The organism is Labilibaculum sp. (genome assembly GCF_041595635.1).
Classification (GTDB): Bacteria; Bacteroidota; Bacteroidia; order Bacteroidales; family Marinifilaceae; genus Labilibaculum.
On the sequence record NZ_JBFHJW010000008.1, the window covers coordinates 1 to 57,671 of the forward strand.

Sequence of the window (57,671 nt, forward strand, 5' to 3'; positions counted from 1 at the left end):
AGAATCGAAATTTATTTCATGCAATTTAAAGATATAATTGGACTGGAAACTGTTAAGCATCAGTTCATACAAACCGTTAAAGAAAATAGAGTAAGTCATGCGCAATTGTTGGTTGGTCCAAATGGGGTTGGAAAACTTCCATTGGCAATTGCTTTTGCTCAATACATGTCTTGTCTCAATCGAACCGAAAATGATTCGTGCGGACATTGTTCTTCCTGCAAAAAATATCAGAAATTAGTTCACCCCGATTTGCACTTTGTATTTCCTGTTGTAACCGGAAAAGGATTTACAAAACCAGTAAGCGATAACTTTATTGAGAGCTGGAGATCGCAAATTGAAAGCGATCGGTATTTCGATTTGGGAGATTGGTATAAAACTTTAGGAGTTGATAATGCTCAGGGATTAATCTATTCTTCGGAGAGTCATGAAATTATTCGCAAGCTAAATTTAAAAACCTACGAATCGGATTATAAGATCATGATTGTTTGGTTGCCAGAAAAAATGCATCATACCTGCGCCAACAAATTGTTGAAAATGATTGAGGAGCCTCCTAAAAAGACGCTATTCATTATGGTTTCGGAAGAACCAGATAAAATTCTTCCAACAATTCTTTCCCGAACTCAAATTGTAAATGTTCCCAAAATTGAATCTGAAGATTTAAAACAGGCCGTAGCTTCTGAATTTAATTTATCGGGAACAGAGTTGAGTAATGTGGTTCGTTTGGCGGGAGGAAGTTATCGGAAAGCTCGAGTATTGATTCAAAATTCGGATGAAAATGCCTTTAATTTTGAAAATTTTGTCAGTATCATGCGTTTGAGTTATGCGCGCAAGGTAATGGAAATTATGGATTGGTCGGAGCAGATAGCCGGAATTGGTCGCGAACGTCAAAAAAGTTTCTTGAATTATAGTGTTCGAATGGTGAGGGAAAATTTTATTTTGAACCTGAAAAAACCTGAAATGGTGTTTTTAAATGGAGAGGAAATGAATTTCTCAAGTCGATTCTCACCGTTTATTAACGAAGAAAATGTTTGGATTCTTGCTGATGAGCTCTCAAAAGCGTATTCGGATATCGAAAGAAATGCCAATGCAAAAATTGTATTTCTCGATTTGAGTCTGAAACTGGTTAAATTATTAAGGCCATAAGAGGTGAATAATTCGCTGAATTACTACCTTTAAAAGTTTATAAATTAAAATCATTATTTTTGAAGTCGATTATCGATTCATAATCAATATACATATGATGGAAAATAAGGAACCCAAAGGGAAGTGCGCAGGTTGTGCGTCCAATAAAAAAGACGATAGACTTCTGGATGGAAAACTAGATGTTTACGATTGGTTGAGTGATGTTCCTGAGAGTGTATTATGTCCAGATATAGTTGAAGTAAAATTTAAAAATACCCGCAAGGGATTCTACGCAAATACAAATCAATTACGACTAAAAAGAGGTGATGTTGTTGCTTTAGAAGCATCGCCCGGACATGATATAGGAATTGTTACCTTAACTGGGGATTTGGTTTTTGAACAGATGCGAAAGCAGAAACTGAACCCTAAAACTTACGAAGCAAAAAAAATCTACCGAAAAGCAAAACCTGTAGATGTTGAAAAATGGCACGATGCTATTGCACTGGAACATAAAACCATGATTAAAGCTCGCCAGCTTTCAGCACAACTTAATCTGAACATGAAGATTGGTGATGTGGAATATCAGGGAGATAAAACCAAAGCAATATTTTATTATATCGCTGATGATCGGGTGGATTTTCGCCAACTGATAAAAGTGCTTGCCGAGCAATTTAAAATTCGTATTGAAATGCGACAGATTGGAGCTCGTCAGGAAGCCGGTCGTATTGGTGGTATTGGTCCTTGTGGAAGAGAACTTTGTTGCTCTACTTGGATTACCAATTTTGTGTCGGTGACAACCAATGCAGCTCGTTATCAGGAAATTTCCTTGAATCCGCAGAAGTTAGCTGGTCAATGTGGTAAACTAAAGTGTTGTTTAAATTTCGAGTTGGATTGTTACATCGATGCTCAAAAAGATTTTCCAAATACAAACATTCCTTTGGAAACGGTGGATGGTACAGCCTACCATCAGAAAACAGATATTTTTAAAAGAATGATGTGGTATTCTTTTGATAAATACAATACCATAAACATGGTGCAACTGTCTGTTGACACAGTGAAAGATGTAATCAGACAGAATAAAAAAGGAGTTAAGGTAAATAAACTCGTTTCTGAATTCGTTGTGGAACCGAAGAAAACTTTAGAATATGAAAATGTAGTTGGGCAAGATAGCCTGAATCGTTTTGATAAGGTGGGCAAAACACCAGCTAAAAAGTCGAAAAGAAAGTTCCGTCGTAAACCAAGAAAAAAACAGTAATCAATTTGTATCATGAAACTCCTGAAGATTATTTGTTACGCATGGCTGGGATTTGGTCTGCTTTCCTGTGATTCAAACAGGGTATACGAACAGTATGAAACAATTCCTGATTTTGAATGGAATCAGGCTGATACACTTCGTTTTGAGGTGGATATTACCGATACAATTCAAGCGAATAATGTATTTATTAATTTGCGAAATTCCGGAGATTATGAATACAGCAATTTGTGGTTGTTTGTGAAAAGAACAAGTCCAGATAATCAATCGATAGAAAGAAAGCTTGAGTTTAATTTGGCCGATGAAACTGGCGACTGGTACGGAAGTGGCTTTGGTGATCTTTTTGATCTTCAGATTCCTATGGAGCAAAAGGTGGTTTTTCCTAAATCGGGAAAATATGTTTACGAAATTGTTCAGGGAATGTACGATGTAAAGCTAAAAGGAATTGCGAATGTTGGAATTCGTATAGAGAAAGAGAATCAGTAACCTAAGAATAACGTTAGCGTGGGAAAAAATAAATTACAGCGATTTGCTGAAATGAAGTCCTTTATAAATGTTTTTCAACCTACCCACAAGGAAGTTTGGGAGACAAATTATAAATATAAAGGAAAGTGGAATCAGGAAGTGTTTAAGAATGACAATCCTATTGTGCTTGAAGTTGGATGTGGAAAGGGTGAATATTCAGTAGGATTGGCCAAACAATTTCCAAATAAAAATTTTGTAGGAATAGATATTAAAGGAGCCAGAATTTATTGTGGGGCAAAAGAAGCTTTGGATAGCGGACTTGATAATGTTGTTTTTATTCGAACCTATGCCGAATTGCTTACCTCTATATTCGATGCTGGCGAAATAGCCGAAATATGGATTACCTTTCCCGATCCGCAAATGAAAAAAGTGGGGAAAAGGCTTACTGGTACTAAAATTTTAAAATTGTACAGTCGATTTCTTTCGAAAGATGGAATCATACACCTAAAATCGGATAGTAATTTTCTATACGAGTACACCAAGTATGTAATCAGTGAGAACAAGCTAAAGGTTCTTGTGGATACCAATGATTTATATCATTCAGGCAAAGCCGATGAAATTCTTTCCATCCGAACTTTTTATGAGCAACAATTTTTGAATCGTGGAATTCCTATCAAGTATCACAAATTTATGCTGGAAGGAAAAAGTGAGTTTACCGAACCCGATGTAGAAATTGAACAAGATTCATATCGAAGCTATGGGCGTGAAAAAAAAGAGGGATAGATGTCTGATTTGTATGCTCGGATTTATGAAATTGTTCGCTTAATTCCTGCAGGACGCGTGAGTAGTTATGGTGCAATTGCTCGTTATGTAGGCTCACCTCGTGGAGCAAGAATGGTGGGTTGGGCAATGAATCAAAGCCATTCTCAGAAAGAATATACGCCCGCTCATCGGGTGGTGAATCGTATGGGTATGCTCTCAGGGAAGCATCATTTTCCGGGCGAAAATGTAATGCAGGAACTTTTAGAAAGTGAAGGAGTGGTGGTACTCAAGGATCAAATTCAAAATTTCGATGAGATTTTTTGGGATCCATTTCAAGAACTAGATGCGAATGTTATTTAAATAAAATCTAAATACTTACATTTGCGTGTATTTTATAATAATTCAAGGAATTAAAAAATAATATATCATGAGTTATACTCAAAAACAGATTACGGATGCTTTGCGCCTGGTAAAATTTCCAGGGTCCGATAAGGACATCATGGCTTTGGATATGGTTCGTAACATTAAAATTGAAGGAAAAAAGATTGGTTTTGATCTGGTTTTTCAAAAATCCGATGATCCCAATATCATAACTTTAAAAAAACTTTGTGTTTCGACTATTCTAAAGTTTGTTGATAAGGACGCTGATATAAAAGGAAATATAAAAGTTAAAGCAGTTCATATTGTTGATGAACCAGGAGTTCTTCCTAATGTAAAGAATATTATTGCCATAGCTTCGGGTAAAGGTGGTGTTGGTAAATCAACAGTAGCTACAAATTTAGCTGTTGCTTTGGCTAAAGCTGGAGCTAAGGTTGGCTTAATCGATGCCGATATTTTTGGTCCTTCGGTTCCTAAAATGTTTGGAGCTGAATCAGCACGTCCGGGCTTGATAAAAGTAGGCGACAAAGACATGATTGAGCCTCACGAAAAGTTTGGTGTGAAAATGTTGTCAATTGGATTTTTTGTTGATCCTGCGCAAGCAACAGTTTGGAGAGGTCCTATGGCTTCTAATGCATTAAAGCAACTAATTGAAGAAGGAAACTGGGGCGAGCTAGATTTTGTATTGATCGATTTACCACCAGGAACTAGCGATATTCACCTTACATTGGTGCAAACCGTGCCTGTTACGGGTGCAATTGTTGTGAGTACACCGCAAGAAGTTGCCTTGGCCGATGCCATTAAAGGAATTAGCATGTTCGAAGGAGCAGGTGTAAATGTTCCTGTTTTAGGTATGGTTGAGAATATGGCTTGGTTTACTCCTGCTGAATTGCCAGAAAATAAATATTATATCTTTGGTAAAGATGGATGTAAAAAATTAGCCGAAGAAAAAGGTCTTGAATTATTGGGGCAAATTCCTATTGTTCAAAGCATTCGCGAAGGTGGTGATAATGGAGTGCCTGCTGCTGTTAATCAGGATACTGTTACCGGTATGGCTTTCGCCGATTTGGCTTCAAAATTAATGTCTGTTGTTGATAAACGAAATGCAGATAAAGATCCAACAAAACGTGTGGAAATAACTCGATAGAGATTCGATATTATGATTTAAGAAGGAGCATCTGATGCTCCTTTTTTATTTTTGGCTAAATAAGCTTATATTCAGAAAGTTTTAATAATTTTCGAGTGAAATCATATTTGTAATCAGATTTAGCTTAACTGTTTGATAGTTAGGGTTTATTGTGAAGTGATAAATGCGATTAATCCTTTTTATTCTTTCTTTACATACTAAATTTTCCTTTTTAACGGTTATCTAACAAAACGATAAGTCTTGGCTAGTAAATTTTTTCAGAAAAAGTACATAGGAATTTGGTGTTTACTTTTTGTGTTTGGTTGTTCGAATCAGAAAAACACATATGTAAGTAGACAGTATCATGCATTAACTACTCATTACAATGTTTATTTTAATGGGAAAGAGAGTCTTAAGAAAGGAGAAAGCAAAATTGAAGACGGAATTGTAGAGAATTATACTTTGCTACTTCCGGTTTTTGAATACGAGGATCCTACTGCCAGATCTTTATCTTCTTCCGAAATGGATCGAGTGCTCGAAAAAGCTACCAAGGCAATAAAATTGCATTCCATTACCCGAAAACCAAAACGAAAAAAAGACAATCAATCGGAGAAATACAGGGAGTTCCGAAAAAAGAAGGAATACAATGATTGGATTGACGATTGTTATCTTTTAATTGGAAAAGCCAAATTTTACAAGAAAGAATATCGGGTTGCAGAAAAAGCATTTGAATTTATACAAAAGGAATATCCCGAATCGGATTTAATTCCTGAAGCAAAGCTGGGTCAAGCTCGAAGCTTGATTGACAGAGGAGAACTAACTGCTGGTACCGAAATATTGGATCGATTGAGCGATGAGCCTCAAATTTCTAAAGACCTTATTTTAAATATTACAACTCTGCGCGCTAGCATTGCCATTAAAGAGAAAGATTATGAAAGAGCAATTGATGAATTGGAACGAGCAATTATCTTGGTTGACTCAAAAATAAAAAAAGGTCGATATTATTATATTATTGCTCAGCTTAACGAGAAACTAGGAAATTTGCAAGCTGTTTCCATTGCCTTCCAAAATGTGGTAGACATAAATGCCTCCTACGAAATGACCTTTAATGCTAAAATTAGTCGCGCTCTTTCCTATACCGGAAACGAAAATGGACCAGAAATTCGAAAGAGTCTGAAAAAGATGTTTCGCGATGAGAAAAATAATGAATACCAAGATCAAATTTATTATGCCTTGGCCGAAATGGATGTTAAAGATGGAAACATGGAATCGGCCATTCATAATTATTGGGAATCTACAAAACATACGGTCTACAATGAAAATCAGAAAGCAATTTCATTTTTAAAGTTAGGCGATTACTATTTTGAGGAGCTAAACTATCCAAAATCTCAAATGTGTTACGATAGTTCCATGACCTACTTAGGAAAGGATTACCCCAATTATTCCGTTATTTCGGTTCGGATTTCAAATCTAACCGATTTGGTGAATAATTTAAATATAGTAGAACGAGAAGATAGCTTGCAAACTGTTGCTTTGATGAGTGATCTAGACAGAGATAAATTGATTCAGGGAATTATTCAGAAAATTAAGGATAAAGAAAAAGAACAAAGACTTAAAAAAGCAGAGCTAGCTTCCACAAGAGCATTCTATAGTCAAAACGATATGTTAGGAAGTTCGTCTAGGTCATCCTCTACGGGAAACTGGTATTTTTACAACCCAACAGTGATTAATTTAGGGAAGGCCGAATTCTTGCGTAAATGGGGACGACGGAGGTTGGCCGATAATTGGAGGCGGAAAAACAAATCCGAATTTGATTTTGATGATGTTGATTTGGTTCAGGACGATGATTCTAAAACCAAAGATTCTAATGGTAAGGATTCGATTGCTACTGAGGCTAAGAGGGATCCTAAGTTGAAAGATTATTACTTGTATGATTTACCCCTGACAGAAGCTGCTATTGAGAAATCGAATGAGCGGATTATGTTAGGACTGTATCAGGCTTCATTGGTGTACGAAGAAAAATTACACAACCAAGAAAAAGCATTGGAAACTATAGAGACCCTCATGAAAAGGTTTCCTGAAAATCCATATCTGTTGTCTTCCTATTATCATGCCTTTTCTTTAAATAAGAAAATGGGGAATTCTTCGAAAGCAGCCGAGTATAAAAATAAAATTCTGACAGAATTTAAGGGTAGTGAGTATGCAAAAGCACTTAGTGATCCTAATTATTTAGCGAAGATTGAGGCAGAAGATTTGCGTGCAAATAAGTTGTATGAAGCTGCATATGAGGATTATAAAAATTTTTACTATTTACGTGTTATCAAAGGCTGTAATGAAGGATTGTTACGATATCCAGAAAGTGAATTGCGTCCTCAATTCTTGTTTTTAAGAGCTTTGTGCATTGGAAGAACACAGCCTGTTGCGCAATTTAAACAATCACTGGAACAACTTCTTAATTCGGAACCTAGTTCCGCAATAGCAGCTACTACAAAAGCAATTTTACAAGCACTTAAAGAAGGTGCTGTACCTATGCAATTTACAGAATTGGATATGGAACAGGCACGACAAAATCGCTTGCTCCGAAATTGGAGAATGGAAGATGATCAGGCCATGATAGCTTTAGAGGATAAAGAGAAAGATGTAAAAGCAAAACCACTTTATAAATTCGTAGAAGACGAAGAACATTATTTTATTTTGCTTTTTGCCAAGAAAGATGCGGATGCAAATAGAAGCTTGTTTAATGTTTCGAAATACAATTCTGAGAGTTATAATAATCGTGTTTTTAAGGTCGATAGACTTTCTTTGAATAAAGATCAAATCATGATTATGGTTAAGGGATTGAAAGGAAAGGAGGATGCTCTGAATTATTTTAATGGTATAATTACGAGTAATAGTGCTTTTAATGGTTTGGAAAATATTGATTATCGAAATTTTGTAATCTCGGTAAGCAATTTTAATATTTTCAAAAAAAATGAAGACATTGAATCTTATCTGGATTTTTACACCAAAAGTTATTTTAACGTAGCTAGGAATCAAGACAAAACAACCGTTCGCAAAAACAACAAATTAGTGGCTGTGAATTCGAATTTGGATTCTACAAATTTCACTGTAAACCCAAGTGATAATCACAAATTTATTCTCTTGGTACCAGTGCGTAAAGTAAATCTTGCCAAACTAAGAAATGATATTTTTAATCATGATAAAGATTTTTCTGTTATTCGCGATCAGTACGATAGTGATTTAAATATGATTGTTGTGAATAACATTGGTTCTAAGACCGATGCTATGGCCTATTTCAGAAATCTGATAAAAGATGAATCGGTTTACATTCAATTGTCTAGCGTCGATTATAGGAACTTCATTATTAGTGAAGAGAATTTTAAGAAGTTTTATATCAGTAAAAGTTTGTTCCCATATCTCGATTTTTTCAAAGAGAATTATTTAAAGGATGAGGTAATGCAAAAAGAAAGCCCTAAAGAAGAACCTGTTCAGGAAGGTTTATACACCTATAGGGATGATGTTCCACACTCTTTTGCTTTGGTTTACGCTACCGATAATGTGAATACAAAACTATTGCTTAACGGAATAAAAAAATACAATACCAAAAGCTTAGAAGTAGAAGTTCGTACTTTGGATCAAAACCGTGAAGTGCTTTTGGTAAGCAATATGCGCAATAAAAAACAGGCCATGATGTATTTTCGAGCCATCGTTACCAATCGTTCTCTTTTTGCACCAATAGAGAAAGTGGGGTATCGAAATTTTGTAATTTCTGATGAAAACTTGGAGCTATTTATGAAAGACACCGATCCAGCTGTTTATCTTCAGTTCTTTAAAAAATGGTATCTTCAGTAGTTAGAGGGAAATAAAAGATTTTGTTTTTCGTTTATTATGCACAAACTGTTACGCACTAATTATTTTTCCCCAAAAAAATCTGTAAAAAGAAAGAACTCCTAGAATTGAAGAGGAATTATTAAAAATCAACTTACGAATAGTTGAATTAAAATTGAAAGCTTGTGAAAGATATTACAATACTTTGGGTAGATGATGAAATTGAGTTGTTGAAACCGCATATTATTTTTTTAGAAGGAAAAGGCTATGTCGTAAAATCATGTAATAATGCACCAGATGCGATCGAATTGGTTCGAAACGAACATTTTGACTTGATTTTATTGGATGAGAATATGCCAGGAATGGGTGGATTGGAAGCTTTAGGTGAAATTAAATCTATCGATTCGGCTCTTCCCATAGTGATGATTACCAAAAGTGAAGAGGAGGATATTATGGATGAGGCAATTGGAAAGCAAATTTCTGATTACCTGATTAAACCTGTGAATCCGAAACAGATATTACTTACCATTAAAAAACACATCGATAAAAAAAGATTGGTTTCGGAAAAAACAACCATTGCTTATCAATCTCGATTCGGACAATTGGGAATGGAAATTAACGATTGCCGCGATTTTGAAGATTGGATGAAATTGTACCGAAAACTTGTTTTCTGGGAATTGGAACTTTCCAACATCGAAGATTCGGGGATGGATGAGGTTCTTCGCATGCAAAAGAACGAGGCCAATAATCTTTTTGCCCGATTTGTGAAAAAAAACTATCTAGATTGGCTTGAGCAAGGAAATCAGGAAAAGCCATTGCTTACTCATAATGTATTCAAGGAAAAAGTGTATCCATTGCTGGATAAGGGACAAAAAGTAGCTTTTATTCTGATTGATAATCTACGCTACGATCAGTGGCAAACTTTATATCCGGTTATTAATAATTACTATTCGGTAGTAGATGATGACATGTACTATTCCATTTTGCCAACAGCTACCCAATATGCACGAAACTCTTTATTCTCGGGTTTAATGCCTTTGGATATTCAGAAAAAGCATCCAAATCATTGGATTCACGAAGATGAGGAAACAAGTAAGAATATTCACGAAGAAGAATTTATTGGTTTTCAGTTCAAGCGAGATTATAAAGATGTTAGCTACCACTACGAGAAAGTTTACACCGAAAAAATGGGGGCTAAGGTCGTTGATAACCTAAGCTCTATTTTGGAGTCTCAGTTGAGTGTGTTTGTATATAATTTTGTTGATATGCTCTCACATGCGCGAACCGAAAGCGACATGATTAGAGATTTAGCTCCTGATGAGGCTGCTTATCGTTCGCTCACTTTATCGTGGTTCGAGCATTCTAGTTTGTTAGATTTAATCAAAAAACTGTCCGAAAAGAATGTGAAGTTGGTTATTACTACCGATCATGGTTCCATTCGAGTTCAAAATCCAGTTAAAGTAATAGGTGACCGCCAAACCAATACAAACTTGAGATATAAAATGGGTAAGAACTTGAACTACAATAAAAAGCATGTTTTCGAAGTAACTGATCCTCGAAAAGCACATCTACCTCAGGTAAATGTAAGTTCTTCTTATATCTTTGCATTCGGCGAGGATTTTTTGGCTTATCCAAACAACTTTAACTACTACAGTTCCTACTATCGGAATACCTTTCAGCATGGAGGAATTTCGCTCGAGGAAATGTTAGTTCCTTTGGTTACTTTAAATCCGCGTTAAATAGTAGATATTAATTGTTCGTGAATAAATGAGTGTACTAAAAATTAACTCGCTGAAAGAAATAAATGCTGTTGCAAAAGAATTTCTTTCCCTGGTAGGCAATAGAAATGTATTTGCTCTGTATGGAGCCATGGGTGTGGGAAAAACTACCTTTGTGAAAGCCATTTGCGATGAAATGGGTGTAGAAGATACCATCAACAGTCCTACTTTTTCTATTGTGAATGAATATCATACTGCAAATGAAGAGGTGATTTATCATTTCGATTTTTACCGAATTGAGGATGTGCAAGAGGCTTATGATTTTGGTTATGAGGACTACTTTTACAGTAAATCCAAGTGTTTTATCGAGTGGCCCGAAAAAATTGATTCTATTCTTCCTTCCGATACAGTAGAAGTTTTTTTTGAGGAAGAAGAGAGCGGTAGTCGTTCCATTACCATTCGAAGTTAGAAGGTGTATTGTTAGAAAAAAATGTTTAAATTGTAGGTTCACTATTATTGCTAAAATCTGATTTAACATTTACAATTTCACATATGGCTCCACTAAGTGATAGATCGAGAAGTTTTCCCATTGGGCATGATTTTTATCAGCCTAAGGAAGAGATGTTGGAAATTGAACGACGACGTAAACAGTTGTCTATAGGTATTCCCCGAGAGGATGGGAAAGGTGAAAATCGAATTTGCTTGACCCCTCAATCGGTAGAAGTTTTGGTGTGCAACGGTCACGACGTGATGTTGGAACGAGGCGCTGGTCTTGCTTCCAATTATAGCGACGAGGAATACAGCGAAAATGGCGCTCAAATTATCGATAGCAAAGCAACAATTTATCAGTGCGATGTTGTGATGCAAGTTTCGCCTTTTTCCAATGCCGAAATTGATATGCTTCGTGGCAATCAAGTGCTTATTTCTGCTCTTCAGATCAAAAGTCAGAGCGATGATAACATCCGCAAACTCATGCAAAAAAAGGTGACCGCAATAGCCTTGGAACTGGTTAAGGATGAAAATAATTTCTTTCCTGTTGTTCGCTCTATGTCCGAAATAGCTGGAATTTCTGCTGTTATGATTGCTGGTGAATATTTGAGTAAGGCTCACGGAGGAAAAGGGGTGATGCTAGGAGGTATTACTGGAATTACGCCTGCCGAAGTGATTGTTTTAGGTGCTGGAACGGCTGCTGAATATGCAACGCGAGCAGCCATGGGCTTAGGTGCGATGGTAAAAGTTTTCGATGATTCAATTTACCGTCTCCGACGATTGGAAGATCATTTGGCTCATCGTGTTTTCACATCTATTTTTCATCCTCACGTTTTGGAAAAAGCTTTGGCTTCGGCCGATGTGGTTATTGGAGCATTACGTTACGAGAAAAACATTACTGGATTTATTGTTACCGAAAATATGGTTTCTAAAATGAAACCAGGATCTATTATTATCGACCTGAGCATTGATCAGGGAGGGTGTTTTGAAACCTCTATGATGACAACCCACAAGGATCCTGTGTTTAAAAAATTTGGTGTTTTGCACTACTGCGTTCCTAATGTTCCATCGCATGTTTCCAGAACAGCTTCTCTTGCCCTAAGTAATATATGTTCACCTTTGTTGCTTAAGATAGGAAACGATGGAGGGGTGCATCAGTTTATCAAACGAAATTTAGGTTTGCGGCATGGAACCTATATTTACAGGGGTATTCTTACCAATCGCCGCTTGGGAGATTCGTTTGGAATTTTGGCTAAAGATATCGATCTGCTGCTGGCTGCGATGTAGAATTTTTAGTGTTTATGGAATCTACCGCCAGGCTAAATCCATCCTGGCTAACGCTTTCAGTTACCTGATATTTTAGTTTTAGTTCGGCAGGAGCATTGGCTACTACAAAAGAATATTTTCCCCAGTCTAGCAAATCGATATCATTGTAATCGTTGCCAATGACTAACGATTCGGATGCGTTAATTTTTAGTGTGTTGCAAAGCCATTGGCATCCATGTCCTTTGGAAATGTGTTCGGGAAAAATTTCCATCCAAATGGATTCATGATCGAGTGGAGAGGTGGCACGGATGATCTTAATATCCGTAAACTTGCTTTTTAATTCTTCAAACCAATCTACTTTATTGGGTAAGATGGCTAAAATCTGACAGGCATCACGGCGAGTATCTTCCCAATTACCAATTGGGTTGGCAAATTGTTTGTACAAGGCTAGCCTTCTGTCAAAATCCAAATTTTTATGGCCCGTTTGGTGGTAGTAAAATTGATGATTCAGAGGAATGGGATCCAAAATCATAAAATCAATTTCATGGTCCATTAGTATCTTCGACAAGTCCATTACTTCATCGGCGTCTATTTGCTGAGCGTAAATTAACTCCTTCGTATCCCACTTCATAATTCCTGCTCCCGATGAGAAAATAAGGTAATCGATGGGAAAATCTTCGGATAAAACGGCCAAGGCAGAATAAAGAGATCTTCCAGTGGCAATGGCTCTAATAACCTTCTTATTCTTCAAATTTACAAGGGTGTTGTAATTTCGTTGACTTATTTTCCCCTTGGATGGAAGAAGAGTTCCATCCAAATCTGTAACCACAATTTTTATTTTTGATGTCATAAAGGAAACTTAGTAAGATCTTTAAATTTACTGATTTAGAATGACAAATGTAGGGCTGTGAATTATTATTACTTGCATTATTATGCTGTGGAACGATTTTATACCAGTATCTAATAATGCTTTAAGGATTGAAAATAAGAGCGAATTTTCGATTTTTCAGCTTTCTAGAAATAAGCCCTTACTTCCATATTGCCTACATGAATGGATTTGCTTCCTTCGCTGTTGCGGCCATTGTAGCTAATGTTCAGCTGAAATAGTTTTGATAGTTGCTGCTTGTAGGACAGGCTCCAGGTACTGTTGTTTCCGGGTGAAAAACCCTCGAGCATTTCGTAGGCAATAGAACTACTCGAATCGTCGTTGTAATCTACCAGTAAAAAATTAAATGTAGCCATTAATTTTCCTTTATCGGCAAAGGAATACTGGGCATTGGTTCCTATATTATGGGTGTGCGATTTTTCTGTTGATAGTTCATTTTCTTTGCCAGTATAGGTGTAATTAAATCCACATTGGAAATTTAATGTTGGTTGAAATTGGAGTTTTAGCTCATTCTTAATCGTTTGTAAATTGTAATTTTTACTGATGTATGATTCATTGTCCAGACTTTTTTCACCAAGATCGATTCGGTTGCTCAGCTGGTTTGAATTGCCAAGTCTCCATTGAAAAAGAAGTCCGTTTTGTTTAAATTCTCTGCGCTCAAAACCTTGTGTAAGAAGTTGTTTGCTGTTTCCACTTAGGTGAATAAGGTCCCAATTGGTTTTCGATTTCGCTTTGCGATGCGATAAAGTATTCTGAAAACTCGAGCTAAGAGTCGTGATATTCTCATTCGTTGCTTGTGCTGAAAAAGGGTTTGCGTATAGGCTGAAGTCGTCTATCAGGCTTTTTTTAGAGATGCGATAAGCAAATCGATTGTTGAAATTTTTCAGAAGAGAATAAAATTTTCCTTCCGATTTTATCTGACTGAAGCGCAAATTAAAAGTTTGACGAAAATCGCTTGTATATACTTTTTGATACTCATTTGTGCTGGTGCTAACACGAAGGTAGTTCGCTTCGTCGCTAAAGGTTGAAATCTCAAATTCATCAATCTCTTTTGTGTCATTTCCGTTGTAATCAGTCCACTGATAAACACCGAGTCCCTCGCTAACTTCTACAAATGAATATTCTTTTTCACTTTCCAATCCTGAGCTTAGTTCGTAGTAGGTGGATGTTTGCAGCAATCCTTTTTTGATGCGTGCCTGATGTTCTAAGGTTCCCAGAAAGGTATTTTCAGGTTCTTCATCGGTAAAGCTATCGTCTAATATGTTTAGTCTTCGATAAATGCTTTCTATTTTTAACTGATTTTTTGGATTTTTCTTCCAGCTTAAGCTGGCACCAAAATCTTGCGATTCGCTTTGTGCGATTAGCTCGTTGTTTTTGGGTGAAAAATCTTTTCGTTTCTCAAAGTAGGCTTCAAATTGATTTTTCGAAGCATCTTTTGAGCCGATGTATAATTTGTAGGAGTAAAAGGAAGAGCTACTCGATAGAAGATCGTGGTCGGTTTTATCTTCCCATTGATTGTTTTCACTTTCGGTTTCTATGCCAAATTTCGCAAATTCTAGTGAATAAGATGTGCTTAGCTGGTGCCGATAAAATTTCGATTCAAGATCAGTTTGATTACTGGTTAGCGAATTTCCTGAAAAGGTAAAAGATAAACCTTGTTTGGAGTACTGAAAACCCAAAGAGTGTTTCTTTCCTTGGTAATTGTTATCCTTGTCGAGAACAGCGTATTCGTAAATGGCTTGTCCCCAATTGGAGTTGGTAAAGAGGTTGTTAAGGGAGTAGAAATTCTCATTAGAGTCGGTAAAATCATCTTCTAAATTCCAATCTCGTTCAAATTCAGAAGTTCGGTAGGGTTCAATTTCCGAAAAGTTTTTCGTGATGTGATGAAATGTAAGTTCTGTTTTCAATACTTTCCTTGGATCGATAAAAAGAGTGTTTTTTTCGATTTGAAAATCAAGTGCTAAGCCTTTGTTGTCATCATCATCAAGGGTAGAAAAACTGTTTAAGTCATTATTACTAAGAGCCAATTCGAATTTTGTAGTCAATTGATCAGCTAATTTCAGATCCCCGCCTAGCGAAATCATTTGTTGCTTTTCAGGAGCTATTAATTGAACTGTGGGCTCATACTCTCCTTGCAAAACGCCATCAATCGGATCAATCCATTCATACACTCGTCCGTTAGCTGTGCTACTTATTTTTTGGTAGTTGCCACTGTTCGAACCCATGTAGCTAAAATAGGCCAGATAAACCGCACTATCAGCATTGGTTGAGTATTGGTAAACATCATAATTGATACCATCAACGCTTTTTGTTATTTTTTTGTACATAACATAATCGTTCGAGTAATCGATTTCTTCTACATTTAGTACTTGAGCTAGATTTAAGTCATCACCAACCTCGCTTAAAAGTAATTTGTTATCATCGCTTAATGTTTGATCTATGGATTGGTTTTTGTTATCCTGTTCGTGGTAAAAATTGAACCAAAATTTCCCAGTTTTGCTTTTCAACTCGTTACTGCTAAAAAGTAAATATCTCGAGTAGTTTTCTTCGGAGTATTCAAATTCTACAATAATTCTCGAGTTTCGGGTGATGGGTTGTTTTATTGTGAAGGTGACTTCTGCAGTGTTGTAATCCATTTGATAGTCGTTCTGTTCACCTCGGCTCAAAAGTTCACCATCCACGTAAATTTTTTCGCTGCCAGATAGTACAATAATGTAGCTTTCGCTATTTGCTCCCGTTAATTGATAGGGTCCTTGCACGCCTTCGGTACCATCAAATTCCATTCGGTTGAATTTTCCTTTAGATATGGAGGCACTCACTGTCGATTGAAATGTCGTTTTCTTGGTTTTTTTATTTTTCGCTTTGATGGAAAATTTTCCTCCCTGAACTTTTTTGTAAAAGCGCATGTAGTTACCCGTTGGCGATTGCAATTCAAAATCTCCTAGGGTTAGTTCTTTGCTATGGTCATATAGCTGAATGTAAATCCGATCAAAATCGTTAATGGTTTGTGTGTTTCCATCGGGTTGTATGGGAATGTTGTTATCAGAAATGGCCGCCAATATGCTGACATCATTGCTAAGTTTCCCCGATAGTTGAAGATTTAGGTTCGAGTTGACCACTACATCCTGATTGTTACCGTAAGAAATTCCGCGTGTGTAGTTCCCTTGTTTCTCGAGCTGATCACCCGAGAAGCTATCCATATTTTTATAGGGAGTTCGAATGGCATATTTGCGTGCTTTTTGCTGATTGGATAGTCTGAGTTGCGATAAGTCGCGTTTGTAAAGACTTTGTTTGATATTAAAATCATAAACGCGATATTCAATTTGTAGCGACTCTCCTTGGTCTTTTAACTGCTGCGATGGCACAAAAACTCCTTTACTGATGATAATTTGATACAAGTCTTTGTTTATGAGTTTGTTTCGCTGATGTACCTTCACGCTTGCAGGGAGTATCAGCAGAGTATCCAGTTGGATGGTGTCGCGATTTATAGGTACAAGTTTTCTTCTTAAATTGCTTTGCGATTGGCCAAACAGTTTAAAACCTGAAAAAATCAACAATATAAAAAGGAATTGAAATCTCAATGGGTCGATTTATTTTAGTCCTTAAGTTCCTGGTGAATTTATGAAATCGCCTGTTGTCAAAACGAAATCCTCCATCTAAAATTAGTAGTTTTGCATTGAATAAATATAAGGAAGCTAATCCGTTTAACAGTAACAAATTTTAAATATGGTTCTCTTTTATAATCTTTCGATACGATTTTATGTTTTAATGGTGAGAATTGTCGCTTTTTTTAATCCCAAAGCAAAACAATGGGTCGATGGTCGCAAAAATTTATTGCCAAAAATTGCCGAGGCACTCCAGGGAGAAGAGAATTTAGTTTGGTTTCATTCAGCATCTTTAGGGGAATTTGAGCAAGGTCGACCAGTTATTGAAAAGTTAAAAGATGAGCATCCAGAAGCTAAAATTGTACTTACCTTTTTTTCTCCTTCGGGTTATGAGGTTCGTAAGAATTATGATGGCGCTGATTTTATTTTCTATTTACCAGCCGATTTTCCTTCTTATGCTCGCAAGTTTGTAGATATCGTCAATCCTAAAATGGTATTTTTTATTAAATATGAATTTTGGTATCACTACTTAAAGGAATTGAAAAAAAGAAACATTCCTACCTATATATTTTCAACTATTTTCAGACCCAATCAGTTGTTTTTTAAAGCTTGGGGTGGATTTCATCGAAGAATGCTTTCGGCATTTACTCATTTCTTTGTTCAAAATCAGGAATCGGCAGATTTACTGAAAGGCATTAGTTTGGCCAATGTGTCCATAACGGGTGATACTCGTTTCGATCGGGTGTATGCCATTGCCAGTGGATCAAAATCTTTGCCTAAAGTAGAAGATTTTAGTCAGGGAAGGTTGGTTGTGATTGCTGGAAGTACCTGGCCAAAAGACGAAGAATTTTTAATCCGTTACATAAATACCACAAAAAATTGCTACAAATACATTCTTGCTGCTCACGAGGTGGATGAGAATCATATCAAGAACATTGTGGATAAAATTGAGAAAAGCTGGGTTCGTTATACCCAGGCAAGCAAAGAAGAAATTGATGCAGCCGAAGTTTTGGTGATTGATTGCATTGGCGTGCTTTCTTCTTTGTATCGCTATGGTGATGTGTCTTATATTGGCGGTGGCTTTGGACGGGGAATTCACAATACTCTCGAGGCTGCTACCTTTGGATTACCTATTATTTTTGGACCTAATTACCACAAATTTCAAGAGGCAAAAGACCTTATTGAATCTGGAGCTGCTAATTATTATGAGAAGTATGATGATTTAAATACTCTTCTTAATAATTATTTTAATGATCAGGATCATCGTCAAAATACAGGTCTAAAATCAAAAAAATATGTCGACTCAAAACGAGGAGCAAGTGCTCAAATTCTTTCCGTGATTTAGTCAAAAATCAAAAAATAATTTCATTTAATTAGTCAACACTCAATGTTTATTGGGGATGCCACGATATGGAAAAGGCCTTTTTACAAATGGTGCTTTTTTGATGATGAAAATGTTTGTCTTTATCGAATTGTTTTTTAAGAAAGATGTAATAAAATTTTTTTTTTGGAAAACTTTTCATTTTTTTTAAAAATGCAAATAGCAGATAATGAAAATATTAACACAAGACTGTGGATAACTTTCTTTTAAATAGCTCATTTAATATTGTTCGGAGAGAAGTCTTTGTGTACCTTGCGTAGTATATTACTTGTTCTGCTGATGAAGGACAAATTATTGATAATGATACTAACAAACCTAAATAGTTAACCACATTTTTTTACGATCTCAATGGAAGTACAAGAGAAGAAGCAACAGGAGAAAGAAATGAACGAAACTTTTAACCAAGAAGAGGCCTTTCAGGCATCATTTCAATATTTCAACGGTGATGAGTTAGCAGCGCGTGTTTGGTTAAATAAATATGCACTGAAAGATTCTTATGGAAATATTTATGAAAAGACCCCGGATGACATGCACCGACGTATTGCAAAAGAAATTGCAAGAGTCGAAAAAAATTATCCAAATCCACTTAGTGAAGATGAAATCTTTGCAGTTTTAAAAGATTTTAAATACATCGTACCGCAAGGAAGTCCAATGTCGGGAATTGGAAATAAGTTCCAGGTTGCCTCTTTGTCGAATTGTTTTGTGATTGGAAATGATGGCGATTCTGATTCTTATGGCGGAATTATGAAGATCGATCAGGAACAAGTGCAATTAATGAAACGTCGTGGTGGTGTTGGACATGATCTTTCTCATATTCGTCCGAAAGGTTCTCCTGTAAAAAATTCGGCTCTTACATCAACTGGTATTGTTCCTTTTATGGAGCGATACTCCAATTCAACTCGCGAAGTTGCTCAAGATGGTCGTAGAGGTGCTTTAATGTTAAGTGTTTCGGTTCGTCATCCTGATTCGGAAGAATTCATTGATGCCAAAATGGAGCAAGGCAAAGTAACTGGAGCTAATGTTTCGGTAAAAATGCACGATGAGTTTATGAAAGCAGTTGTTGATGGAACTGAATTTACTCAGCAATATCCAATCAATTCCAAGAATCCTACTTATAGTAAGAGTATTGATGCTGGAAAACTTTGGGATAAGATTGTTCATAATGCATGGAAATCGGCTGAACCAGGAATTTTATTCTGGGATACTATCGAAAGAGAGTCCGTTCCTGATTGTTATGCTGATCTAGGTTATAAAACTGTTTCAACAAATCCTTGTGGCGAAATTCCATTGTGTCCTTACGACAGTTGTCGTTTGTTGGCGATAAATTTATATAGTTACGTTGAAAATCCATTTTCGAAAGACGCTAAATTCAATTTCGAATTGTTTCGCGAACATGTAATTATGGCTCAAAGAATGATGGATGATATCATTGATTTGGAGTTGGAGAAAATTGATGCCATTCTTGATAAAATTGATGCCGATCCCGAAGATGCTGAGATAAAACGTGTAGAGCGTAATCTTTGGACAAACATACGCGAAAAAGCCGAAGAAGGAAGAAGAACAGGAGTTGGTATTACGGCTGAAGGTGATATGCTTGCGGCCTTAAATCTTCGTTATGGAACTGATGAGGCTATTGATTTTTCGGTAGAAGTTCATAAAACAATCGCATTGGAAGCCTATCGTTCTTCTGTGTTTATGGCAAAAGATAGAGGTGCTTTTAAAATTTACGATACAAAACGTGAAAGTAAAAATCCATTTGTTTTGCGATTGAAAGAAGCGGATGAAAGTCTTTACAAAGAAATGGAGAAATATGGTCGACGTAATATCGCTTGTTTAACCATTGCTCCAACAGGTACTACTAGTTTGATGACTCAAACGACTTCAGGAATAGAGCCTGTATTTATGCCTGTTTACAAAAGAAGACGAAAAGTAAATCCTAACGATAAGGATGTTCGTGTTGATTTTGTTGATGAAGTTGGAGATAGCTGGGAAGAATTTGTAGTATTCCACCACAAGTTTGTGACTTGGATGGAAGCGAATGGGATTGATGCAGCTCAGCACTTTACCAATGAGGAAGTGGAAGAGTTGGTGAAAAAATCACCTTACTATAAGGCCACTTCGAATGATGTTGATTGGTTGAAAAAGGTTCGTATGCAAGGGAAAGTTCAGAAGTGGGTAGATCACTCCATTAGTGTTACGGTGAACCTGCCAAATGATGTGCCTGAATCTCTTGTTGGCGAATTGTATATTGAAGCTTGGAAAAGTGGTTGTAAAGGATGTACAGTGTATCGTGATGGTTCTCGTTCTGGTGTTTTAATTTCAAATGATGCCAAGGAAGAAGATAAAGGAGTGCCAAAAAAACGTCCTGCAGAATTAGAGGCTGAGGTTGTTCGATTCCAAAACAACAAGGAGAAATGGATTGCTTTTATTGGTTTATATAATGGTCAGCCTTACGAAGTATTTACTGGTATTGTGGACGATGATGAAGGAATTCTACTTCCAAAATCGGTAAGCAACGGCTTAATTATAAAAAGAAAAGAAGAAGATGGTAGTTCTCGTTACGATTTTCAGTATTGCAACAAAAGAGGCTTTAAAACTACTTTCGAAGGACTATCCTATAAGTTTGATAAAGAATTTTGGAATTATGCAAAATTAATATCCGGAGTTCTTCGCCATGGAATGCCAATTGAACAAGTGGTTAATTTGGTGGCTGGCCTGCAGTTGGATAGCGAAAATATCAATACCTGGAAGAATGGTGTAGAGCGAGCTCTTAAAAAATACATTCCAAACGGAACAAAAGCTAAAGGGGCAATATGCACAAGCTGTGGATCTGAACACATTATTTATCAAGAAGGATGCCTGATTTGTCAATCATGTGGAACTTCAAAATGTGGCTAAAAGGGATATGTTACATATTTAAAACAGGGGAACTTCAACTGAAGTTCCCCTTGTTATTTAAAGGTAGTTTATATTGTAAACTTACATGCTTACTCTGAATAGTAACGTAATTACCTATATTCTTGTATGAATCGTACAGATCTTTCGGGTTTCTTTTTCATGTTACTAATAATTAAATTACCTTAGAGTTCAAATTACTTGTAGGACGAAAATATTGATTATTTAATGAATCTTTCATCAAATTATAATTGGGAAGGAAAAGTATTACTAGTAGCGGAAGATGAGGATTTTAACTTTATTTTTCTCGAGGAAATACTAATGGATACGCACGCGAAGATCATTCGTGCTAAAGATGGACAAGAAGCAGTCCATTTAATTCAATCTGCTCCCCAAATGGATTTGGTTTTAATGGACATGCAAATGCCAATTATGAATGGTTACGATGCAACTAGGGAGATTAAAAAGATCAATAAAAATATTCCTATTATCGCTCAAACGGCTTATCACTATGGTGAAGCTTACGAAGAGATTATTGCCGCAGGTTGTGATGATTTTGTTTCCAAACCAATTGATATTTGCAGTTTAAAGGAGATGATCAATAGATACTTATTTTAAGTTTATTTTGGTTTTTACGCCGCTCTTTTTTTCTTCTTATTTCTTATCTTTGTGGCCAAATTAAAGGATATAACAATGAACGATAAGAAAGTAAGAGTTCGATTTGCTCCCAGTCCTACGGGACCTCTTCATATGGGAGGCGTTAGAACAGCCCTTTTCAACTATTTATTTGCAAGAAGACATAATGGTGAATTCCTGCTTCGTATCGAGGATACAGATCAAACAAGATATGTACCAGGTGCCGAAGATTATATCGCCGAGGCGTTAAAATGGTGTGGTATTCAGATTGATGAAGGAGCTACTGTTGGTGGTGAATTTGGACCTTATCGTCAGTCAGAGCGAAAGCCAATGTATCGCAAATATGCCGATCAGTTGATTGCTTCGGGAAATGCTTATTATGCTTTTGATACTCCCGAAGAACTGGACGCAATTCGCAGTCAGTACGAAGAGGAGAAAAAAACTTTCACCTACAATTATGCATCCCGGGAAAATTTAAATAATTCTTTGGCTTTAGCGGCCGATGTGGTAAAAGCCAAAATTGAGGCTGGAGATCATTATGTGGTTCGTTTTAAAATGCCGGTAGGGGAAGAATTGCATTTAGAGGATGAGATTCGTGGTCATGTGGTGTTTAATACTTCTGCTCTGGATGACAAGGTGTTGTTCAAATCAGATGGAATGCCAACTTATCATCTTGCCAATGTGGTAGACGATTACTTAATGAAAATTTCACATGTAATTCGCGGTGAGGAATGGTTGCCTTCAATGCCATTGCATGTGCTTTTATATCGATCTTTTGGTTGGGAAGCCGATATGCCAAAATTTGCCCATTTGCCTTTGATTCTTAAACCTGTTGGAAAAGGAAAATTAAGCAAACGTGATGGCGATAAATTAGGATTTCCAGTGTTCCCATTGGAATGGACCGATCCTAAATCAAAAGAGATTGCTTCGGGCTATCGTGAAGGTGGATATTTTCCAGAAGCTTTTGTAAATATGCTGGCCTTTTTAGGTTGGAATCCAGGAACCGAACAAGAAATTTTTTCGATGGAAGAACTTTCTCAGTCATTTTCTTTGGAGCGTGTAGGAAAATCGGGTTCTAAATTTGATCCTGAAAAAACAAAATGGTTCAATCATCAATACTTAATTAAAAAGTCGGATGAAGAAATTGGAGCTTTGTTTGCCGAACAGGTATTAAAATCAAAAGGCATTCAGGCCGATTCAACAATTGTAAACCGCGTTTGTGGCATGGTGAAGGATCGTGTGCGTTTTGTGTCGGAACTATGGGATCAACTTAACTTCTTTTTCGAATCACCGAAAGAATTCGATGCCAAAGCTGCAAAAAAAGGATGGAAAGAAGATACACCTGTTTTGATGCTTGAATTGATTGATATTTTGAAAGGAATTGAAGATTTTACTTCGGCAAATTCGGAAGAAATTGTGAAGGAATGGATTACTGCCAAGGAAATTGGTTTTGGAAAAGTAATGAACCCATTTCGTTTGGCCATAGTAGGAGCTGGTAAAGGTCCTCATATGTTCGATATTATCGAAATATTAGGAAAAGAAGAGACCTTAGCGCGTTTGAATTACGCCATGGAGAATATTAAAAAATAAGTAAGAAATCTATTCTTACCATTGCGACCACTTCCTTTTAGGGAGTGGTTTTTTATATCTTATTTTTAACTATCTAGTTTCTGGTCCCCAAAAAAAGGCTCCCCGAAAAGGCAGCCTTTTTATATTCAGATAGCTGAAAGCTAATTTTAGTTTTTCTTTTTAGACCATGAATCTTTCAAAGAAACAGTACGGTTGAAAATTAATTTTTCGGATGTAGTGTCCTTGTCAACAGAGAAATAGCCCAGTCGTGTAAACTGAAAACTTTCTTCTGCCTTGGCATCTTTTAGGCTAGGCTCTACATAGCATTCGGTAAGAATGTTTAAAGAGTCTGGATTTAAGAATTCTTTGAAATCAACATCTTTTTGAGCATCAGGAGCTTCGTGGTTAAACAAGCGGTCGTAAATACGAACTTCAGCTTTTGCTGCATGCTTTACTGAAACCCAGTGAAGTGTTCCTTTTACTTTTCGTTTGCTCTCTTCCGAGCCGCTTCCACTTTTTGATTTCGGATCGTAAGTACAATGAATTTCGGTGATGTTACCATCTTCATCTTTAACAGCTTTTTCGCACATAACAATGTAAGCTGCTTTAAGACGAACCTCGCGTCCTGGAGTCATTCTAAAGAATTTGCGTGGTGCATCTTCCATAAAATCATCACGTTCGATATACAATTCACGTGAGAATGGAATTTCTCTGCTTCCAGCATTTTCATCCTCAGGATTGTTATCAATGTTCAACATTTCTTCCTGATTTTCAGGGTAATTGTTGATGATTAGTTTTACGGGATTTAAAACGCCCATTACACGTGTGGCTGTTTTATTTAAATCTTCACGTACACAATGCTCTAAAAGCGAATAATCGATCACATTGTTTCGTTTTGCAACTCCAATAGTATCTGCAAAGTGACGAATAGAAGCCGGTGTAAAACCTCTTCGGCGTAAGCCAGAAACGGTTGGCATACGTGGATCGTCCCAGCCATTAACATGATGGTCTTTTACCAATTCAAGTAATTTACGCTTACTCATTACGGTATAGCTCAAGTTTAAACGAGCAAACTCGCGCTGTTTTGGTTTGTAGTCAGTCTCGGTAAGATTAGTCACAAACCATTCGTATAACGGACGATGAACCTCAAATTCTAAAGTACAGATAGAATGGGTAATGCCTTCGATGTAATCCGATTCTCCATGTGCATAGTCGTACATAGGGTAAATGCACCAGGCATCGCCAGTACGATGATGAGATGCATGCATAATACGATACATTAAAGGATCGCGCATGTGCATGTTTGGCGAAGCCATATCTATCTTCGCACGAAGAACTTTTTCTCCATCTTTAAATTCACCAGCACGCATGCGAGTAAATAAATCCAAATTTTCTTCGATGCTCCGGTTGCGGAATGGACTTTCGGTTCCAGGAACGGTAGGTGTTCCTTTCTGATCAGCAATAACTGCTGCCGATTGGTCGTCGACATAAGCTTTGCCATCTTTAATTAATTTTACAGCCCAATCGTATAGTTGTTCAAAATAATCTGATGTAAAGTGAGGATCGCCTTCCCATGAGAAGCCTAACCATTTAATATCTTCCATAATGGAATCTACATATTCAGTATCTTCTTTTACAGGATTGGTATCGTCGAAACGTAGGTTGCATTTTCCCTGGTACTGTTGGGCAAGGCTAAAGTTTAGGCATATCGACTTGGCGTGTCCGATGTGTAAGTACCCATTTGGTTCTGGAGGGAATCGTGTGTGTACTCTACCATCATTCACATTGTTTTTCAGATCTTCTTCGATGATCTGCTGGATAAAATTAAGAGATTTACTTTCGTTACCATTCTCTTCTTTTACATTTTTGTTATCCATACTATTCAATTTAAAATGATACATGTATTTGCCTGGGATTCGAACACGAATCCTGCCTTGCTTTTCGAATCGAAATGCGTATCGACAAATTTACAATAATTTGTATTATCGATTAGCTTTAGAAACGAAAAACAAAAGTAGAGAAATTCCCTTAATATTACTTCGCTATGTTTCCTTTAAGAGTGAAAAAAGTGCAATTTTGTATTGGTTATTTAATCTCTTACTTTCGTCAAAGAATATCTGAAGATAAAAAAGATGGGAATTATTGAATTAGAGGGCATGGAATTTTATGCCTATCATGGGTGTTTTAAGGAAGAACAAATTGTAGGAAACAAGTTTACTGTGTATGTTCGAATGGAATACGTTGCCGAAAAAGCAGCTAAATCGGATTCTATTGGTGATGCTTTAAATTATCAACGTGCTTACGAAATGATTAAAGAGCAATTGCAAATTAAATCTCATTTGCTCGAACATGTTTGTGAAAGAATTTTGGATGTTTTGTATCAAAATTTCCCAGAATTAGTGCATGCAAAGGTAAAAGTATCGAAAATGAACCCTCCTATGGGTGGACAAATTGAAAAAGTCAGTCTGACTTTGTCTCGCTAATGTTTTGATTAGGTTTATTTTGGAATATTTCTGCAAATTTTTTATTACAATTTTTGGAAAAAATTTGCAGGAGTAAAACAGAATTACATATCTTTGCAACGCCTTTACGGTAGATAGGGTCTCTTGGCCGAGTGGCTAGGCACCGGTCTGCAAAACCGTCTACGGCGGTTCGAATCCGCCAGAGACCTCTAGACTATTAATTTAGTTTTATTTAAACCAACTTAAAACCTCCTATTTATAGGGGGTTTTGTTGTTTTAAGTAGTAAGGTAGATAAAAGAAAGTAAGACTAAATCAATTTTATTCCGCCCCCGATTCCGCCCCCTGATAAAAAATGATTAAATTTAAGTGTTCAAACTTAAATCTTTTATCATGGCTGTATCAGTTACTTTCCGATTAAGAGACCCACAAACAAAGGTTACCAAAGCCAAACAGCAAGAAACGCCCGTTATAATGTTTTTTAGTTATGGCTATTGTGAGAACAATAAGCAAGGCAAACAAACATACAAGCCCCTTAAATATCCTACTGGTTTAAAAATAAAGCCTTGCTATTGGAACAAGGAGACCCACCGAGCATTACAGAAAAGACAAATAGACTATCAAAACATTAATGATTTACTGGATATCATTGAGAATATTGCAAAGAAAGTACATCGTAGTTTATTAATTGATGACATTCAACCAAAACCCGATGAGCTTAAAAAAGCAATTGATATAGAGCGAGGCTTAATAAAAGAAGAAACAGCCGAAACCCTAAATTCATACATTGAAAGATACATTAAGGAAGCAGAGGAAGGAACAAGGCTTTATTTCCACAATGGCAAAGAAGGAAAATACACTTACGGAACGGTAAAGAGTTATAAAACGTTTCAGGTTCAATTTGATTTGTATCAGAAAGACCGTAAAACGAAGACTGATTTTGACGACATTACTTTAAATTGGTACGAAGATTTTAAAGGCTTTCTTTATTCAAAAGATTACACGAAAAACAGTGTAGGAAAGAGCATAAAACACCTTAAAACCATCATGAGAAGTGCAAAAGATGAGGATTTACATACAAACTTAGATTTCACTAAAAAGAAATTTCAAGTCGGCAAAGAACAGGTTTATAATATCTATTTGCATGAAGAAGAAATAAATAGAATTTCTCAATTAGATTTATCAGGAAAGCGAAATTGGGAACTAGCTAGAGATTTATGGTTGATGTGTTACCATACGGCTCAATCTGTTGTTGATGTTTTAAATCTATCTAAAGCCAATTTAACCACCTTAAATAATGGTGCTAAAGCATTGAGTTTTTCAAGACAAAAAACAGGTGTGAAAGTGCTTGTACCAATAACCGCACAATTAGAAACACTCCTGAATAAATACGATTGGAAAGCCCCCACAATAACCGAGCAGAAAACAAATAAATACATTAAGGATATTGCTAGGCATTTGGGCTTTCTTGAAATAGTGCAAATTGAAAAGACTATTGGAGGAAGAAAAACGAAAAAGAACTTCGCAAAATGTGATCTAGTTATGTGCCATACTGCAAGGCGTTCAGCATGTACCAACATGTATAACGCAAAGATTCCGCCTTTCGATATTATGAAGATATCAGGACATAAAACAGAATCAGAGTTTTTTGCCTACATAAAAACCACCAAAGAGGAAGCAGCCGAAAGACTAAGCGAACACCCATTTTTTAACCAACCAGTATTGAAGGTTGCTAAGTAATCTTTCAAAAAAAATAGTTTCAATATTTAAGCATAATGGCAAATAAATCAGAACAGTTGTTTGAGGAATTAAGAGAAGCAATAATTAATTGCAATACATTTCCATTTCCTCAATTTTCGATCGATGGAAATCCAAAATCAAATGAATACGAGAATTTATTTATTGAGCTTGATAATAAATTTAATGCTTTATACTTACAAAGCCATAAAGATGATTTCTATTGGTTTCATTGTTCTTGCAAAGTGTATAAAAGCCATTTTAATCAAAGACTGAAAAAGTATTTAGGTGAAAATCCTGATGCTTTAGAAATTGATTTTTTACGTTTAGAGATTAAAAAAATAAATGACTCTAACGACGAACGAAACGAACCGCCCATAATTCCAGTTGAGGATTTTAAAAATCCTGAGTCAGATAATGAATATCTTAGCTTTTTCGATTTAAAGAAAGATTCTTTTACAAAAATAAAACAATCACAAGAAAGGAAATTGGAATTTCTTAACTCCATTAAATATCCGCAAAAGGAAATTGCTAATATTAAACCAACTGTAAAAGTTAAAGCCCAAATCGAAAATAGATTATCAAACGAAGATCTTATAGCAATGTTGGTTAGTAAAGAGATTTTAAAAAAAGAACAAGAAAAGCAATTTTTGAAAATTATAAGTGGAAAACCTAAAACGGAAGATGTAATTTGGCATGATAAGAATTGGCAATTGTATACCCTTGTAAAATACTTTTCAGAACATGGTTTTTTAGATTTAGAAGAGGAGCAGATTAATACATTTATAATTGAAAATTTTGAAATAAAGGGCAATGGAAAGACCATAGGAGCAAAACAAGCTTACACAAGAAGAAAAAAGCGCTATGAAGATACGAAATTAGCTTATGCAGGAAAATCCGACGAAAAAAACCAACTAGGAAAAGACCTTTACTGTAAATATTCAACAAAACTAGATAGTGTTTTCAACAAATAGTAATTAAAATCCAACAAATAAACTGCATGTGCCAAGTATTCAACTTGTTATCTCTGTTGTCATGCCAACAAAATAATCCCTTAGTCCAACACTAAACCACAGATATTTAGATAGTTGTCAATCTTATCTTGCTTAACTTTATTTTATTCAAACAGGTTAAAGATTTGTCGACAAATCCATTATTAATTTTCTTAAATATTAGAAAAATGGATTCAAAATCTAAAGAAGTAAATTTTGATTACTTAAAAGAGTTAATCAGAGAAGTAATAAGCGAGGAGCTTAAAAAAGGTAACAAGCCGAAAGATGAAACTAAGTTTCGCACAAGATTAGAGGTTGCAGAGCTTTTAAAAATCACTTTACCAACATTGCACGAATACACAAAAGAAGGTCGTATTCAGGCTATGCGAATTGGTCGAAGGGTTTTGTATTCAGAACAAGCCGTTCAGGAGGCTTTACAAGTAGTTCCAAACACTAAAGGTAAAAGATCATGAACAAGCAAAAAGAAAAGGCTTGCGATTGCTCACAAGCCCTTAGGTGTTCAGACCTAAATCAAGTATCATTGATTCATATCAAAGATAAGAAAAACGCCCCGAAGGACAAGTTTCAAGTTCAATTAAAAAGAGTTTACGAGGCTTTTAAAACCCCTGGAACTATGCTTGAAATTTCATATCGAACAGGTATCGAAAGAGCTAATATTTGTTGGTATGTGAGAGAACTTGAAAAGCATGATAAAATACAAATTATTAGAAAAGGATTTTGTTCTATAACAAAGCATAGAGCAGGATTCTATACCACCGATGAAGCCCTATTTCATAATGATGAGAATCAATTAAAATTGTTTTGATATGGTTGATGGCATTGGAGTAAAAAATATTCCTTTCCCTGAAAACTATTGGCTTACTCATCCACTTTTAAAAGATTTGAAGCGAAGAACGACTTCAACAATTGGAAAGAGTAACACGGGGGAGAGTTTTGGGAGTGAATCAACTTTTGTAGATTATCGGGGAATTAAATTTTCAGATAATAGCATAAGAGGAAGTATTCATAAATTCCATAATCAGGGCAAGCACAATAATAATGACTTTTCTAGAGCTGAAATAATTGAGACCTTGAAAGAGTTACATTCTGATTTCAGTATTAATCCGCTTACAGTTCAGGTAACAAACCCCGAATTTGGTTTTAATATTGACTTGCCTTTTCCAGTCAATCAATTTCTAAATACAATACTTTGGCAAGGAGGACAAGCAAACGGCAAACCTTTAGTAAATCAAAAAGGAATCGAGTTTAAGCATGAAAATTATTATTGGCTAAAGATCTACATGAAAGACTTTGAAAATAGGCTTAGAGTTGAGATAAAACCTCTTAGGAAGGTGTTTTATAAGCAAACAGGAATCAATAATTTAATTGATATTGCTGATGCTGATAAATTAAAAGTGTTCTTTAAAATCTTAATAGAGAAGTTCTCAGAGGTGGTTTGCTTCGATGATAGCATTAATATTAATGATCTAGGCAAAAGAGATACTAAAGCTTATGACGAGTTAAAGAATGGTTACAATTGGGAAAAGTACAACAAGAAGCAGAGACATGATAAAAAGCAAACCTTGAAAAGACTGATAGATCAGTATGGCAATAGAGATTATAAATCCATTATTATTGATCTGCTAGAAAAAAAGTTTGCCGAGTTGATTAATGATGATATAAAAACATGTAACCTATTACATGATTTTGAAAAAGATTTGAATCAGGAATTTAAACCGAAACATGTAACCTATTACAGTGTAGATAAGGGGAAAAAACGTTACAAGTTAAATAATGATAGAAAGTGTAAAATTACTGGCTTAGGTATTTCAATGCAGAAAGACAATAGTATTTTATTATCACATGTAGGATTAAGATATTATTTGGAACATGAGCCTACGATATTTGAGGAAGTCAAAAGAAAGCATCTAACTAGAAAATGGTTTCATTCTGAACTAGATATTCAAATAAGGGAGATTGCGCATAACATTAGAGATTGTTACAGAAATAGAAATCGAAAGTATGGAAGTTTAGAAGATCAGAGTAGTTTATTCTAGATAGCTAAAATCTATAAGAAATAAAATATCATTACTTTTACTAAAGTAGTTAATAATAGAAATACGATGAGCGAAAGGAAAAAGTACGGAGGTCGAAAAAAAGGCACTCTAAACAAACAAACGGCTAAAATAAAGGAGGTTGTTTATTCAGTCGTGACAAATAATATTGACCAATTGCAAAGCGATATTGATTTATTAGAGCCTAAAGACCGTATTAACGTAATGTTAAAATTGTTGGATTATGTAATTCCAAAGAAAAAACCCGAAATAGAGGAAGAAGACAAAGAACCTGTAAACTTTATAATTGAAATTTAATCAATGTATCATTTAGAATAAATCCCTGCTTAGTTAAATCTAGGTAGGGTATTTTTTTGTATTAAATATTAATATGTAGCTTTAAATAGTTAGATTTATGAGAAGTATAATTTCAATTTATAAATATTATAATTCTATGAAAAAGATAATTATTTGCCTTATAATGTTGTGTAGTTTGGCTGTACAGGCTAAAGAATTTACTGAAGTCGTAGAGATATCAGGGAAAAATAAAAGTCAACTTTATAGCAGTGCTAGAGAATGGTTTGCTGAAACTTTTAAATCAGCTGAAGATGTGTTACAGATGGATGATTCAATAGCAGGCAAGTTGATTGGAAAAGGAATGGGAGATATTACGGTAAAATCAGGAATGGTTCCTGTTTCGTTCAATTATGATTTTACGGTAAAGGTTTTTATTAAAGAGGGAAAATATAAATATATTATTCAGGATATAGCTGTTATTAGTGAAGGTATAAGAACTAATTACGAGGACTATGAGGCAGCCAAAGAGAAATTTAAAAACAAAAAGAAACGTGTTGCCTTTTTTGATGAAATTCTAAATTCTATTGATTCTGATATGACACAAATTGTCGTTTCATTAAAAACTAAAATGAAAGGAATTGAAGATGATTGGTAATATTCAAACCTGATAAAACATGAATTTTAGGACTACTCAAAAGAATTGTTTCAGATTCTCAAAGCTTAACAAAACTTAACAATCACATTTTATAATTTGAGTTTCTTGAGTCCATAAAAAGAATTGATATTTTGCCATTTTGCACAGTATAAAAAAGAAAGAGTTTTTCGAGTCCATAAAAAGACTGTTTTTCTCAGAAAACAAAGCAAATCGATTTCATTCCGCCCCCGATTCCGCCCCCGATTGAATTTATATTTTTACATTGTCAGTATTAAAAGGGCTTGTAGAGTATTAGGTCTAGTCCGCCAGAGACCTCTAAGTAAATTTATAAAGCCCCAATTCTTAACGAATTGGGGCTTTGTTGTTTTTGGAACTTACTGTTTTTTGAAAATTTTAGAAATCAGTAGTTTCATCAAGCAAAAAATCCACTGAAAGGTTCTTCTTTTCAGTGGATTTGTATTTGATGCTTTAATTTATTGTAGAGTTACTCTGTGCAACAGCTTACACATCGCAATTAGTAAATCATTTTTAGTTTTAGATTTTCTTCGACTACTAATTTTCCAGAGTTAATAATTTCGTTTTCAGAGTGGATATTGTTTTTAGCTCCCCATAAAAGAGCGACTAGTTTCACAGGGTTATTTTTAAACGTATTTTTTGTAATGTTCACGTTGATAATACCTCTGGTATTTACTAGAATTCCTTTCTTTTCATTTTTTCCACACTTGGTAAATAAACTATTGCTAACAAGTAATGTTCCACCAATTGTTGATTCATCATATCCGCCTCGGTAGTAGTTAATAACATTGCTCTGAATATTTGTAAATTTGCAATTATCAATGGTTAGGAATTCAACATTATAATCGCCTTGGTCGTTGGTTTCTTCTGATAAATCAATACCATTCTCACAATCTTTCATCTCAGTATTGGAGAAGGAAATATTGATGGCAAATGTTTCTTTATAAGCCTTAAGAACATAGTCGAAATTGCTGATTTCTGATCCATCTACACTTAGGTTGTATAAGCTTGACATGTTATCCTCAAGACTTGCAAATGCATATTGTTTCATTTCACCAATTAGCACAACATTCTTTAAGGAAAGGTTACCATAAGGATGCATTTCGAAAGCTGGAGTCATGCTGTCACCCGAGTAGATAATTTGCGCTTTATCATTTTTATCTTTCGACTGAATGGTAATGTCTTTATCAATGATTAGAGAACTGCTTACGGCATATTGTCCTGCAGGTAATTCAATGATATCTCCACTATTGGCTTTTTCAATTTTCGAGGCCAAATCGCCTTTTTCAGTTGTAGCAATGAAGGTTTGCGCTGCTTTTTCAATTTTTTTGTTCGAATACCAGTTGGTACCATATTTTTTAGGATCCAAAATTTTAGGATCTATTTCTGGAGATTTACAAACAGCTCCCACTGAATTATTTACAGATCGTGAATTTCCAAAAATATCTTTGCTGATAGTTTCAAAATCGAAACCTGCATATACATTTGTATCTGCCTGATTATTTTTAGGAACGTAAATTTCATCCGTCAATTTAGTCATCTCAATATTGCTGGCTTCAACACCTTCATAGGGATCAAAAGCAACTCCCTGGTTGTTGATGATATTGTTTTTGAAATCTACACCATCTATCACCTCATGGGCAACGATTGGGTTTGCATCTCCTTTTTCGTTATAAATGATGTTATTGGCAACTGTGGTTCTGATTGGTCTTGCCGATCGTATTTCCGATAAAGGAAGTACATCTTTTTGGCTAACATTTGTTCCTACACTAAATTGCCATGGATTTATGCAGTTTACCCAAGTGTTGTGTGCAACAACAACATCGGTTACCTGATTGTATCTGTTTAAGGGAGATTTAGGAATGCCATTCATAACAGCGAGCGGACTTCTAAATACTCTTCCTTTTAAATTAAAAAAGTAGTTGTTAGTAATCCAATGACCAGTATTTACAACGCGGATACCTCCAATATTATCTGAATGATCATCGCCAATAAAATAGTTGCCATCCACAATGCAATAGTTTCCGTGACGCAAAACTAAAGAGCCTTCGCATTTGTAAAAAACATTGTTTCGGAACTCATTAAAATTTGATTTGTTCGAAATGATTTCTACCTCTCCATTGCATTCTTCGAATAGGTTATTTGCCACAAGAGCATTACTAGGCGACATGGAAGTAAAACTAGATCCGATTTGCATGGTTTCTCCATGTGGTCCACCTTTTGATGGTCGTGGGCCAAAGTAGTTATTGACAATTTTGTGATGGTTTTTAATACTTTCATTTCCTTTAATAAAGACTCTTATTGTAGGATTTGAATTTGATTTTCCAGAAATGTAGCAGTGATCCAGTTCATTATATCTACCCCAGAATTCTACCCAATGATCTTCTCTGTCGCGTTTAGGTTGATTAAAATCTTTGATAACACAATTTGTAAGCCTACAGTGATTAGCCACCTTATCACCTAGTTTAAAAGCGACAACTGCTTGCGAGGGTGTGTATCCATTTTTAAAATAGATACCACTAACTATCAGGTATTCACCTCCAAATTTCAGGTCTGATTGCCCCTCAATGCTTACTTCTCCAGGTGTTTCTGCACGTAAAGTAATCGGCTTATTTTTAGTGCCTTTTCCTGTGAATTGTATTTCAACATCTTTCCATACTCCATTTGCAAGAATAATTTCGTCCCCAGGAACGGCATTTTCTATTGCTTTATTAAGTTCTTCTGCATTATTTACTTTTAGGCCTTTCTGGCTGGAGATGTCGTTACATGCTGCCATGAAAATAAGAAAGCTTAAAAATATAAAATATCGTTTCATAAGTTTTATTGATTAAATAAATGAAAAATTTAAACTTGTTGAAATGTTACAACGCATTTTAGATTTTTCTGTAAATATTTATTTTGGGAGTTAAAATGCAACGTAAATTTATATTAAGTGTCCTGCATAATACATGATTATTTAGGGATTGCATAAACTATTACTTTATTTATTGTTAATTTTTTAAATAAAAATCTTCCTACAGAAGTTCTAAAATTTTACTAATTTATGAAAATCAAATTTAGTTTCATACCATCTATTTACAACGTTTGCAAATTCTAATTATTTAGGGAATAATTATTTTACTAGTGTATCAGTAAAACTTAGGTTTTTAGGATTTCTTATGACTAGTATTTGTTTGCAATTTAGATTCGTTCTAAAAATGTTTTATTATTTAGTGTGGAGATTCTTATTGGGTAATTTTAATTGTCTAGCTTTTATAAGAAAGACATTTAGTGACCATGAGTATGCGAAAATATATTTATTGAAAAAGGAATTCTTCTTTTGATTTTTCATTTTTATAGATTTGAAGTGGCTTATTTTTTTATATTTGTTAGAGGTAAATAAGAATGGATTCGGTTATTCACTGATTCTATGAATGAGATGTTTAATTTAAATATTAGAAATATGGTTTTTTTTCAAAATAATAATAACGGTCCAAAAACAAGTTATACAGCCCTTGAGTTAATGAGTGAATTGCAAAAACGAGATGATATTATTTTGGTTGATATTCGGGAACCTCAGGAGCTAGCTAAAAAAGGAATAGCAAATGCCATGCATATTTCTGAGGATGAAATGAATGATAAATTGCCACTTTTGCCTAAAGATAAGGATATCGTAATTTTTGATCATTTAGGATTTAGAAGCAAACAAGTCCGAAATTACATGCACAAAATAGGATATCACCGCACAGCGCATTTAAAGGGAGGATTAAATAGTTGGAATGAAGAGTTGAAAAAGCAACAAAATCAAGTTTCCGAAATGGAATAGATAAAAATATGAAATGAAAAGAAGCTCAATGACTATCAGTTATTGAGCTTTTTTATTGCGGATTTCTGTATTGAAAGTACCTCTTCTTTTAATTTTACTATCTTTAGTAAGATTAATAACAAATAAAAAAAGAGAGTGAGTCGATATTTTACAAATGATGCATCGGATAAAACGGATATTTCGCCTTTAGAGTTGGTTCAAAAACTGGAGAAGAACAAAGATTTTATCCTGTTGGATGTGCGAGAACATTCTGAGCTTCAGATTTGTAGTTTAAAAGGAGCAAAGCACATTCCTATGGGACATATTGCCTCTAAAATGGGTGAATTACCAAAGCACAAAGACTTGATCGTTTTTTGCCACATGGGAGTGAGAAGCAGACATGTGATAAACTATCTTCGAAAGAATGGATATACTCGTGCGTTTAATCTAAGGGGAGGTATTGATCGATGGTCGATGGAGGTGGATCCAAGCTTGCGAAGATATCGCTAAGAGTATTGCCAAAGGCAATTTATCATTGTAGATGCACTTTTTATTCCACAAATATACTTTGTCTTACTACTATTGGCTCTCCACTTTCCGAGATCCCTTCCATTCTTAATTCATATTCTCCTTTTACATCGCTTGTTGTAAATTGTAAATTACTATTTTGATTTTCGCTTAAGCGGATATTTGGTTCCCATAGTAAATCGGTTCTAAAATCTGGAATAAATGGGGCGTTTGTTTCGGTTTGTTGAGTCAAATGCCAGTTATCTGTAAACAAAGGCAGATAGTACCTTTCTGTGTTTTTAGGTAGTTTTTCTATTTTGCAGTCTTTGTTTTTAGATATGACATGAATGATTCCGTAAAAGTGCGCACTTCCAAAATAGTATTCGAAGGGAACGATTTCAATTTTATCTATTTCCGAAGGGTTTTTATCCAGAATAATTCTTGGATTACTTATTAGTAAGCCATCGTAAAGTATGAGTGGTGCTTGTTTCATTAGCACAGTTTGCTCTGGACTAAAAACGTTCATATAAGTTTTCTTGTTACGATATTTTATTTTTACTGGCGAAATAAATTCGTGAAAGTATTCTTCCAGAGAATCCAGACGAATATAGTTGTCAATTTTTATGGATGAGTAGGCTTTCCCAAAGAAATTACTTGTTGCCCGATGCAGGCTAGAATCTATTGTTTCGGTATATATTTTTTGTTTGTAGATTTCTCTTATTTTCAGATCTTGATACCGTTTTTTTAGAAACTCAATTTGGTTGGTAGTAAGATCTGATTTTTTCCAGGGAACTGGAGCAAAACCTGTACCCTTAAATTTTTCTTTTAATTGAATGGTGCATTCTTCCATATCGTCGTTATTTAACTGAATGGAAATATCATGCAAACCTTTTTGCAAGGGAAGAAGAAAGAAAAACTCACCATTTTTGTTTGATTTGATGGTATTTAAATCGGCATATTCACCAATTTTTGATAGAAATACACTTTTGTTGACAATGACTTCTTTGTTTTCCTGATTTTTGATTTGACCTTTCAAAACATAGGCTTCTTCTTCGGGATATTGTTCAGAAGTAGCAGGATAACTTGGTTTAGAATGTAGCCACAAGGATTCAAGCTCTCCTTTTGAGATCCAATTTTGATTCGGGATTTTACCAATTTGATTGAAATAAACATTCATAGAAGCTCCAAAATCAGAATAGAGATTGAAATAGTTAATAATAGAAGGTGAAGTTGGAAAAGCTTCCTTTAAACTGATGCTTGCAGAGAGATAAATAGTTTCATTTTCTTTCGTAAAATCATTTTTGTTGAGTTGAATATTTACTTTTTCATTGGTAGAAATATGCATGGGTGCACGTTCGAAAAATAAGTTCCTTTTATCTGTAGTGAGATGAACAGCAGATTGAGTTATTATTTTGCCTTCGGAATTTTTTATGCAAACACTAAAATTCGAAGATTTAATTTCCTTTTTCGGAAGAACAAATTCCCATTTATTTTGGTTGAATTGGAATTTTTGGTCGATTTCTATACCTTGATTCGATGCAATTTGAAAATGGAGAGGTTCGGTTGCAATCGGTGAATTTTTAGCATTAAAAATACTAAAGCGAATCAGGCGATCCAGATCTTCTACGCTTGAGTGAATGGAAATAGATTTTTCTTTTTGAACAGAATCAGCAGATAAAAGAATTGGGTTGTTACTATTTTTGAGTGAGAAAAAAGCATTTGTATTTTTACTATGAAGGTTTCCTTGCAATTTTTCAGATACTACCTGATTATTGAATACAAAAATTGGAGTTACACTGTTAAATTCCGGCGAACAGGAGTTCATCCAATATGTGTAGGCATTAATTGCATAGTTCCCCGTTGCAAGTTGTTTGCTAATTAAAAAACCACCTTCACCCATTCCGTTTTGTAAAATTATTTCGTCCTGTGCCACCGCATAACCCTCTTCATTAATTAGTTCCAGATAGGCAATCTTGCTTAATGAGGATGGTTTTTGTGATACAGAATTGATGCAATACATTTTAAATAAGACTGATTCACCTGCTAAATACGTATTTTTGTGTGTGTGTAAATAAATACGTTCACTTTCGTGAATTCTGTTTTGGGCCGTGGCCGATGTACTTAAAAACTGAATGACTGTGAGAAGGAGAATTGTATAGAGAGAAATATTTCTTTTCATAGCTTTAAAATTCAATGTTATAAGTTACTGTTGGAATGGTGTTTTCAAACACTGATAATTTGTAGCCAACGATTGACGAATCTTCTGATCTGAAATAAACAGAGTATGCATTGTTGTGGGCGGTAAGGTTATACAAGCCAAAAATCCATGAGGTGCGATAGGCTCTGTGTTTTTTCAAACTACCTTTTAACAGTAAGGAAATGTCGGTTCTAAAATAGTTGGACAAACGGTAGGCATTTCGCTCGGAGTAGTAAATTACGGTAACTCCTTGTAAGTTGTATTTCGCGATAGGATAAGTGGTTGGTTTTCCGGTGTGGAATACTGTATTGCTTGAGAATACGAATCGCCTGGAGAGTCGGAAACTGAAAAAAGCCTTGATGTTGTGAGGTTGGTCCGAGGGAGCTTGATACCAGTTGCCGTCGTTTACCGCAAATTCACCGCTTTTGTCTTTCGATTTCAGAAAACTCCTTGCGTAACTATAGCTCAGCATTGTATTAAAACGACCTTTGCTTTTCTTCAAATAAAATTCAAGTCCGTAATTTTTTCCTTTGGCATTTAAAACCTCTGTTTCTAAATGGTCATTCAGATAAAGCTGTGCTCCATCTTTGTAATCTTTAGCGTTCTGAACTTTCTTGTAATAGGTTTCCACTGAAAATTCAAAATTAGAATTTGGAATGTTATTGTAGTAGCCTAAGGAAAACTGATCTCCTATTTGTGGTTTTAAATAGCGATCGGAAAGTTTCCATGTGTCGGTAGGAGAAATAGCTGTGGTATTTGATAATAGATGAATGTATTGACGACTTCGGTTGTAACTCGCTTTAATTGAGCTATTGTTGTTTAGCACATAACTTAACGAAAGCCGGTACTCAGGTCCGTGGTAAATATTGTTTAAACCCGAGCTTGTAATGGTATCTGTTATGTTATACACGCTTGTCGTGTCGTTGAGGTATTTTAATTCTGTTTTTTTACCCACATTGGCATAAAAAGAATAACGAATGCCTGCTTCTGCACTAATATGCCCGTTTAGATCATGTTTAGCGCCTAGGAACAGTGCGGTTTCAAGCGCATTCTCTTCTGGAATATTGCTTGAACTAACCACTGAATTTTCTGAGTTCGGCTGTAAGTCGCCGGGACTAATGTTGTAATATTTTAGTTCGGCACCCATATCTACACTTGTGTAAATGCTTTTTTCAAAATTAAAGTGCGATTTAAAACCGGCTTCGTTTACCTGATGTCGCAATTGAAATGCGTTGCTTTCAATTGCGCTGGAACTGATATCGTATGAGAAATTTGTAAAGTAGGCGCTTAGGTTCATTTTTAACGAATCTGAAAATCGATGCCTCCAGTTTAAAGAGCTCACAAAGTTGTTGAACTGGTATATTGTGTCGGAATGCAATTGAAATTCATCTTTACTGTTGTAGTAACTAAGTTCGATCTGATTCTTCGAATTTGCCTTGTAAAGTATTTTTCCTTGCAGATCTGAGAAATTTGCTTTGGAGTCGCTGAGTTCTTCTGATTTTATTCTATTAAGTATCCATTCGGAATAGGTAAAGCGAAAGGAATTTACGATTGAAAGTTTGTTTTTTAGTAGTGGTAAGTTGAGATATGCTTTGGCGGTGATCGGACTAATTCCAACTTTAGCTTCTACTTGTTTTGCAATGGTATTGTTGGAGTGAATGTCGTAGGTAGAGGAAATTCTCCCCCCAAATTGAACAGGGATACTCGATTTATAGAGACTAGCCTCCTGTATCATATCATTATTAAAGGCAGAAAAGAAACCAAAAAAATGGGCAGGATAGTAAATAGGAGCATTGTCTATAAGGATGAGATTTTGATCGGTGGTGCCTCCGCGAACATTAAAACCGATGCTTCCTTCTCCGGCACTTTCTACACCTGGTAACATGGTGGTACTCTTAATAATATCAGGTTCTCCCAAGGCAGAAGGCAAAGATTCAATGTCTTTTGTCTGTATGTATTCCAAACCCATTGATGTTCTGTTCACTTTGTCGTTTTTGGCTAAAACCTGCACTTCTTGAATGTTCTGAACTTCACTCATTAATTGAACATTAAGGCGACCATCTCCACGCAGGTTAATTTTTCGAGAAGTTGATTTTAAGCCCATATATCTAAAATTTAATGTGTAAAAACCGGGCGGCAGTTCCAATTCAAAATATCCATTTTTGTTGGAGGTAACTCCTTTGCTTAAATTGGGAAAATAGATTTCAACACCTTTTAGGGCCTGTGAACTTTCAAAATGGCTAATGGTTCCAAAAAGTTTTACTTTTTTCTTTCCTAGAGCAGTTCCAATTGCATGAATTTTATATTCTTGTTCCTGCATCGCTGATAGACTTATTTCTTTCTCTTCAATATCTATTTCACTTGTGTTCTTAGTTTTTTCCTTTAAACTAAAATCTTGCGTTACATTTTCATATTGGGTAATGATAATTAAATTTTCTCTTTGGATGAATTGAAGTTGGCTACCTGATAAAATATCAGTCATGATAGTTGAAATTTTTTCATTTGTGTAACTTTTGTTTAAACTCACCTTTTCGAGCCAGGTTCTTTCAAAAAACAGTTCTATTTGATGCTTTGTTTTCAATTCAGTAGCAAATTCAATAAATGTCATTCCTTTTCGACCAATACTGATTTCTTTTTGCCCTATGGAGAAAGATGGAAAAAGAATCAATAGACTAAAAATCAGGAGAAGTGTGCGTTTCATAGGGGGTATTTATAGATCGAATTTAGTAAGAATAGGGAGGGCATCTAATGGTGTATGCTTGTTGATCTTTAATTTATGGGTGCGAATAAATCTTCTGATTTCTTTTTTTTGTTGAGGGAAAAAATTCAGAATATCTTTAGTTTTCTTTATTTTGCTTAATTGTTGTTTTTTTATGATATACATTCGTGAATTATCAACGTATTTGAAGGTTTTTGATGCATTTTTCGAATTCAACATTCGAGCTTTTGAATGTTTTACTACATATCTTAACGATTCACTGTTAAAAATCTGATAGTAAGCATTTTGTTGTAATTCGTCATGTATAAAATTGCCCCTCATAAAATGATAGTTTTGTTCTCTCTCTAACACGGTAAATCCTTCCAGAAAATAGGGGTTAAGCACGATGTTACGGCTTGTGTTATCTTCGGTTGGAATGGCTATTATAATTTCATCTTTTGTGATGTCGTAGAAGAATTTCTGATTTTTGAAGTCTTTTCCTTTAAATCGTAGATCTCCGTTAAGTTCTAATTGCGAGAGAAAAAGTTGCTCGCCTTGTGCAATCGAATAGTTCGGAACCCAAAGTTTTCCGTTGATGATGTTTTCAGAATCGGTGGAGAGTAAGGCCTGAGCATACAGACTGGGACAAAATTCAATCAGTAAAAAAATGCAGACAAATAGAATTTGTAATCTTATTTTCATAGATAAACAGTTTAAGGCCAAAATGAGGGTTTTGTAGGGGAATATTTTACATTACAATCGTAGCAATACCTATATCGAACAAGAAATATATGAAAATCGTCTTCCCAATAATCTCGTACGGTATAATAAGTGCTTGAATCGGGACTTCCCTCCTGCATTCTTAGGGTAATTAGCTCGCATTCTGGAGGGGAATCAGGAAACTCCATTTCAAAGTCGTCGGTAGAGAAACTAGTATACTTGGTGCTTACACTAGATGCTTCGAAATAGCCAAGAACTAGATTATCGGAGTCGCAAGCGCAAATATTACCTGCGGCATTTGAAGGGATTACGTCGTATAGACTTCCATTGTTTTGAATTGAGGATTGTATGTTATTCCAAAATTCATATCCAGAAAAATTTATCGAATACAAGGACAGGCGGATGAAATATTCATAATTTAGTTTCACTTCATCTTCATAGATGCTTGTGGAGGATAGATGTGAAAAACTCTTGGTGCTTAAGTTGGACCCATCATAAATAAAAACATCATCAGAATAAGCGTAAGGGTAGCATATTTTAGAAGGATTGTCTGTTAATGCTGTGTAAAAGGGAGATTGCCATTCCCAGCTTTCTTGATATTCCCAACGCAAGTAATTACTCTCATTGGTAGAATCTTGGGCATCCATAAAAATTTCTACCCCATCTTTACTACTGGCATCACTCTGAAGAATACTGCCTTCTTCTCCGTAAATGGATGTGATAAGAACTGAAGGTTGAATGGTTTCGGGATTCGACTCGTAATGTTCGCCATCACTGGTTTCTATTTCTATCCAATACGATTCACCTATTTGACCTTGGAATGACAGATCTTGCGTTTCGTAAACTCCTGGTGATGTTTCTATAAACGTATCTGAATTTCCCCTTCCATCTTTAATGAAAATTATGGCGTCGGTTTCGGGATCTAATGTGTCGGCTTCGTATAAATTTACGGTTCTATACAAATTCACTTCGTAGGGACCTGCTTGATTGGTTATTTTTCCATCAACCACTAAAATGGATACTTCAGAATCGCTATCCAGGTAAAACTTTTCGGTGCAGGAGTAAAAAATCAGGTTGATGAGTAAAAGGAGAAAAAAAATGATTTTTTGTGTGTGCATTTTTGTAGGGTTAGGAAAAAGAGACTTTATGGATTGTGAATATACAAATTAGTCATCATATTAGCTAAAGATGGAGTTTGCTTTTAGTTCGGAATTATTTTTACGGTAATTGATGATTTGCCGATTTTCAATACTTCCACAAAAGAATCTTTTGAAATAACTTCTCCAAATTCTGATTTAGCTCTCCAAGTGGATCCTAACATTTGAACAGAACCTTTTTTCATATTCTGATTAATCTCCTCTGAAACAATGGCTTTTTTACCGATTAAAGCTTGTAGTTCCAAATAGGATTGCTTTGTTTTATTGGTGGAGGAATTCTTTTGAAACGACTTGAAAAGAAACAAACAAGTTATGATGCTAGCGCTAAAGAAAAGGAATTGTGTCCAAATAGGAGGTTCTAGAAAACAAAATAGAGCACAACATGAAAATACCAATCCGAAAGAGGCAAATAAAAAGGTCGATTTAAAAATTTCAATAGTAAAAAGGCCAGTTGATAGCACGAGGAAAATATGCCAAATTTCTATATCCATTATTATTTGTTTTTTTAAGGAGGTGTATAAAGTTATGTTATCTGAATTGTAATGTCAAGTGTCAAAAGTGTCAAATTTTATGTTTTAAAATAATTGTTCGTATAAAGGACGCTGAAAGGCTATTTTTAGGGGGTATTGGAATTTCCTGGAATTATCATTTAAAATCATTCTAAATAATTTTAAAAAAATGAACTTTTTAATTAGGTTTGCCCTCTTAATTACAGACTCGCAAGTCTTAAAATAATTAATCAAGTAAAAATGATGAATCCATACATTACAGCAGATCACGAAGCAATTCGAAAAAAAGTAAGGAATTTTGCCGAAAAGGAAGTGAAGCCTTTGGCTTTTGAATTGGATGATAAAGAGAAGTTTAGTTCTCATTTAACCCAACGAATGGGAGAGTTGGGATTATTTGGGATTCATTTGCCGAAAAAGTATGGAGGACAAGCAAAAGATTATCTTTCTTTATTGATTGCAGTTGAGGAAATTGCCAAAGTAGATGCATCACAGGCGTCGACTCTTGCTGCTCATAATTCATTGGGAATAGGTCCGATTTACTATTTTGGCAATGAGGATCAAAAACAAAAATATTTGCCAAAGCTTACTTCTGGAAAACATGTATGGGCATTCGGATTAACTGAAGATAATGCAGGATCTGACTCTCGGGGAACAGAATCAGTTGGTATTCTTCAGGGGAACAATTGGGTAATAAATGGGAGTAAAAAGTTCATTTCGAATGCTTCCTCTGATATGTCTTTAGGGGTAACATTGCAAGTGGTTACTGCCAATGATGATGGAAAAAAAGAATTATCAGCTATCTTAGTAGAACGAAGCGCTTCTGGTTTCTCAGCGGCATCGTTAAAAGGAAAAATGATGTGGCGAGCCTCTGATACGGCTGAATTGAATTTCGAGAACTGTAAAGTGCCCAAAGAAAATTTATTGGGTAACTTAGGCGAAGGAGCTAAAATTATGCTTCAAACTTTAGATTCTGGTCGTCTAACCATTGCTGCTATGGGATTGGGTTTGGCTCAGGGAGCCTACGAATTGGCTTTAGCTTATGCTCAAAAAAGAGAACAATTTGGCAAGGCAATTTCTAAATTTCAAGCCATTGGTTTTAAGTTAGCCGATATGGCTACAAAAATCGAGGCTGCCCGAAATCTACTTTATCATGCTTGTTGGCTAAAGGATAATGGTCACGCATTTGGAAAAGAAGCAGCGATGGCGAAATTGTACTGTTCCGAAGTAGCTCAGGAAGTAGCAAATGAGGCAGTGCAAATTCATGGAGCACATGGACTGATTAAGGAATCGGCAGTGGAACGTTTTTATCGCGATCAGCGAATATTACAAATAGGAGAAGGAACATCTGAGATTCTTAGATTGGTGATTTCTCGATACATAGGTTGTTAGTTGATAATTATGGCAGACAGAAAAAAAGATCATATTGAATTGGCTTTTCGCTCGCAAATGAAAAATGCATTGGTGGATGAAAGGTTTTATTACGAACCCTTGCTTAGTGCTCATCCTAAGGAAGAGGATCCGAGTTTTGCTTTTTTGGGAAAGAGCCTGCAAATGCCAATATGGGTTTCCAGTATGACCGGAGGAACTGAATTGGCGGGTGAAATTAATCGAAACTTGGCTCGTGCCTGTGCCGAATTTGGTATGGGAATGGGATTGGGATCTTGTCGCTCTCTTTTGGATAGAGATGCAAATTTTTCTGATTTCGATGTTCGGTCCATTATCGGTGATGATTTGCCTTTGTATGCCAATTTGGGCATCTGCCAACTCGAAGAACTCATTCAAAGTAAAAAAGTCAGCAAAATTATTCGTTTGGTTGGTCGTTTGCGTGCCGATGGTTTAATTATTCATATTAATCCTATGCAGGAATGGTTGCAGCCTGAAGGTGACCACATCAGTTTATCACCTTTGGAAAGTTTGGAATACTTGCTTGACGAAGTAGATTTCCCGATTGTTGTGAAGGAAGTAGGACAGGGAATGGGACCGGAAAGTTTGCGTGCTTTGTTGCACTTGCCGATTCAGGCAATAGAATTTGCAGCTTTTGGAGGAACTAATTTTGCCAAATTAGAATTGATGCGTCAGGTTGATTCTTCAGTTCAATTGTTTGAGCCCCTGTCGAAAATTGGCCATTCAGCCTATGAGATGATAGATTGGGTGAATGAAATTGTTGCCACAGATAAAGAAGTGAAATGCAAGGAAATTATTGTTTCGGGTGGAATTCAAAATTTTCTGGACGGTTACTATTTAACGGAGAAATCAACTTTGCCAGCTATTTATGGTCAAGCTTCCACTCTTCTAAAATATGCAAAAGAATCCTATGAGGAATTAAAAGGCTATATCGAATTGCAAAGGAAAGGTTTTCAACTTGCAAAGAGTTTTTTACACATTAGAAAATAGGTATTTCACTTAAAAAAGCACTAGTTTTTTGGGACGAGAATATAAAAAATGTAATTTAGGACTCCGAAGTATTTTATTATTTCCGCGTTTGATTTTGAATCGAGCAGGAATCGAAAGGTAAAAATATGAAGCGTAAAGCAATTATTTCAGGTTTTTCTAAATTATCCCGCGAGGAGAAGATGGAAAAAATGGGTGAATTAACGGGAAGTGCCGAGAGGATAAAATCTCAGTTAGATAGTTTTCGCCTGCAAAATAAAGAACAGCAAGATTTGTTGGATGAAATTAGCGAGAATACTCTATCTAATTTTTATTTGCCATTTGGTGTTGCACCCAACTTTCTAATTAACAATCAGCTGTATCACATTCCAATGGTGATTGAGGAAAGTTCTGTGATTGCCGCAGCCTCAAGATCGGCTAAGTTTTGGGCCAGTCATGGAGGATTTTCAGCTCGGGTTGTTTCGATGGTAAAATCCGGACAGGTTCATTTTATATGGAAAGGTGATTCGGATCAATTGATGGATTTGCTGCCAGAATTAAAATTCGAATTGTATCGGGCTACCAAAGAATTAACCCGAAATATGCGCCAACGTGGCGGTGGAATTCAAAGTATTAAACTAGTGAATCTTAGTCACGAAATGGACAATTATTATCAGTTGCATGTAACATTTGAAACTGCTGATTCCATGGGAGCCAACTTTATAAATTCCTGTTTGGAGAAAATGGCTCAGCAACTAAAAAAATTCTTTCGGAATTATGAAGGCCTTTCGAATTTAGATCGTGAATGCGAAATAATCATGGCTATTCTTTCAAATTACACGCCCGATTGTTTAGTTGAGTGTTCTGTAGAGTGCAGTTTTGATGAGTTGGATGAAATTCATCCGGGGATTAGTGGACATGAATTTGCTGCTAAGTTCCAAAAAGCGGCTCAAATTGCTGAGTTAGATGTATATCGGGCAGCGACCCATAATAAAGGAATTTTTAATGGTGTTGATGCAGTTGCTTTAGCAACAGGAAACGATTTTAGAGCCATTGAGGCAAACGGACATGTTTTTGCCTCTAAAACAGGAAAATATAAAAGTTTAAGTCAGGTTAGTCTATCGAATAATCGCTTCAAATATCAGTTAATAATGCCTCTTTCTTTGGGGACTGTTGGAGGGTTAACAAGTTTGCACCCTTTGGCAAAATTTGGTCTGGAATTGCTTGGGAAACCTTCGGCGAAGGAACTAATGATGATTACTGCAGCAGCAGGTTTAGCAAATAATTTTGGTGCTTTGCGCTCATTGGTAACCACAGGAATTCAACAGGGACATATGAAAATGCATTTGTCTAATTTGTTAAATTCCCTAAAAGCAGATTACGATGAGAAAAAACAGGCTTTGGAATATTTTGCGCATAAGACCGTTTCTTACAGCGAAGTGGAATCTTTTATTAAGTCATTACGAACTAAGCTACAATAGAATTTGACCGCTTTACTTAAATATTATTCGAACGCTAAATTTCTACTTACAGGCGAATATTTTGTCTTGCATGGAGCATTAGCTTTTGCTATTCCCTTGCGATTTGGTCAATTTATGGAAGTTTCCTATTCGGACGAAGCAAATTTGGAATGGCTAGCTTTCGAAAAAGGAAAGTTATGGCTTCATTTTATAATTTCTGATCAGGAAATTAATAATCAGATAAATGAGGGAGAGAATGAAAAAGATTTTGTCTGTTTTTTGCTGAATAGAGCCAAAAGTTTAAACCCTTCTTTTCTTACGAATTGCCAATATCGCGTTCGAAGTGAAATTAATTTTGATCGCAATTGGGGACTGGGAAGTAGTTCTACTCTCATTAATAATGTAGCTAAATGGGCCAATGTGAATCCATACCAATTGCATTCGTTGGTTGCTAACGGATCGGGTTTTGATATTGCCTGCGCTAACTACGGTAAACCGATTTTGTTCCGTCGCGATGGCAATCATCCACTAATTTATCCTGTTGATTTTTCGCCTGCATTTACCCATCAGATTTACTTTGTGTATCTGGGTAAAAAACAGAAAAGCTCCGACTCGGTAAAATTCTTTCTTTCCGAAGCCAAACCAAAGCAGGAGAGTCTCGACAACATATCTCAATTAAGTAAAGATATTCTCGTAGTTAAAACATCCACAGAATTTGATGATCTGATTCGAAAACATGAAGATTTACTTGCTGATTTATTGGGCGAAGAATGTGTGAAAGAAAAGCTATTTCCCGATTTTGAGGGATCTGTAAAATCATTGGGAGCCTGGGGCGGTGATTTTGTGATGTTAAGAAGTGATTGGAGTAAAAGTAAAATACAGTCCTATTTTCAAAAGACAGGATTGACAAATATATTTTCCTGGAAAGAAATGATACTGAATAAAAATTAATTAACAAAAGAAATGAAGACCACTATCAATTCGGGATCAATTGGCTGGGAAAGTCCATCGAATATTGCACTCATAAAATACTGGGGAAAAAAAGGCAATCAGTTGCCCTGCAATCCTTCCATTAGCATGAGTTTAAAAAATTCACTTAGTCGTACTTTGCTTCATTATGAGCCAAAAACGAAAGAGAATGCCTTACGTTTTTTATTCGAAGGCAAAAGGCAAGTTCTTTTCGAACAGCGTATTTGTAAGTTTTTCGAGAGCTTGTCCGATCAGTTCAATTTTCTAAACGATTATCAATTTTCTATTTCTTCGGAGAATACTTTTCCGCATTCGGCAGGTATTGCCAGCTCTGCTTCGGCAATGAGTTCGCTGGCCTTGTGCTTATGTAGTATGGAAGAAGAAATATCGGGTAAACAACTAAGTAGCGATGATTTTTACAAAAAAGCAAGCCTAGTTGCTCGTTTGGGTTCTGGTAGTGCTTCCCGATCGGTTTATGGTGGTTTTGTGGCTTGGGGAGAAAGTCCTTCTTTTTCCAAATCATCCGATGAGTATGCAGCTTCTTTTTCGCAATACATTCACCCTGTTTTTCAGGATTTTCAGGATGCAATTCTTTTGGTAAGCTCAAAACAGAAGGAAGTTTCTAGTTCTGTTGGGCATGAGTTAATGAAAAATCATCCTTACGCAATGGCTAGATTTTCTCAGGCTAATGTTCATTTTGAAAGAATGTTGGGGGTTTTACGATCGGGCGATTTAAATGATTTTATTCAGATTATGGAGAATGAAGCACTGAGTTTGCATGGCTTAATGATGAATTCGACCCCTTCTTACACACTTTTAGAACCCAATACCTTGGAATTGATCGAGAGAATTCGATCTTTTCGGAGCTCTAACAATATTCCTGTTGGATTTACTTTGGATGCAGGGCCTAACATCCATTTGATGTATCCTAAGTCGGTAGGAGAAAAAGTTCTGCCTTTTATTGAATCTCAATTGTCGCATTTCTTGGAAGATGGACGATTTATTATGGATGAAAAAGGGGACGGACCCCGAAAAATTAAAATTTAAAGAGTTGTGAGAGTACATCCTAATTTATTTTATGCGAAAATTTTACTCTTTGGTGAGTACGGAGTTTTACTAAATTCGATGGGTTTAAGTATTCCTTATACCCATTTTATAGGAGAGTTAAGTTTTATTGGTGAGGATAAGTATACCGATCGGAATTTTGCGAAACGCTCCAATAGTGAATTGTTAAAATTTTTAAACTATCTAAAAGATAGATCTTCTTCCTATGAGGATTTTATCGATTTGGTGGCTTTCGAAAAGGATCTGAAAAATGGTTTGTATTTCGAATCGAGCATTCCCGAGAGTTATGGTTTGGGCAGTTCGGGGGCTTTGTGTGCTGCTGTTTATAAAAAATATGGAATTAAAGCGATTGGCAATAGCCGAAAGCTAAATAATGGTGAAATTATTCAATTGAAAAAGCTTTTGGCTCAGTTAGAGTCTGGTTTTCATGGGAAGAGTTCTGGTCTGGATCCTTTAAATTCTTACTTAAAAGTTCCTTTGCTTATTCATAATCAAAATCAGATTGAACAGGTGAGTTTGCCGGGAAGAAAATTCGGTGAAGACAGTGCTATTTTCCTGATTAACTCGCAAAAATCTGGTAATACAGAACCTTTGGTTCGTTCTTTTTTGAAGAATTGTGAGCGCAAAGAATTTGCAGATTTAATGGAGCAGGAATTCATTCCCATGAACAACGAGTGTATACATGAACTGGTGAATGGAAATGCCGATTCGTTTTTTTCGAAACTGGCTCGCTTATCAAAATTTCAATGGACACACTTTAAATCGATGATTCCTGATAGCTTTCTCGATTTATGGGTTGAAGGATTGACTAGCCAAAAATTTTGGTTGAAACTATGTGGCTCAGGTGGAGGTGGTTACTTGTTGGGATTTACAAGAAATTATTCGGCTACCAAAAACTTACTACTTTCCAAAGGCTACGATATTGTAACGGTTTACGAGAATGAGAGATAGCTTGCTCTCGTCTTGTTTTAAAACGATTTGATTTTTTGAGATTGTTAATTACTAATGAGCAATGGAATACTGTAAGTAACTTGCGTACCACTTTCCATGGGATTCATATTTTTTAGATCGGCAATTTCAAAATGCATCTTTTTAGATGATTTAAAATTGTAAATTTTAACACGGTCGATGGCAATGGATGTTGCAAGGGATTTGTGGTTTTTGTTAGTGCTTAAGTTCTTTGCCTCGTCAATACCAATTCCATTGTCCCTAATTTGAAAGTTGAGCATTTCTTTGTTTCCGTTTAGGAAAACTTGAACCTGAATTTTTGCATCTGGCTTGTTTCGCAGCATGCCGTGAATCAATGCATTTTCGACAAAAGGTTGAGCCAGCATAGGAGGAACAAGAACTTCATCTTGGTCGATATTTTCACCAATCTTAAATTCGTAGCTTATTTCATTTTCGAAACGCAATTTTTGCAAACCAATATAATCTTGTAAGGTTTCCAGCTCAGTTCTTAAGGAGACAAATTCTTCACGGGAATTCTCTAAAATTCCTCGTACTAAACTTGCTAATCTTGAAAGGTAATTGTTGGCTTCTTTATTTTTATGATCTAAAATAAAACTTTGAATGGCAGTTAAGGAATTGAATAAAAAGTGCGGATTCATTTGAGTTAGTAGCACTTTTTGTCGCAAATCCATTATTTTGTGATCGACTCGTAATCTATTAATCCGTAAAGAAATAAGAATGGCAACAACACCCACTATCAATACAACAATTAGAAGAATAATCCAGTAATTTTTTTTGCTTAATTCAAGTTGTTGAATCTGACTCTTTTGGGTGAGAACTTCTAATTCATTTTTTCGTTGTTCCGATTCATATTTGGCAGTAAGTTCGGCAACTGTTCGATTTTGGTAGATTGTAATTAAAGAATCTTTCAGGTGATTGTATTTTTTTAAATAGCTAATTGCTTCAACAGCTTTCTTTCTTTTTTCCAGAAAGGCAGAATAGTAGTAATAGGCTTCTTTTAATAGGTCTGAATAGTGATTTTGTTTGGATGTTTTAATCGATTTTTGAAAGTATTCCTCAGCTTTATTATCATTGTTTAATTTATTATAAACATTGGCTTTTAAGGTGAATATCTGACTAAGGCCCCAATAGTCGTTAAGTTGTATTCGTAGTTTTTCACATTCGTTGTAGTATTCTAATGCTTTATCGGCCTGGTTGAGAAAAACGTATGATTGACCAATATTTAAAAGAATGGTTGATTTCAGCTGCATATTTTCTGCATGCTTATTCAATTCTAAAGCGTGAAGCAAAAGGGTTAAGGATTCTTCGTAATTATTGAGTTCGACCTGAAGCACTCCCATATTGATAAATATATTTGTCAATCGGGCATAGTTATGAAGATCTTCATAAATTTTTTGAGCGGACTTATAAAAAACTAATGCTTTTTCAGTTTGATTAAGTGTTTGGTAAACACCTCCAATATTAAAGTAAGCACTGCCTACTCCACTTTTATACCCCAATGATTTGTAAATTTCTAAGGCTTTTAAGTATTGTTGCAAGGCTTTGTCATACATTCCAGTTCTTCTGTAAATAATACCAATATTCGAAGTTACCTTTCCAATATTAAGAGAATCACTTAGTTTGTTAAATTCGAGTATAGATTTTTCATAATAATATTGTGCAGAATCAAATACTCCTTGATAGAAATAGGTAACTCCAAGTGATTTACAGGAGGCGGCTATTATGTTAGCCTTATTTGATGGTAAAGCTAATTTGATTGCTTGTTTCCCTGTTTTTATGCTTGCATCAAAAGATGAGTCTCGTAGTTGTTCAGCACATTTAATGATCTCGAAAATTTTTTCTTTCTGAGGATTTTTGACCTTGTCAACGTTTTCATTAATAGCTGTTTGGTTAGAATATACTTGTAGGGAATTAATTATAATTAGTAAAAAGGGTAAAAGTAGTCGCATATATTAAAATGAATCAAATGCAAAGTGAAATTTTAATTACGCGTAAAATATAGATTTAAGTTGATTTTTTAGCCATGCTTTTTGTTTTTATTCGATTCCATTTTAAAACACAATAAAAGCCTGATCAAACGATCAGGCTTTTGACATCATAAGAGATGTGGTATTTATAGGTTGTAAGTAATACCAATTCCTGGTAAAAATCCTGTGTTTTTATATTCTCCTGCAAAACCACTATTTCCATCAGCAGCATCTACTTTTTCTCCATTGATATACAGTAAAGAAGCATCAAGGCTTAGTTTACTTGTTAGCAAATAGGAGAAACCTGCAGAAAGGCCGATCTTATCTGCACCTGGTGTTTCTGGAGTGTAAAAGTCTTTATTAGTAGGAGTTTCATCGTAGTAAAAACCTGCACGAATATCTAGTTTTTCATTTGCCGAATATTGTGCTCCAATTCGGTAAGTTGCAGTATTGCTCCAATCTCTCGTGCTTTCCGAATCTGCTAAGGCAGCTGTATTTGTTTCAAAGTCGAAATTCAATGATTCATATTCATTCCACTTTACAAAATTCACATCGGCAGAAACCAACCATTTTTCGTTTATTTGATAAGCCAATCCAATATTTAAACTAGCAGGAAGAGGAAGCGCTACAGCCACTCCACCATCAGGGAAATAGGCTGAAACAGCGTCGTTAACAGTAAAATCTGCTTCTGCATCAGTATATTCCAACTCTACATCTACTTGAGAACGATAGGAAAGACCAATGTTCAAATTCTCGTTGGCTTTTATAAATAGACCTACATTGTAGCCATACTGAATTTTATCTCCACTAATGTTTACTTGCCCGTCGGGAACTCCAAGACTACTTAGTGGAAGAGCTCTATTTAAATCAACTTCTCCGTATACAATGGTAAGTCCTGCTCCTACACTAATCCAATCAGCAAGCTGATACGAAAGCGTAGGTTGAAGGTAAATTGCTTTCAGGCTAATGTCTTGAATCAAGTATTTTCCTGACCAATCTTCACCAAAATCAATTTTATTCCCAAAAGGAGTGTAAACACCTATTCCGACAGCAAGTTTTTCATTTACTTTCATCGAACCATAAAGATAGAATGGCGTTCCTGTAGGATTATCTGTTTCTTCAGTTAAGCCATCGGCAGAGTATTCTGTTTTAATTAGTGTTGCAAATCCACCTAAAGAGAAACTATATTTTTGATCAAGAGTAGAGAGAGCTGCAGGATTCCATTGCATACTACTAGCATCAAAATTTAATGCAGTACCAACATGGCCCATTCCGGTTTGTTTATTTCCTTGCACATTAACAGCATAACCTTCTGCTTTTACGTTGTAAGCCAGTACTATAATTGCAATGGCTAAACATATTCTTTTTATCATAAATTGTGGTTTTATTAATTTGGTAGAAATATAGGTTCAATTTAATTTGAATGCAAGAAGTAATGGCTATTTGAGGAAGGTGATTCGTGCTGTATCCATTTATTTATAGATGTTATGGCCAAATAAAAATATATAGATATATAAAATTGTATTGATTTGTTTGTCAGTTTTTATTAAATTATTAATACATTTAACCTGAATAATAATTATTTATTCAAGGATATGACAAATAGAATGAATAAGAAAAGCACGGGTGATTTCATTTACCAAAGTTTTAAAGAGGGGTATAAAAGCGTTACGCCTTCTTTAATCAATCGTTCGTTCGAGTGGAAGGATAAACAGATAAATATTTTACTGGAATCTGCCATGCTTGAATTGGGGGAACTGAATGCTTATTCGAAATTTTTTCCAAATATTGAGCAACATTTGCCAATGTTTATCGCTCAAGAGGTTATTGCTTCGAACTTAATTGAGGGGAATAAATGTAATTTACAACAGGCATTCATTGATGATAATTCGAAGAGTTTTAAAAGTTTGTATGCTCAAAAAGAAATCAGTAATCATATAAAAGCAATTTGTTGGGGAGTTGATGAGTTGAAAAAATTTCCTTTATCGGTTCGTTTGATTAAAGACGCTCATCGTATATTGTGTGCCGATTTGCCCAAAAAAAAAGAGTTTGGTGGAAAATTTCGACCATATTACCGTGCTCTTGATCAACCTTTTGATGAAGAAATAAACTATATTCCACCCAATAAGCATGAGTTAAAAATTTTGATTAACGATGGGAAAAAATTCTGGAGAAATGATGATTTGGAATTGCCTCAATTGATTAAGATGGCTATCTCCTTGTATCAATTCGAAAATATACTGCCTTTTTTGGATGGGAATGGAAGAACGGCCAGAACATTAATTTTGTTCGAAGTTTTAAGTCTAAAATTTGTTGCTCTGCCTATTTTGAACCTTTCAGTTTTCTTCGAAAAAAATCGTTTGGAATATTACCATCGTTTAAATTTAATACGATCGAAAAATGATATTGAGCAATGGATTCGATTTTTTCTAAATGGCATAAAAGAAACAGCATTGCATTGTAAACAACTATTTTGTGGAATTAAGACCTTAAATCAAAATTATCAATTTGTAATTGAGAACAAAATGGGCAAGAAAAGAAAACAAACAGCGATTCGTTTACTCACTGTATTTTACTCAAATCCTTTTATGTCGGTAAATGAAATCAAAGAGAAATTAGGACTTAGTTTTCAGTCCGCTAATCAACTTATAAAAGAATTCGAATCGAATGGTTTGGTGAAAGAATACATTGGTGCTCGCCGAAATCGTATTTTTTACCTTTGGGAATACCTGCATTTGTTCGAGTTGTAATCCCTTATTTCTTTCTCGCTTTTATGCGAATTTACCTTTGTAACTATTATGTGGATGAATAGCTAGGTAATCAAGAGCAAAACTGGCCTTCGGAATTAAAGCTGGTTTCGACATGCTTCAAATTAATTTGACAAACTTGACGCTTAATCAGCAAAATGATGATACTTTTTCATCAGATTTTTCTGAAGATTTTATTTTGAATTTCGGACTGGGATTATACTATTATACTGAACGTTTCTATTTGGGAGTATCGGTACCTCGTTTGTTAAAAAACAACTACGATAACGATGGTTTTAATACCACTAGCTATGGTTATAAAGAACGTCATTATTTTATGACAATGGGGGCTCTGTTCGATCTCAATGAAAATTTAAAGTTTAAACCTTCAGTTTTAACAAAGATCGTTTGGAATGCACCAGTCTCTATCGATTTATCGGCTAATTTTATCTTGAATGACATGCTTTGGCTAGGAGCCGCTTATCGTATCGAGGATTCCATGAGTTTCCTGATTCATTACCAGCTAACCCAGCAGTTGCGAGTTGGATATGCCTACGATATGACCGAATCGGAACTGAGAAAATACAATCAAGGAACACATGAAGTCATGATCGCCTATGATTTCCAGTTCAATAAAAAGAAGGTGATGACTCCAAGATATTTCTAATTCTATTGAATGAAAATTATGAAAAAAATAGCAACGATAATACTTTTCATCGGAATACTATCAACGAGTTTTTCGGTGAATGCACAAATGCTTGAACGAGCAAATAAATATTTTGAATCATTTTCCTATCAGGAAGCCATTGAATTGTATGAGATTTTGTGGGAAAAGGATAGTTTAAACGAAAATGTAAGTAAGCAATTGGCAACCTCCTATCGAATGATAAATAATTCGGAAAAATCGGAATTGTGGTATGCTCGGCTTGTTCATTCTAACATAGCAACAAGTAATGATTATTTGTATTATGCAAGAGCTTTGCAAAGCAATAAGAAGTACGAAGAGGCAAAAATTTGGATGGACAAATATCAAAAAAGTACCTCTATTTCAAATTTTGAAAGCATTCGCCCAAAGCAAATTTCAGACTTGAAAAAAGATTCTTCCCGATATCGTGTAGAGCCAATTTCAGCAAATTCAGAACAGTCCGATTTTGGCGCAGCCTACTACAAAAACGAAATTGTTTTTTCATCTGCTAAAGAAAGGTCCAGCATCATCAAGCGGAATTATAAATGGAACAACCAAAACTATCTTCGTTTGTACAAAGCAGAAGTCATGCAAAATGGCGATTTGAATAATCCCAAATTGTTTTCTGGTAAGTTGGAAACAAATTATCACGATGGACCCGTTTGTTTTACTGCCGATGGCAATGAGATGTTCCTAACTCGTAATAATGTGAGTTCTTCGAAACGTGCGAAACGAGATGGGGAAGGTGTCGTAAACATTCAACTGTATCATTGTAAAAAGGAGGGTAATAAATGGTCAAAACCGGAATTGTTGCCTTTGAATTTAGAAGAATATTCTACCGGACATCCAGCCTTGTCGGATGATGGGAACAGTTTGTATTTTATTTCTGATCGTCCAGGTGGTTTTGGTGGTACCGATCTTTATGTAGCTACAAAAACCGTATCGGGTTGGAGCAACCCCAAAAATTTGGGCGAACACATTAATACTTCCGAAAATGAGATGTTTCCTTTCGTTACAGGTGACAAGTTGTTTTTTGCATCTAAGGGTCATTATGGACTCGGAGGACTCGATGTATTTACTATTGATTTGAAGCAGGAAAATGCGAAGCCGGTTAATATGGGTTTCCCGATTAATACTTCAAAAGATGATTTTGGATTGATTCTGAAAAATGGAGAAGGTTATTTTGCTTCGAATCGATTAAAAGGAGAGACTTATGATGATATTTACCACTTTGCAATTGTGTCGCGATTGCTAAAAGGGCAAGTGTTCAATGCAGAAACAAAGGAGATTCTAGGGAATTCAAAAGTGTCTTTGTTGGATGATCAGGGTGAAGTTCTCGAAAGTATAGATACGAAAGAGAATGGGAAATTTGAATTCATGATCTCAAAAGTTGCGGATTACAAAATTGAATCTGTAAAGGAAGGTTTTTCCAATGGATTGGAAACTGTTCTTGCTGTGAACTTACAGAACACTGTTGAGTATAATCTATCAGTTTATCAAATGCCAATACCAAAGGTTGAGACGAAAAAAGATCTTTTGGTTCAATCGGGAATGGTTTTGGAAAATATCTATTATGATTTAGACAAGTCAAATATTCGTAAGGATGCGGCTGAAGAGTTGGATAAATTGGCATTGCTTATGATCGAATATCCGGATCTTAAAATAGAGTTGAGTTCTCATACCGATTCACGGGCTAGCGATGCCTATAATATGGCTCTTTCCGAGCGAAGAGCAAAAGCAGCGGTCGAATATATCGTATCTAAAGGAATTTCATCAGATCGATTGAAGGCGAAAGGTTATGGTGAGACTAAATTGATTAATCATTGTACCAATGGTGTAAAATGTAGTAAGGCCGAACATCAGGCAAACCGTCGTACCGAAGTGAAGGTTTTAGAACAATATTAAATAAATAGAATAGTAGAAAAAGAGCCGTACATCAATTGTGCGGCTCTTTTTATTTAAAATTTATTAAGGTTTTATTTGCCTAATACTTCTCGCATTTTTTTACCGATATCAGCAGGTGATTTTACTACGTGAATTCCCGCAGCAGCCAAAGCCTTCATTTTTTCTTCGGCAGTACCTTTTCCACCAGCAATAATAGCGCCGGCATGTCCCATACGTTTGCCAGGAGGTGCTGTTTGTCCCGCAATAAATGCAACAACAGGTTTACTAACATTTTCAGCAATGTAAGCGGCAGCATCTTCTTCGTCCGATCCACCAATTTCGCCAATTAAAACAATGGCTTCGGTTTTAGGATCTTCATTTAAAAGTTTAACAGC

The 57,671-nt window shown here is 35.4% G+C and carries 45 protein-coding genes and 1 tRNA gene (1 of these 46 running past the window's edge); 34 read left to right on the plus strand and 12 right to left on the minus strand.

Annotated elements, in window-relative coordinates; translation table 11 throughout:
- The 10 genes from ABYT26_RS03880 to ABYT26_RS03925 form a co-directional block, all read left to right on the plus strand.
- The coding region (locus tag ABYT26_RS03880) for an ATP-binding protein (RefSeq protein ID WP_372751586.1) at positions 1–1,143 on the plus strand (1,143 nt) is incomplete at its 5' end.
- Between the two features lie 94 nt (positions 1,144–1,237).
- On the plus strand, positions 1,238–2,377 hold the full coding sequence (locus tag ABYT26_RS03885) for a stage 0 sporulation family protein (protein ID WP_372751587.1): 1,140 nt from the start codon (positions 1,238–1,240) through the stop codon (positions 2,375–2,377).
- Positions 2,378–2,389: 12 nt separating this feature from the next.
- Positions 2,390–2,860, plus strand: a complete 471-nt coding sequence (locus ABYT26_RS03890; RefSeq protein ID WP_372751588.1) for a gliding motility lipoprotein GldH — start codon at positions 2,390–2,392, stop codon at positions 2,858–2,860.
- An 18-nt stretch (positions 2,861–2,878) separates the two neighbouring features.
- Positions 2,879–3,622, plus strand: coding sequence for a tRNA (guanosine(46)-N7)-methyltransferase TrmB (gene trmB, locus ABYT26_RS03895; protein WP_372751589.1), 744 nt, complete (start codon positions 2,879–2,881; stop codon positions 3,620–3,622).
- Complete coding sequence (locus ABYT26_RS03900) at positions 3,623–3,961, plus strand: MGMT family protein (protein WP_372751590.1); 339 nt, start codon at positions 3,623–3,625, stop codon at positions 3,959–3,961.
- Between the two features lie 67 nt (positions 3,962–4,028).
- Positions 4,029–5,126, plus strand: a complete 1,098-nt coding sequence (locus ABYT26_RS03905) for a P-loop NTPase (protein WP_372751591.1) — start codon at positions 4,029–4,031, stop codon at positions 5,124–5,126.
- Positions 5,127–5,366: 240 nt separating this feature from the next.
- Positions 5,367–8,957 carry a tetratricopeptide repeat protein gene (locus ABYT26_RS03910; protein WP_372751592.1) on the plus strand — a complete coding sequence of 1,197 codons (3,591 nt, stop codon included), beginning with the start codon at positions 5,367–5,369 and terminating at the stop codon, positions 8,955–8,957.
- Between the two features lie 161 nt (positions 8,958–9,118).
- Positions 9,119–10,672: a PglZ domain-containing protein gene (locus ABYT26_RS03915; protein ID WP_372751593.1), complete on the plus strand. Its 1,554-nt coding sequence runs from the start codon at positions 9,119–9,121 to the stop codon at positions 10,670–10,672.
- A 28-nt stretch (positions 10,673–10,700) separates the two neighbouring features.
- A complete protein-coding gene (tsaE, locus tag ABYT26_RS03920; protein ID WP_372751594.1) occupies positions 10,701–11,120 on the plus strand; it encodes a tRNA (adenosine(37)-N6)-threonylcarbamoyltransferase complex ATPase subunit type 1 TsaE in 420 nt (139 codons plus the stop codon).
- 83 nt (positions 11,121–11,203) lie between these two features.
- On the plus strand, positions 11,204–12,427 hold the full coding sequence (locus ABYT26_RS03925; protein WP_372751595.1) for an alanine dehydrogenase: 1,224 nt from the start codon (positions 11,204–11,206) through the stop codon (positions 12,425–12,427).
- Here ABYT26_RS03925 and ABYT26_RS03930 read toward each other — a convergent pair.
- Both ABYT26_RS03930 and ABYT26_RS03935 read right to left on the minus strand, forming a co-directional pair.
- Positions 12,393–13,256 carry an HAD family hydrolase gene (locus tag ABYT26_RS03930; RefSeq protein ID WP_372751596.1) on the minus strand — a complete coding sequence of 288 codons (864 nt, stop codon included), beginning with the start codon at positions 13,254–13,256 and terminating at the stop codon, positions 12,393–12,395. The genes ABYT26_RS03925 and ABYT26_RS03930 overlap by 35 nt on opposite strands.
- A 164-nt stretch (positions 13,257–13,420) precedes the next feature.
- Positions 13,421–16,873 carry a hypothetical protein gene (locus ABYT26_RS03935; RefSeq protein ID WP_372751597.1) on the minus strand — a complete coding sequence of 1,151 codons (3,453 nt, stop codon included), beginning with the start codon at positions 16,871–16,873 and terminating at the stop codon, positions 13,421–13,423.
- 187 nt (positions 16,874–17,060) lie between these two features.
- On the opposite strand from ABYT26_RS03935, the gene ABYT26_RS03940 reads away from it, so the two are divergent.
- From ABYT26_RS03940 to gltX, 4 genes are all read left to right on the plus strand, one after another.
- A complete protein-coding gene (locus ABYT26_RS03940; protein ID WP_372751598.1) occupies positions 17,061–18,242 on the plus strand; it encodes a 3-deoxy-D-manno-octulosonic acid transferase in 1,182 nt (393 codons plus the stop codon).
- Positions 18,243–18,626: 384 nt separating this feature from the next.
- A complete protein-coding gene (locus tag ABYT26_RS03945; RefSeq protein WP_372751599.1) occupies positions 18,627–21,176 on the plus strand; it encodes an adenosylcobalamin-dependent ribonucleoside-diphosphate reductase in 2,550 nt (849 codons plus the stop codon).
- Positions 21,177–21,401: 225 nt separating this feature from the next.
- Positions 21,402–21,791 carry a response regulator gene (locus ABYT26_RS03950; RefSeq protein ID WP_372751600.1) on the plus strand — a complete coding sequence of 130 codons (390 nt, stop codon included), beginning with the start codon at positions 21,402–21,404 and terminating at the stop codon, positions 21,789–21,791.
- A 75-nt stretch (positions 21,792–21,866) separates the two neighbouring features.
- Positions 21,867–23,399 carry a glutamate--tRNA ligase gene (gene gltX, locus ABYT26_RS03955; protein ID WP_372751601.1) on the plus strand — a complete coding sequence of 511 codons (1,533 nt, stop codon included), beginning with the start codon at positions 21,867–21,869 and terminating at the stop codon, positions 23,397–23,399.
- 146 nt (positions 23,400–23,545) lie between these two features.
- Here gltX and ABYT26_RS03960 read toward each other — a convergent pair whose 3' ends face one another.
- Entirely contained in the window at positions 23,546–25,255 is a 1,710-nt protein-coding gene (locus tag ABYT26_RS03960; RefSeq protein ID WP_372751602.1) for a glutamine--tRNA ligase/YqeY domain fusion protein, read from the minus strand.
- Between the two features lie 255 nt (positions 25,256–25,510).
- On the opposite strand from ABYT26_RS03960, the gene folB reads away from it, so the two are divergent.
- The 9 genes from folB (at position 25,511) to ABYT26_RS04005 (ending at position 31,573) form a co-directional block, all read left to right on the plus strand.
- On the plus strand, positions 25,511–25,861 hold the full coding sequence (gene folB / locus ABYT26_RS03965; protein WP_372751603.1) for a dihydroneopterin aldolase: 351 nt from the start codon (positions 25,511–25,513) through the stop codon (positions 25,859–25,861).
- Between the two features lie 117 nt (positions 25,862–25,978).
- Positions 25,979–26,049: transfer RNA gene (locus tag ABYT26_RS03970), tRNA-Cys, on the plus strand.
- Between the two features lie 182 nt (positions 26,050–26,231).
- A complete protein-coding gene (locus ABYT26_RS03975; protein WP_372751604.1) occupies positions 26,232–27,578 on the plus strand; it encodes a phage integrase SAM-like domain-containing protein in 1,347 nt (448 codons plus the stop codon).
- A 35-nt stretch (positions 27,579–27,613) separates the two neighbouring features.
- Complete coding sequence (locus tag ABYT26_RS03980) at positions 27,614–28,549, plus strand: hypothetical protein (protein ID WP_372751605.1); 936 nt, start codon at positions 27,614–27,616, stop codon at positions 28,547–28,549.
- 206 nt (positions 28,550–28,755) lie between these two features.
- On the plus strand, positions 28,756–29,040 hold the full coding sequence (locus tag ABYT26_RS03985) for a helix-turn-helix domain-containing protein (protein ID WP_372751606.1): 285 nt from the start codon (positions 28,756–28,758) through the stop codon (positions 29,038–29,040).
- A complete protein-coding gene (locus ABYT26_RS03990; RefSeq protein ID WP_372751607.1) occupies positions 29,037–29,393 on the plus strand; it encodes a hypothetical protein in 357 nt (118 codons plus the stop codon). The genes ABYT26_RS03985 and ABYT26_RS03990 overlap by 4 nt, the downstream gene beginning before the upstream one ends.
- A 1-nt stretch (position 29,394) precedes the next feature.
- Positions 29,395–30,624 carry a hypothetical protein gene (locus ABYT26_RS03995; protein ID WP_372751608.1) on the plus strand — a complete coding sequence of 410 codons (1,230 nt, stop codon included), beginning with the start codon at positions 29,395–29,397 and terminating at the stop codon, positions 30,622–30,624.
- A 66-nt stretch (positions 30,625–30,690) separates the two neighbouring features.
- A complete protein-coding gene (locus tag ABYT26_RS04000) occupies positions 30,691–30,939 on the plus strand; it encodes a hypothetical protein (protein ID WP_372751609.1) in 249 nt (82 codons plus the stop codon).
- A 136-nt stretch (positions 30,940–31,075) separates the two neighbouring features.
- Entirely contained in the window at positions 31,076–31,573 is a 498-nt protein-coding gene (locus ABYT26_RS04005; RefSeq protein ID WP_372751610.1) for a DUF4468 domain-containing protein, read from the plus strand.
- A gap of 514 nt (positions 31,574–32,087) precedes the next feature.
- On the opposite strand, the gene ABYT26_RS04010 is transcribed toward ABYT26_RS04005, so the two are convergent.
- A complete protein-coding gene (locus tag ABYT26_RS04010) occupies positions 32,088–34,403 on the minus strand; it encodes a chondroitinase-B domain-containing protein (RefSeq protein WP_372751611.1) in 2,316 nt (771 codons plus the stop codon).
- A 627-nt stretch (positions 34,404–35,030) separates the two neighbouring features.
- On the opposite strand from ABYT26_RS04010, the gene ABYT26_RS04015 reads away from it, so the two are divergent.
- Entirely contained in the window at positions 35,031–35,393 is a 363-nt protein-coding gene (locus ABYT26_RS04015) for a rhodanese-like domain-containing protein (RefSeq protein ID WP_372751612.1), read from the plus strand.
- Positions 35,394–35,528: 135 nt separating this feature from the next.
- Entirely contained in the window at positions 35,529–35,882 is a 354-nt protein-coding gene (locus ABYT26_RS04020; protein WP_372751613.1) for a rhodanese-like domain-containing protein, read from the plus strand.
- Between the two features lie 40 nt (positions 35,883–35,922).
- On the opposite strand, the gene ABYT26_RS04025 is transcribed toward ABYT26_RS04020, so the two are convergent.
- The 5 genes from ABYT26_RS04025 to ABYT26_RS04045 form a co-directional block, all read right to left on the minus strand.
- A complete protein-coding gene (locus ABYT26_RS04025; RefSeq protein WP_372751614.1) occupies positions 35,923–38,058 on the minus strand; it encodes a hypothetical protein in 2,136 nt (711 codons plus the stop codon).
- 4 nt (positions 38,059–38,062) lie between these two features.
- Entirely contained in the window at positions 38,063–40,777 is a 2,715-nt protein-coding gene (locus ABYT26_RS04030) for a carboxypeptidase-like regulatory domain-containing protein (protein ID WP_372751615.1), read from the minus strand.
- Between the two features lie 9 nt (positions 40,778–40,786).
- Positions 40,787–41,476: a hypothetical protein gene (locus tag ABYT26_RS04035; protein ID WP_372751616.1), complete on the minus strand. Its 690-nt coding sequence runs from the start codon at positions 41,474–41,476 to the stop codon at positions 40,787–40,789.
- A gap of 11 nt (positions 41,477–41,487) precedes the next feature.
- Positions 41,488–42,612 (minus strand): DUF4249 domain-containing protein, encoded by a 1,125-nt coding sequence (locus ABYT26_RS04040; protein WP_372751617.1) that lies wholly within the window; start codon positions 42,610–42,612, stop codon positions 41,488–41,490.
- An 83-nt stretch (positions 42,613–42,695) separates the two neighbouring features.
- Positions 42,696–43,142, minus strand: coding sequence for an NfeD family protein (locus tag ABYT26_RS04045; RefSeq protein ID WP_372751618.1), 447 nt, complete (start codon positions 43,140–43,142; stop codon positions 42,696–42,698).
- A gap of 258 nt (positions 43,143–43,400) precedes the next feature.
- Between ABYT26_RS04045 and ABYT26_RS04050 the strand changes: the two genes are divergently transcribed.
- From ABYT26_RS04050 to ABYT26_RS04075, 6 genes are all read left to right on the plus strand, one after another.
- Positions 43,401–44,549 (plus strand): acyl-CoA dehydrogenase family protein, encoded by a 1,149-nt coding sequence (locus ABYT26_RS04050; RefSeq protein ID WP_372751619.1) that lies wholly within the window; start codon positions 43,401–43,403, stop codon positions 44,547–44,549.
- A gap of 9 nt (positions 44,550–44,558) precedes the next feature.
- On the plus strand, positions 44,559–45,554 hold the full coding sequence (locus ABYT26_RS04055) for an isopentenyl-diphosphate delta-isomerase (RefSeq protein WP_372751620.1): 996 nt from the start codon (positions 44,559–44,561) through the stop codon (positions 45,552–45,554).
- A gap of 98 nt (positions 45,555–45,652) precedes the next feature.
- Entirely contained in the window at positions 45,653–47,011 is a 1,359-nt protein-coding gene (locus tag ABYT26_RS04060) for a hydroxymethylglutaryl-CoA reductase, degradative (RefSeq protein ID WP_372751658.1), read from the plus strand.
- 3 nt (positions 47,012–47,014) lie between these two features.
- On the plus strand, positions 47,015–47,941 hold the full coding sequence (locus ABYT26_RS04065; RefSeq protein WP_372751621.1) for a GYDIA family GHMP kinase: 927 nt from the start codon (positions 47,015–47,017) through the stop codon (positions 47,939–47,941).
- 12 nt (positions 47,942–47,953) lie between these two features.
- On the plus strand, positions 47,954–49,006 hold the full coding sequence (locus ABYT26_RS04070; protein ID WP_372751622.1) for a diphosphomevalonate/mevalonate 3,5-bisphosphate decarboxylase family protein: 1,053 nt from the start codon (positions 47,954–47,956) through the stop codon (positions 49,004–49,006).
- A gap of 6 nt (positions 49,007–49,012) precedes the next feature.
- Positions 49,013–49,975: a mevalonate kinase gene (locus ABYT26_RS04075; RefSeq protein ID WP_372751623.1), complete on the plus strand. Its 963-nt coding sequence runs from the start codon at positions 49,013–49,015 to the stop codon at positions 49,973–49,975.
- A gap of 44 nt (positions 49,976–50,019) precedes the next feature.
- Here the strand turns inward: ABYT26_RS04075 and ABYT26_RS04080 are convergent, their stop codons facing one another.
- Both ABYT26_RS04080 and ABYT26_RS04085 read right to left on the minus strand, forming a co-directional pair.
- A complete protein-coding gene (locus ABYT26_RS04080) occupies positions 50,020–51,942 on the minus strand; it encodes a tetratricopeptide repeat protein (RefSeq protein ID WP_372751624.1) in 1,923 nt (640 codons plus the stop codon).
- A gap of 164 nt (positions 51,943–52,106) precedes the next feature.
- Positions 52,107–53,333, minus strand: coding sequence for an OmpP1/FadL family transporter (locus ABYT26_RS04085; protein ID WP_372751625.1), 1,227 nt, complete (start codon positions 53,331–53,333; stop codon positions 52,107–52,109).
- Positions 53,334–53,567: 234 nt separating this feature from the next.
- Between ABYT26_RS04085 and ABYT26_RS04090 the strand changes: the two genes are divergently transcribed.
- From ABYT26_RS04090 to ABYT26_RS04100, 3 genes are all read left to right on the plus strand, one after another.
- Positions 53,568–54,710 carry a Fic family protein gene (locus ABYT26_RS04090; protein ID WP_372751626.1) on the plus strand — a complete coding sequence of 381 codons (1,143 nt, stop codon included), beginning with the start codon at positions 53,568–53,570 and terminating at the stop codon, positions 54,708–54,710.
- Positions 54,711–54,792: 82 nt separating this feature from the next.
- Complete coding sequence (locus ABYT26_RS04095) at positions 54,793–55,374, plus strand: type IX secretion system membrane protein PorP/SprF (protein ID WP_372751659.1); 582 nt, start codon at positions 54,793–54,795, stop codon at positions 55,372–55,374.
- A gap of 18 nt (positions 55,375–55,392) precedes the next feature.
- The gene (locus tag ABYT26_RS04100; protein ID WP_372751627.1) at positions 55,393–57,297 is read left to right on the plus strand and encodes an OmpA family protein; all 1,905 of its coding nucleotides are present in this window, start codon (positions 55,393–55,395) and stop codon (positions 57,295–57,297) included.
- 71 nt (positions 57,298–57,368) lie between these two features.
- On the opposite strand, the gene sucD is transcribed toward ABYT26_RS04100, so the two are convergent.
- On the minus strand, positions 57,369–57,671 hold the final stretch of the coding sequence (gene sucD / locus ABYT26_RS04105) for a succinate--CoA ligase subunit alpha (RefSeq protein WP_372751628.1). It continues 576 nt past the right edge of the window; 303 of the gene's 879 nt are visible here — the last part of the coding sequence; the start codon falls outside the window, past its right edge — the gene reads right to left on this strand; it ends in the stop codon at positions 57,369–57,371.

What these genes read in the sequence shown, in the direction of transcription:
- ABYT26_RS03885 (WP_372751587.1), top strand. Translation starts at nt 1,238, where the DNA reads ATGATGGAAAATAAGGAACCCAAAGGGAAGTGCGCAGGTTGTGCGTCC.
- ABYT26_RS03890 (WP_372751588.1), top strand. Translation starts at nt 2,390, where the DNA reads ATGAAACTCCTGAAGATTATTTGTTACGCATGGCTGGGATTTGGTCTG.
- ABYT26_RS03900 (WP_372751590.1), top strand. Translation starts at nt 3,623, where the DNA reads ATGTCTGATTTGTATGCTCGGATTTATGAAATTGTTCGCTTAATTCCT.
- ABYT26_RS03905 (WP_372751591.1), top strand. Translation starts at nt 4,029, where the DNA reads ATGAGTTATACTCAAAAACAGATTACGGATGCTTTGCGCCTGGTAAAA.
- tsaE (WP_372751594.1), top strand. Translation starts at nt 10,701, where the DNA reads ATGAGTGTACTAAAAATTAACTCGCTGAAAGAAATAAATGCTGTTGCA.
- ABYT26_RS03925 (WP_372751595.1), top strand. Translation starts at nt 11,204, where the DNA reads ATGGCTCCACTAAGTGATAGATCGAGAAGTTTTCCCATTGGGCATGAT.
- ABYT26_RS03930 (WP_372751596.1), bottom strand. Translation starts at nt 13,256, where the DNA reads ATGACATCAAAAATAAAAATTGTGGTTACAGATTTGGATGGAACTCTT.
- ABYT26_RS03940 (WP_372751598.1), top strand. Translation starts at nt 17,061, where the DNA reads ATGGTGAGAATTGTCGCTTTTTTTAATCCCAAAGCAAAACAATGGGTC.
- ABYT26_RS03945 (WP_372751599.1), top strand. Translation starts at nt 18,627, where the DNA reads ATGGAAGTACAAGAGAAGAAGCAACAGGAGAAAGAAATGAACGAAACT.
- ABYT26_RS03950 (WP_372751600.1), top strand. Translation starts at nt 21,402, where the DNA reads ATGAATCTTTCATCAAATTATAATTGGGAAGGAAAAGTATTACTAGTA.
- gltX (WP_372751601.1), top strand. Translation starts at nt 21,867, where the DNA reads ATGAACGATAAGAAAGTAAGAGTTCGATTTGCTCCCAGTCCTACGGGA.
- ABYT26_RS03960 (WP_372751602.1), bottom strand. Translation starts at nt 25,255, where the DNA reads ATGGATAACAAAAATGTAAAAGAAGAGAATGGTAACGAAAGTAAATCT.
- folB (WP_372751603.1), top strand. Translation starts at nt 25,511, where the DNA reads ATGGGAATTATTGAATTAGAGGGCATGGAATTTTATGCCTATCATGGG.
- ABYT26_RS03975 (WP_372751604.1), top strand. Translation starts at nt 26,232, where the DNA reads ATGGCTGTATCAGTTACTTTCCGATTAAGAGACCCACAAACAAAGGTT.
- ABYT26_RS03980 (WP_372751605.1), top strand. Translation starts at nt 27,614, where the DNA reads ATGGCAAATAAATCAGAACAGTTGTTTGAGGAATTAAGAGAAGCAATA.
- ABYT26_RS03985 (WP_372751606.1), top strand. Translation starts at nt 28,756, where the DNA reads ATGGATTCAAAATCTAAAGAAGTAAATTTTGATTACTTAAAAGAGTTA.
- ABYT26_RS03990 (WP_372751607.1), top strand. Translation starts at nt 29,037, where the DNA reads ATGAACAAGCAAAAAGAAAAGGCTTGCGATTGCTCACAAGCCCTTAGG.
- ABYT26_RS03995 (WP_372751608.1), top strand. Translation starts at nt 29,395, where the DNA reads ATGGTTGATGGCATTGGAGTAAAAAATATTCCTTTCCCTGAAAACTAT.
- ABYT26_RS04000 (WP_372751609.1), top strand. Translation starts at nt 30,691, where the DNA reads ATGAGCGAAAGGAAAAAGTACGGAGGTCGAAAAAAAGGCACTCTAAAC.
- ABYT26_RS04005 (WP_372751610.1), top strand. Translation starts at nt 31,076, where the DNA reads ATGAAAAAGATAATTATTTGCCTTATAATGTTGTGTAGTTTGGCTGTA.
- ABYT26_RS04010 (WP_372751611.1), bottom strand. Translation starts at nt 34,403, where the DNA reads ATGAAACGATATTTTATATTTTTAAGCTTTCTTATTTTCATGGCAGCA.
- ABYT26_RS04015 (WP_372751612.1), top strand. Translation starts at nt 35,031, where the DNA reads ATGGTTTTTTTTCAAAATAATAATAACGGTCCAAAAACAAGTTATACA.
- ABYT26_RS04025 (WP_372751614.1), bottom strand. Translation starts at nt 38,058, where the DNA reads ATGAAAAGAAATATTTCTCTCTATACAATTCTCCTTCTCACAGTCATT.
- ABYT26_RS04030 (WP_372751615.1), bottom strand. Translation starts at nt 40,777, where the DNA reads ATGAAACGCACACTTCTCCTGATTTTTAGTCTATTGATTCTTTTTCCA.
- ABYT26_RS04035 (WP_372751616.1), bottom strand. Translation starts at nt 41,476, where the DNA reads ATGAAAATAAGATTACAAATTCTATTTGTCTGCATTTTTTTACTGATT.
- ABYT26_RS04040 (WP_372751617.1), bottom strand. Translation starts at nt 42,612, where the DNA reads ATGCACACACAAAAAATCATTTTTTTTCTCCTTTTACTCATCAACCTG.
- ABYT26_RS04045 (WP_372751618.1), bottom strand. Translation starts at nt 43,142, where the DNA reads ATGGATATAGAAATTTGGCATATTTTCCTCGTGCTATCAACTGGCCTT.
- ABYT26_RS04050 (WP_372751619.1), top strand. Translation starts at nt 43,401, where the DNA reads ATGATGAATCCATACATTACAGCAGATCACGAAGCAATTCGAAAAAAA.
- ABYT26_RS04055 (WP_372751620.1), top strand. Translation starts at nt 44,559, where the DNA reads ATGGCAGACAGAAAAAAAGATCATATTGAATTGGCTTTTCGCTCGCAA.
- ABYT26_RS04070 (WP_372751622.1), top strand. Translation starts at nt 47,954, where the DNA reads ATGAAGACCACTATCAATTCGGGATCAATTGGCTGGGAAAGTCCATCG.
- ABYT26_RS04080 (WP_372751624.1), bottom strand. Translation starts at nt 51,942, where the DNA reads ATGCGACTACTTTTACCCTTTTTACTAATTATAATTAATTCCCTACAA.
- ABYT26_RS04085 (WP_372751625.1), bottom strand. Translation starts at nt 53,333, where the DNA reads ATGATAAAAAGAATATGTTTAGCCATTGCAATTATAGTACTGGCTTAC.
- ABYT26_RS04090 (WP_372751626.1), top strand. Translation starts at nt 53,568, where the DNA reads ATGAATAAGAAAAGCACGGGTGATTTCATTTACCAAAGTTTTAAAGAG.
- ABYT26_RS04100 (WP_372751627.1), top strand. Translation starts at nt 55,393, where the DNA reads ATGAAAAAAATAGCAACGATAATACTTTTCATCGGAATACTATCAACG.